Genomic DNA, 54,435 nt, shown 5'->3' on the forward strand with positions numbered 1-54,435 from the left:
CAGCACCAAGGTGATGACATCGCTGTTAGGAGCGGTGGCGGGCGTGAGCCTGCTGGTCGGCGGCATCGGCATCATGAACATCATGCTGGTGTCGGTGACGGAGCGGACCCGCGAAATCGGCATCCGCCTCGCCATCGGCGCGGTCGCCCGCGAAGTGCTGATGCAATTTCTGGTGGAGGCAATCGTCCTGTCCTGCCTTGGCGGCCTGATCGGCCTGTTTTTGGCCCTCATCGCATCCGTTGCCATCGCCCCATTGATGCAGGTGCCATTCCTGTTCGATCTGAAGGTGAACCTGATCGCCTTCCTCTTTTCCGCCGCGATCGGGGTCGTGTTCGGCTATTTCCCGGCACGCCGGGCCGCTGCGCTCAACCCTATCGATGCGCTGCGGCACGAATAAGGCCCCCTGCCCGTTCGCTTAGAGCACCGTCGAGAAGGGTTTGGCGCAGGCTGATACAATTTCCGACAAATGCGGATGTCGCACGGCACAGTCCTGCGACATCCGCCTTCTAATGCCCCTTTCATGACGCCATCCTGGCGCGCCCGAAAGGACATTGCCCATGAAAACCATCGCCCTCAGCATCGCCAGCAGCGCGCTGGTCCTTGGCGCCAGCCTGACCGCCATGGCAGCCACCCCAGCCTCCGCCTCCGTTATCGAAAGCAGGGACCAGCCCATCCTGCTCGGCCGGGTGGTGGTGGAGGCGACGCCGCTACCGAACTGAAACCCCTTGCACCAACACCCAAAAGCCTCGCAGCCCATGCTGCGAGGCTTTTCTTCGATGCTCAAGAAATACAAGCCTTGCTGAATATCCATTCAGGTTAAATTTCAATCTGTTACAATTTCCGACAAGATCGCGCCCTTTCCGACATATCTGCGCGACAACTGGCTCCTAATTCTGTTTTCGACGCCACGGAACGGCGCCCGAATTTGAAGGCAAAGGAGCAAGACATGTTCAAGAAGATCATCATGACCCTGGCCGCCACCACTCTGGTCGCCAGCCCCATCGTCACCGCACAGGCCCAGGCCGCGCCCCGTCACGAAACCAGCCGCACCGTCGTGACCCACAAGCCCAATGGCCGTACGGTCGTGAAGAAGCAGACCGTCGTGCGCAAGGATACGGGCCGTCGCTGGGCGAAGGGCCAGCGTTTCGACCGCCGCTATGCGACCAACTATCGCGTCGTGAATAATTATCGCGACTATCGCCTGTCGACACCGCCGCGCGGCTATCAGTGGGTCCGTTCGGGCAATGACGCGGTGCTGATCGCGATCACCAGCGGTATTATCGGCGCGGTCGTCGGCAGCGCCATTCGCTAAGCCGTCCCGCCCCTAGTCCCAGCGTCCCGGATGCCCGCGCATTCGGGGCGTTTTCCATATGCATCCGCGCTTGCCTTTCCCCCGCATTTCGGTCATAGGCGCGCCTTCGCAACGGCTCCGGGGTGACTGGAGTCGCCGCGAAGCATTTGAGACGACAGCCGGAGGGGCGTTCCACATGGGGTGGGCGTCAGCGATCGGCCAAAAGATGAGGCATGACATGGCTCTTTATGAGCACGTCTTCCTTGCGCGCCAGGATCTGGCACAGGCGCAGGTAGACGCACTGGCGGAAACCGCCACGAAGATCGTCGAAGACATGAACGGCAAGGTGACCAAGGTTGAAACCTGGGGCCTGCGTTCGCTCGCGTACAAGATCGCCAAGAACCGCAAGGCTCACTATGTGATGCTGAACATCGACGCGCCCGGCGACGTCGTTGCGGAACTGGAGCGCCAGACGCAGATCAACGAAGACATCATCCGTTACATGACCATCAAGGTCGATGAACTGGAAACCGGCCCGTCGGTGATGATGCGCAAGCAGGACCGCCCCGAACGCGGCGACCGTGGTTCGCGTGGCGACCGCGGCGATCGTGGCCCGCGCCGTGAGCGCGAAGAAGCCCCGGCTGCTGAATAAGGAGATCTGACACATGGCACGCCCATTTTTCCGCCGCCGCAAGAGCTGCCCCTTCGCCGCCAAGGATGCGCCGAAGATCGATTATAAGGACGTTCGTCTGCTTCAGGGCTTCGTGTCCGAACGCGGCAAGATCGTCCCCAGCCGCATCACGGCTGTGTCCGCCAAGAAGCAGCGCGAACTGGCCCAGGCCATCAAGCGCGCCCGTCACCTGGGCCTGCTGCCCTACATCGTGAAGTAAGGGAGAAAGACCCATGGAAATCATTCTCCTCGAACGCATCGAAAAGCTGGGCGCGATCGGCGACGTCGTCACCGTGAAGGACGGTTACGCTCGTAACTTCCTGCTGCCCAACAAGAAGGCCCTGCGTTCCAACGCCGCCAACAAGAAGGTCTTCGAAGCCAACCGCGCGAAGATCGAAGCCGACAACGCGGCTCGCCGTTCGGACGCCGAATCGGCTGCCGAAGGCGTAAACGGCAAGCAGATCGTCCTGATCCGCCAGTCGTCGAACGCCGGTCACCTGTACGGCTCGGTCGCTGTGCGTGACGTCGTCGAAGCGCTGCACGCCGATGGCGTGACCAACGTCACCAAGGCGATGGTCGTGCTGGAACGCCCGATCAAGACGCTCGGCGTGTTCGACGTCAAGGTCGCGCTGCACCCCGAAGTGTCGGTCGTCATCACCGTGAACGTCGCCCGTTCGCCGGAAGAAGCCGAACTCCAGTCGCAGGGCGTGGACGTGATGGCCGATCTGTTCGAAAAGGACGAGGCGGGCTTCACCGAAGATTATGATCCCAATGCCGAACCGGGCGAAATCGCTTCGGTCAGCAGCGACGAAGAAGAGACTGCTGAAGAAGCCTGATCTTCCTTCCGCAGGATCGAATGAGAAAGCCGCCCGGCAACGGGCGGCTTTTTTATGGGGGCAATCGATCACGCAATTCGCTGCCGCCATTCGCCAGTTCATCGCGCAGGTCATGATGCCGCAATAACCGGCATTATGCTGACCGCATGATCAGGTTCATCCCGCATGCTTTATTGACCGCTGCACTGATCGGTGCTGCATCCGCCAACGCCTTCCCTACTGTATCGGGGATGATGTGGCCGGTGGTCATGAACCCCTGTCCTGCGGGCAAATGCCCTGCTGTATCGAAGGGCGTGCCGCGACCAGCCAAAGCCACTCCTTCGACAGGGAGGATAGCCGCTCCGGTCGCAACGCTCACCTTTACGCCATCCATCGAACGGCGCCGCGCCAACCTCGCCGCCTTTGCAGCGAAATCGAATGGCGATCGTGCCGTGGCGCAAATCGCCGTCAATGCCGACCGGATTTTTCCGCAACTGGACGCCGCACTGGCCAGCCGAGGCATGAAAATGAACAATCTGGCCGACAGCTATGCTGCATGGTGGATTTCCGCGCATGATGTGGCCCATGGCCTGACCGAAACGCGACCGACGACTGACTATCTGGCGGTAGGGGATCAGGCTGCGCAATTGTTGGCAACGTCGCAGATCGCCAATGTCGCTGCATCACGCAAACAGGAACTGGCCGCCGCCCTGCTGGTGCAGATTATCCTGATCGACATCAGCATCGAGCATGCCAAGCGGAACCCGCGGCAATTAAGGGCGATCAGCGCCGTCGTGGCGCAAGGCGCACGGAAAATGGGCGTTGATCTGTCCACCATGCCACTGACGGATACGGGCTTTGCGACCGTCGGCAAATGAAAAGGGCCGGAGGATCGCTCCCCCGGCCCCTGTCACGACGATCGTTTGACGATCAGAATTTATAGTTGGCGCTGATCGTGAAGTTGCGCGGCGCGCCATAGCGGTACTGGCTGAAGAAGCCCATCTGGCTGTAATATTTCTTGTCGAACAGATTTTCGATGTTGCCCTGCAACTGCAGCTGTTCGGTCACCGCGTAGCGCGCCATCAGGCTGACCAGCGTGTAGCCGTCCTGCTGGAAGCGGAAGGGCGCCGCCGTCACCGGATTGCTACCTTCCGAATAGGCCTTGCTGCGATAATTGATGCCGCCACCCACGGTCAGGCCGGTCAGCACGCCCGGAAGGTCATAGGTGGTGAAGATTTTCAGCAGCTTCCGCGGCTGCACGGTGTTGACGTTGTTGCCGTCCGCATCTTCGATCTTGAACTGGCTGTAGCTGGCGTTGACGTTCCAGCCCGGCAGCGGCTGACCGGTGGCTTCGAGTTCAAAGCCCTTGCTGGTCACGCCTTCAACCGGACGATAAGGCTGGAAGGTCTGCCCGTTCAGGATGATTTCCGGCCCGTCAATTTCGCCGACATTATCCTGTTCGATACGGAACAGCGCAACCGAGGTTTGCAGCGCATCGCCGAAGAAGTTGCTCTTCAGGCCGATTTCGTAGCTGTTGCCGTCCAGCGGATCGAGCAGGCGCTGGTTGCGATCATACAGGTTCTGCGGCTGGAAGATCTTGGTATAGCTGGCATAGACGCGGTGGTTTGGCGTCAGGTCGTACAGCGCACCGACATAGGGGATAAACACATTGTCATCGCCATAGTCGCTTGGCCCGCTCCAAGCGAAGCCGGTCTGCTTCCAGCTGGCGATGCGGCCACCCATGATGATCTTGAACGGATCCGCGACGTTCAGGCGGAATGCGCCATAATAGCCGGTCTGCTTGATCCGCTCTTGTTCGTTGCGCACGGCGGTCGTGCCCCAGTTCGGTTCCGCGAACGGCACGCTCGACTGGCCGACCAGCGGGACGTTTGTGGCCCATTCGTTGTTCACACCCGGCTGCGCACCGAACAGGTTGGGGTTAAACTGGGTGTAGGGCGCGACATAATTGTCGGTGTGGCGTTTCAGCAGGCTATGCAGCACGCCCAGAACGACTTCATGATCGCGGCCGAACAGGCTGACTTCGCCCTTCAACTGCGCATCGACGCTGTTCTGGAGGCTGCTGCCCTTCGACTTGTAAGGGTTGCTGGACTGGATCGTCCCCGTCGCCTTGTCCACCGCGCCATAGAGATACAGCAGCTGCGTATCGCCAGTGGTGCGAATGCGGTTGTAATTGACGCTCAGGTTCCAGCGGTCGCCAAATTGCTGGCGCACGGTGGCGAAGATATTCTGGTTGGTGGTGTTCCAGTAGGTCCAGTCCGCCGCCGTCGTCTGCGACCGGGGCAGGTCAGTCGTCGTACCGTCGGTGTAGAAAGTGGGCAGCGCTCCCCAGGTCGCGCCACCGGGCTTGCTGTCCTGATGGCTCATGCCTACGCGAACCAGCGTCGTGTCGGTCAGGTCGGCGTCGACCACGCCGTACAGCACCCACTTCTTCTTGTCCTGATTGTCGATATAGCTTTCGCCTTCCTCATACCGGCCGACCAGACGCGCGCGAATGCGGCCATCGGCGGTTAGCGCGCCAGCGATGTCGCCCGATACGCGCCAAGTGTTCCAGCTACCGATGGAAGCGTTGACATAGCCGGTGAGGTCCGTCGCGTCGGCATGCTTGCGCACCAAGTTGACCGAAGCGGACGGGTCGCCCGCGCCCGACAGCAGGCCGGTCGCACCGCGCACGATCTCCACGCGCTCGTAAATCGACACGTCGATGCTGGTTTCGCCATTGCCGCCCGCCAGCGTCCATGCAGCGGGAACGCCGTCGACCTGCGTGTTGCGAATCTCGAAACCCCGTGCGTAGAAATTATTACGCACATCGTCGACTTCATTGGCCGACACGCCCACCGCATTGGTGATGACGTCCTTCACGCTGATCAGATTCTGGTCGAGGATGCGCTGCGCGGTCATAACGCTGACGGACTGCGGCGTTTCCTGGATGGTGAGGCCAAGGCCGGTCGCGGTGTCGATCTTGTTGGGCAGCGTGTAGGTGCCGGTGACGATGATCTCATCTTCTGCAGGCGCAGCGGCAGGCGTCTGCGCATCTACGGGCGTGGTCAGAAATGCTGCAGCCGAAGCGCTGAGCAGAAGAGAAAATTTCCGGATCATTTGAGCGAACCCCCGATATTGATCGATTGGGCACCGCCTTGACGGATCAAACTGCCAGTCATCCGCCGGCCAGCGCCGATACCGCGGAGGCCGATAGTGATATTAAGAATGTTTCGCAATATACGTTATTAAAAATCATATCCGGATAGGTGGCAATTTGCAAAAGCGTCGCATTTACGCAACAGAAATTCAGCGTCATGCCGATCGGCGCCGTGTTTCCCATCCCTTTTTCGCGGCAGCCGACCGGCGCGCTTTGACATGATGGTCAGATGATACGCCATCTTTCAGGCCAGCTTCCCGCGCGGAGGCATGTGTTTCCGGACGCCCTCTGCCGGATCCGGACCTGTTGCCACCGCCCGAATCCTTGTTGACCGTTGCCCATGCCCGCGTAACGGCTTCATCATGGGGAACGCCGCGTTCCTCGTAACTTTCGCGAATATGCTGCGCTTTGCGCTTTTGCTTGTCGGTATAGGCGCTTTTGTCACCTTGCGGCATCGTTCGTCTCCGTGGCTGCGTAACGGTTCAACCATCGCCGATAATCATCGTTCATATCGCTATGATGACGTCATGATGATCTGGAACGGCGGCCAGCGATGCGCGTTCGGCTTTCCATGGAACATCGTTCTTTAATCGAGCGCCTTGCGCGTCACCTGTCGGTCGGACAACCCGATCAATGGCCGTCTCGTATAGAGGATGCTGCAAGCATTCTGGCGCTGATGAAGGAACCGGACGGGGCGATGCGCGATGCGGGCGACAACGCCATCTGGTCCGCCATGATCGACGCGGCCCTGCGCGAACGCTGGTCGCTTCCACACCCCGCGACATCAACGGGGGAAGCGGGCGGAGCGGATGAAGAAGGCGAGATCAAGTTGACGTCGGATGCAGTCGGCCATGACCGCGCCGATTGGGTTCATCTGCATCATGGGCAGGAGATGGAACGATGAAGGGACTGCTTAAACTGGCCATAGTCGCCGGACTTGGTGCGGTTGCGTTGAAGGGCTGGCGCGAATGGATGGGCGACGGAAACGCGCCGGACGATCGCGGTCCGGTGGGATCGTCCGGCATCGTGCGCGACGCCGGGCCGCAACAGGGCGTCCGCGCCGCGGACTGGGATATGGTCGACGAACAATCGGATGAAAGCTTTCCCGCGAGCGATCCGCCCGGTAATTTCTGAACGCATCCTCCGCCGCATTGCCGCTGCCCCTTCCCACCCCTATGAAGCGGATCGGGTGCATTTCGCACTCGCAACAGGGGAATGACATTTATGCCTTCGGGTCTGATCGCACTGCTCGACGATGTGGCGGGCATTGCCAAGCTGACGGCGACCTCGCTGGACGATGTCGCGGCGGCGGCGGGTCGCGCGGGAACGAAGGCAGCGGGCGTGGTTATCGACGATGCCGCCGTCACCCCCAAATATGTCATGGGCCTGACGCCCGATCGCGAACTGCCGATCATATGGAAAATCGCGAAGGGGTCGCTGCGGAACAAGCTGCTTTTCCTGCTGCCCGCCGCGTTGCTGATCAGCGCCTTTGCGCCATGGCTGCTGCCGCCGCTGCTGATGCTGGGCGGCGCGTTCCTCTGTTTCGAGGCGGTCGAAAAGCTGCTGGAAGCGGTGCAAGGTGGCCATGACGTCGCAGAAGAAGCGGTGAAGGCGCATAGTTCGGCCGACCTCGAAAATCAGAAGGTGTCGAGCGCGATCCGCACCGACTTCATCCTGTCGGGTGAAATCATGGCGATTTCGCTGGGCACGGTGGCGACCGAACCGGTGTGGGAACAGGCATTGATCCTTGTCGTCGTGGCGATCCTCATCACGGCGGGCGTCTATGGTGTCGTCGGCCTGATCGTGAAGATGGATGATATTGGCCTGCACCTGACCAGGAAGGATGGTGCAGGCACGCAGGCGCTCGGCCGATCGCTGGTCAAGGCGATGCCGGTTCTGATGTCGATACTGGCGGTCGTCGGCACGGCGGCGATGCTATGGGTCGGCGGGGGCCTCATCGTGCATGGCCTGCATGAATTTCATCTGGACCTGATCCCCGGCACCATCCACCATCTGGCGGATAGCGCCGCCCATGCAGCCCCCGCCATTGGCGGCCTTCTCGACTGGCTGGTAAACGCCATCGGCGGCGCGATCGTTGGATTGGTCGTGGGCGCCATCGTCGTCGCCGCGCTGCATCTGTTCAAAAAACATTGAGGCGTTTAGGGGGAGCATAGTCGAAAGCTCCCCTTTCGACGACGATTGTTCCTGTCCGGACTTGCCCCAGTGACCCATTCTTCCCCATGGCGTATAGAGGCAGGCGCGCTGATCGCGCTGGCTCTGCCGATGATTGCAGGCAATATCGCCTGGTCGGCCATCGCCGCCACCGACCTGCTGCTGTTGGGTCGGATCGGCGCGGAAGCCGTCGCGGCCGGGGCACTCGCGATCAATCTGTTTCATGCGCTGCTGCTTTTCGGCATGGGTCTGGTCACGGCAGCATCCCCCCTGATCGCCAGCGAGCGCGGCCGTCGCCGCAACAGCGTGCGCGACGTTCGCCGCACCGTGCATCAGACATTACGCGCCGCGCTTTTCTTCGTTCTGCCAGCCTGGGCATTGCTTTGGGAATGCGAAAGCATCCTGCTTGCCATGGGGCAGGAAGCCGACCTCGCGCGCGAAGCAGGCCATCTGATGCACGGCCTGCAATGGGCGCTGCTGCCCTTTCTGGGTTTTACCACCCTGCGTAATTTCATTGCCGCGCTGGAACGCCCGATCTGGGGGCTGGTCATCATGCTCGCAGCCATTCCGTTCAATATTCTGGCAGGCTGGACCCTGATTTTCGGCCATCTGGGCTTTCCCGCGCTCGGCCTGTTCGGCGCGGGTCTGGCGAGCACGCTTTCATCCTGCTTCCTCTTTTCCGGCCTATTGACCGTCATTCTCGTCGATCGCCGGTTTCGCCGGTACAGGCTGATGGGCCGTTTCTGGACGCGCGACCGCGAACGTCACCGGCAGGTGTGGGCACTGGGCCTGCCCATCGCCATCACGCTGGGGTTCGAAACCACCGTATTCAACGCCTCCGCTTTCCTGATGGGGCTGATCGACCGGGATTCGCTCGCGGCCCATGCGGTGGCGATCCAGATCGCCGCGCTGGTCTTCATGGTGCCGATGGGCATCGGACAGGCCGCGACCATTCGCGTCGGCATCGCCTATGGACGGCAGGATCGCGCGGGGATTGGCCGCGCGGGATGGCTGGCGCTGATGATCGGCACCGGCTTTGCAATCTGCGCCGCTACATTGCTGATCTTCACGCCGCGCACGCTGGTATCGGCCTTCCTGGACCTCAGCAATCCGGACAATGCGCGCACGGCGACGCTGGCGGTCAGCTTTCTGGCCGTTGCCGCGCTGTTCCAGCTGGTCGATGCCGCGCAGGCGGTGGGCGCCGGCGTGCTGCGCGGGATTCAGGACACGACCGTTCCCATGATCTTTGCGCTGGTCGGCTATTGGGTAGTGGGCATCGGGGTTGGAACCCTGCTTGCGTTCCCGCTTGGCATGGCAGGACTTGGCTTCTGGTTCGGCCTTGCCAGCGGCCTTGGCGCGGTGGCGCTATTGCTGATCATCCGATGGAGCCTGCGCGAACGATTGCATCTGGTCCCGGCCTAACAATTCGTCGCGTTGATTGCACGGCAGGGATATAGTGCACCGCACAAAGCAATTGAAAGAATCGCGCAAATCGGTCAGGGAGGCGACATCATGCAAGCTCCAACCGAGATTTTTGAAGCCATCGCGCTCCAGAAGTGCCTGAAGGTGACCTACAACAAGATGGTCGTCACCCTCGCCCCGCACATCCTCTATACCCGTCATGACGAAATGTTCATCGACGCCGTGACCACCGACCGCGACGGTCGCCCGCCGCGGGAGCTGAAGCTGGGCACGTTCAAGCTGGTCGGCCTGTCCGATATTCAGGTGCTGGATGAAACATTCGAGGCGATGTACGGCCTGTATAATGACGGCGACGACAAATATAAGGGCGTGACCCTTTTCGCCGTAACGCCCGAAAGCCAGGCCGCCTGAACCCGGCGGGCCTGACGATCGAATGGATTATCAGGGCGGCCATGGGCCGCCCTTTTTCATTTCTTCAACCGATAGCCGGTCCGGAACATCCAGCCGATGATGCCAAGGCATAACGCAAGCATGCCAGCAACGAACAACAGGCTGTAACCGATGTCCACATCCCCCCGGCCAAAGAAGGTCCAGCGGAACCCGGAAATTAGGTAGACGATCGGGTTGAACAGGGTCAGCGTGCGCCACGGATCCGACAGCATGTGGACCGAATAAAAGGCCCCGCCCAGAAAGGTCAGCGGCGTTACGACCAGCAGCGGGATCACCTGCAACTGTTCGAAGCCATTGGCCCATATGCCCAGAATGAAACCGAACAGACAGAAACTGACCGCGATCAACACCATGAAACCGGCCATCGCAAATGGATGGGCGACATGAATGTCCACGAACAGATGGGCCGTCAGGAATATGATCGTCCCCACGATCAGCGACTTGGTCGCCGCTGCCCCGACATAGGCGATTACGGTTTCCGTCGCCGAAATGGGGGCTGACAATAGTTCATAGATGGTGCCGGTGAATTTGGGCATGTAAATGCCGAAACTGGCGTTGAAGATGCTTTCCGTCAGCATCGACATCATGATCAGGCCCGGCACGATGAACGCGGCATAGGGAATGCCGTCCACCTGCGTCATGCGCGACCCGATGGCGCCGCCAAACACCACGAAATACAGCGTCGTCGTGATGACTGGCACCAGCAACCCGGTCAGCCAGGTCCGGCGAAAACGGTGCAGTTCGAATTTGTAGATGGACGCAATGGCGTGAAAATTCTGGAGGCTCATGCGGCCTTCTCCTGATGGACGAGGCTCACGAAAATATCTTCCAGGCTGCTTTGCTGGGTGTTGAGATCCTTATAGCCGATGCCAAGGTCGCCCAGTTTACGCAGCAAGGATGACACTCCCGTCCGTTCCGCCTGTGTGTCGAATATATATTCGACTTCATGGCCGTCGGCCTTCAGCGTCACATTCCACTGGGCTAGTTCGGCAGGAACCGCCTCGATCGGATCGGCCAGCACCACGGTCAGGGTCTTCTTACCCAGCTTTTTCATCAGCGCGGTCTTTTCTTCGACCAGCATCAGTTCGCCCCGGTTGATCACGCCCACCCGGTCAGCCATTTCCTCGGCCTCCTCGATATAATGGGTGGTCAGAATGATGGTGACGCCGGTCTGACGCAGTTCACCGATCAGCTTCCACATGTCCCGGCGCAGTTCGACATCGACTCCCGCCGTTGGTTCATCGAGGAACAGCACACGCGGTTCGTGGCTCAATGCCTTGGCGATCATCACACGGCGCTTCATGCCGCCCGACAATTCCAATATCTTGTTATGCCGTTTGTCCCACAACGACAGGTCGCGCAGGATTTTTTCGACATAGGCGTCGTTGCGCGGCTTGCCGAACAGGCCACGGCTCAGCTTTACCGTGTCGATCACCCTTTCGAACTGGTCGGTGCTCAATTCCTGGGGGACAAGGCCTATCGCCGTGCGGGCGCCGCGATAATCGGCGACGATGTCATGCCCGGCAACGGAAACGCTGCCCCCGCTCGCCCGCGCAATGCCGCAGATGATGGAGATCATCGTCGTCTTGCCTGCGCCGTTCGGCCCCAGCAGCGCGAAAATCTCGCCTTCCTCTATGGTCAGATCGACGCCCTTCAGCGCCTCGAAACCTGACGCATAACGTTTCGTCAGACCATTGATTTCAATGATGGATGCCATGGATGGCTATGCCCCTGTTGCCTTCGTCGCGAAGATAGGCGGCAGATTGCAGGGTGCAACCTATTCCGCGCGTCGAAAGAAACGAAAGACCGTCGCGGGCGGAAAATTCCGGACCGTCTGCCCCGCCCTGACGACGTCCAGCCCCAGTGCATCCATCACATCGCGATTGATCGGCGGGCGCATGGAATAGGTGAACTGCACGAAGCTGCCGCCCGGCCGCAACATGCGGAATGATTCGGACAGGATGTCGAAATGCATGTAGCGATCCATCGCCAACAGCGGCAGGCCGCTGACCACGGTCTGATAATCGCCCGGCGCACCGGCCGTCGCGGTCGACACGATCTGAGCCGGCGTTTCCAGAATCGATACATGCGGGAAATGCCGTCGCAAGCCACGCGCGAAGGCCGGGTTGATTTCCACCACTTCCAGTTTTTCAGGCGGCAGGCCGGTTTCCAATATGGCACGGGTAAAGACGCCCGTACCGCCACCCAGTTCAAGCACACGGCCGTCCTGCGGATCGATCTGCGCGACCATCAGTCGGGCGAGATAGCGGCTGGACGGCACGACCGATGCCGTCTGGCGGGGCTTTTTCACCCATGCGGCCAGAAAATCCAGATATTCGGTAGCGCGGGCGCGAAATTCGCCACTCGGCAGGGCGATCGCGCGGCTGCGCTTGGGCTTATGCTGCATAAGCGGGATGCGACCACTTCATTTCCATCCCGACTCCCTTAGCGAGGTCAACGCACGACGTCGATTGCCTTTAAATATCCCGTTCCCGCTATGCGCCAGAATGCAGCCATCCCCCCGCAGAAGGATGGCCGTCGCAATTACTTCCGTTTCCCCGCTTCGTTCGCCGCCAGCACGCGCAGCACATTGCCGGACCAGATTTTCTGAATGTCCGCTTCGCTATAGCCAGCCTTCAGAAGCGCAACGGTGATTTTGGGCAGGTCGACCACATCCTCCATGCCGACCACACCGCCACCGCCATCCCAGTCCGCGCCGATGCCGACATGGTCAGGCCCCACCACCTTCAGCGCGTGGAGCATATGCGCCATGAAATCGCCGAAGGTCGGGCGATCCGTGTCGGGATAGAGCTTGTCGATTTGCTGCCGTTTGGCCAGCAGTTCGGCGCGCTTTTCCGCCGACAGCTTCGCGTCCTCACGCATCTGGCCGAACAGCGCCATCATCGCCTTTTGCCGCTCCGGATTGGGCTTTGACGCCTTGAGGTAGGCGCCATAGGCGTTCATCTGAATGACGCCGCCCTTTGCCGCCAGGGCTTTGAGATGATCATCATCGATGTTGCGCGGATGGTCATAGACCGCCTTGCACCCCGAATGGCTCAACAGGATGGGCGTGGTGGACAGCGCCAGCAGATCATCCAGCACCTGATCGCTGCTGTGCGACGCATCGGGCACGATGCCCAGCCGGTTCATTTCCTTCAGCAGTTCCTTGCCCAATGGGCTGAGACCACCGTAGCGCGGCTTTTTCGACGGATCGGTCGAGCTGTCGGCAAACTGGTTATGCGCAAAATGCGCGAAGCCCGCCAGACGCACGCCCATGTCGTAGAAGGTTTTGAGCAGAGTGATATCTTCGCCCAGCGGATAGGCGTTTTCGATCGACATATAGACGACCCGCTTGCCCGCCGCCGCGATGGGCGCCGCATCCTTCGCTTCCATCGCCAGGGCGAAATTGTCCGGGTCGGCCGCGACCATCGACCGGATCGACATGCCGCGCAGCAGGGCGAAGTCGCGCGCCTTGCGGAACCCTTCGACCGTCAGTGGCCCCTGCCCCGTATAGATGGCCCAGAATCCGCCATCCAGACCGCCCTTCTTCATGCGTGGCAGATCGACCTGCGTATAATCGCTATGGACGCCATGTTCCTCATCGATCGTCCAGCCCGGCAGATCGAGCGAGGCCGGCGTGTCGAGGTGACTGTCGAGCGTCAGCAGCCGCTGATGCAGTTGATAGTCTTTCTTCGACACCACCGGCGCTTCGGCCTGCGCGGCGATCGGGAGCAGCGCTGCAAGCGCCGCCCCCATCATCCATGCCACCCGCATCAGATTTCACCCGAAATGGTGAACTGGAAGGTACGCGGGGACAGCGGGCGGAAATTGCCGTCGCCGGTAACCGCAGGCGAGATATAGGACAGCGTATCCTTGTCGAAGATATTGTCGATGTTGAACCGCGCCTTCACGCCCTTGACCGGGCCAAGGCTGATGCCGTCGCCAATGTCGACATAGGCGCTGAACACGGTGAAGCCCTTCACGCTGGACCCGGCCGAATTGTCGAAGGTCGACCAGCGGCGCGACGTATACTTACCGCTGAAATTGCCGACCAGCCAGCTGGCCGGTTCGATGGTCACGCCGCCATTGACGATCCATTTGGCGCTGTCGGGGATATATTTGCCATCGGTGCGATAGGTGAGCGTCGCGGTGGCGATGTCGTCCTTGAACTTGGCGATATTATAGGTGGCGTTGAGGTTGAAATAGGCAAGGCCGTTCAGATAGCGCGGCTTGTACGTGCCGCTGAATTCCGCGCCATAGGCCGTCACCCGACCGACATTCTGATAGAATGTTTCAATGACGTTGGTGGTGCCGGGCAGGATCGATCCGATCGACTGGATGCGGTTTTTGAACTTGGTGTAATAGACCGCGTAGGACGCATAAAATTCGCCCTGATTGGTGCGGACCCCGGCTTCAAAATTCTGCGACCTTTCAGGAGCCGGTGCGGGCACGCCCGCCGCGCTGCTGTTCAGCGATACGGAAAAAACGTCGTCCAGCCCCTTGGGCAGCGCCATATTTTCGGCATAGGAGGCGAAAATCTGGCTTTGATTGTCCAGCTTGTAGAGCACACCGGCCATCGGCAGGAAGGCGTCGCTATAATTGGCACGCAGTTGCTGCGGCCCCCAGCCCGGCACCCATACAGGCGCAGCCGTCGTTCCGGCATTGCGGTAATAATCGTTGAAATCGCGATAGCCGCCATAGCGATAATCGATGTTCAGCGCCTTGATACCCAGATCGAAGATCAGGCTGTCATTCAGCAGGGCAATACGATCCTTGACGAAGGCCTGGGTCGTGTTCCGCTGGCTCTGATAATCGCGACGGACATAGACCAGTTCATTGAGGTTTGGCGGGCTGGCGGGCGATCCGTCGGTCGTGTTGAAGCGCGCCTGCGTGCGGTTATAGGTATCGACCTCGGCCCACAGCCCCGTTTCCAGCGTGTGCGCGCCGATTTCCCAATGCAGCTTCGTCGTCAGGCCATAACGGTCGCCGCCCACGGTCGACAGGCCATATTGCGTGCCCTTCGGCGCGAACAGCGCGATGCCCGCTGCGGTTTGCCGCTGATATTGCAGCAGGCTGTTGGCGTAGGTGTCGGGCGACACGCCATAGCCGCCCTTGTCTTCGTAATAGGCGGTGGCTTCGGCCCAGACTCCATCGGCGATGCCGGCATGGATCGTGCCGCCATAGAGCTTGTCATCGCGCACGTTGATCGCCAGCGTATTGGTATAGGCATAGTTGGCGTTGCTGTAGGCAGGACCGCCAGCGACCGGCGCAAAGCCGGGCGTCGTGTTGGGCACGACGGAGATATAGCCGCGATCACGACCGCTTGCGCCGCCAATGTCGGTGCCGGTCAGATATTGCGCGCGGCTGAGCGAGGGGGAGTCGAAATCGTTGAACTTGTTCGACACGAATTTGAACCGCGCCCAGCTGTCGCCGCCCAGATCCGCATGCAGCATCCCTTCCCAATGTTCGCGGTCCACCGTCCCGTCGCCACGCCACAGGTCGGTATCCAGCTTCGTGCGGCTGACATAGGCGCGGAACGGCCCGACCTGTCCGGTGCTGGCGCGGATGAAGGTGCGCTTCATGCCGAAATCGCCAAAGCTCTGCGACACGAACAGGCCCAGCTCCTTCTGCGGGTCGATGCTGTTATACTGCACCACCGGGCCAAGCGTGGAGTAGCTGGGCAGGCCGACATCGCCCGCGCCCACAGCCGCTTCGACCACGCCCAGATTTTCATTGTCGACATAGCGGAATACCGGGCTGCCGCCAAAAGCATCGCTGCGGCCGGTGGGAATGCCATCGACCACGAAGCCGATCTGGTCGAGGTTGAAGGCGCGCGTCTGGACGCTGTTGCCAAATTCGTAGAGGCCAAGCGCCCCGTCCGTCTGCACGTTGAAGCCGGGCAGCTGTTCCAGCATTTTGAGGCCCGAAATGCCCGACGGCGCGGACAGCAACGCTTCGCGGGTGACGGCGACGACATTGCTGACCTTGTCCTCACCGATCGCCTCGGCCGACTGGGAAATGCGGCGGCCGGTCACGGTGATCGTGCCTTCATCCCCCGCAACGGGTTCCTGCGCATGAGCGATGCCGATAGCACCGGCGGCGCATGCGATCAGCAGCGCGGCGCGGGACGACAGGCGGATGGAGGCGGTAACGGACATATTTAGGTGGCTCCCTGTTTCACAACGAGCCGATCAGGGGGCGTCTTGCGCCTCACCTCTCCCGACAGATTATCATCGTTTCTACGTTTTCTTGTGAAACGAGACTGTCGGGGAACTCCGCCATAGGCCAATGAGGATTTCTAGGCCTATGGCAGGATATTCAATATGTTACCGTTTATTTCAGACTATGTGCCTGAAATTGCGGTCAACGTCCTTTCCAGACGCCCGGCCGCTTTTCGACAAAGGCGGTCATGCCTTCCTTCTTGTCTTCGGTGGCGGTCAGTATCTGGAACAGGCGTCGTTCGGTCAGCAATCCCTGGGCAAGACCGGTTTCAAAGGCGATGTTGACCATTTCCTTGTTCACCATCGCGCCCATGGGCGGCATCGATGCGATGGTCGCAGCGGCCTTGAGCGCTTCGTCCAGCAATTGCGCGGCGGGCACGACCCGGCTGACGAGGCCTGATCGTTCCGCTTCGGCGGCATCGATCATCCGGCCGGTCAGGCACATGTCCATCGCCTTTGCCTTGCCCACGGCGCGGGTCAGCCGCTGAGATCCGCCCATGCCAGGCGCGACGCCCAGCTTGATTTCGGGCTGACCGAATTTTGCGGTGTCGCCCGCGATGATGAAGTCGGCCATCATCGCCAGTTCGCAGCCGCCGCCCAGCGCAAAGCCCTGCACCGCTGCAATCCACGGCTTGCGGGTCGCGACGACGCCGGTCTGCCAGCCGGAAAAGAAATCCTGAAGGAAGAAGTCGGCCGCGTCCTTTTCCACCATTTCCTTGATGTCGGCGCCCGCCGCGAACGCCTTTTCACCGCTGCCGGTGACGACTGCACAGCGCTGGGCCGGATCGGCATCATAGGCAGCAAGGGCAGCGCTCAGATCCTTCAGCACCTGACTGTTGAGAGCATTGAGCGCCTGAGGCCGGTTGAGCGTGATCAGCGTCACCGCGTCACGCTGTTCCACCAGGATCGTCTCATAGGTCATCGCCGTCTCCTTATCGATTTGCGGTTGGTCTATTGGGGTCGGGCGGACAATGCCACCCCCGACCGGGCCGCATTCCTGCCGATGCTATCGGCACAGATGCATGAAGTCGCGGTCGTAGCTTTTCATATGCGCGCCGCCATCGACATAGAGCGTCTGGCCGGTGACCGCCGTTGCTTCCACCAGATAGAGCACCGCCTGCGCAATCTGTTCGGCCTGCGGCAATTTACCCAGTGGCATCAGCTCGGCCAGCTTTTCCATCTGCGCTTCATCATAATCGGGCGTCGCGATGGTCAGGCCGGGCGCAACGGCGTTCACGCGTATGCGGGGCGCCAGACTGTGTGCGCTGGTGCGGGTCAGGCCCGCCAACGCCAGTTTCGACAGGGTATAGGCCATCTGGTCCGCATGGGGATGGTCGATGCGCTGATCGAGGATGTTGACGATGCAGCGATCCCCCACGCCGGCCGGGACGGTGGCAAAAGCCTTTGTCAGCAAGGTCGGCGCAGCGCAGTTGACCGCATAATGACGCATCAGATCGTCCGCGGTCACGTTTTCCAGCCGATCCTGCCCGAATATGGCGGCGCTGTTGATCAATATGTCGGGCGGGCGACCGAACCGTTCGGCGACCATCGCCACCAGTTCTTCCGCCCCTTCGGGATCGGCGAAGTCGACGACGAACCCCTCCCACTCGGTCGCTTCCTCTTCGAACGTCAGCGCCAGATGGGAATCGAGCCGCGTGTCGTGGCTGCCATGGATGGCGAGCGAATGGCCCGCCTTCGCCAGCGCCGCGGCGATGATGCCGCCCAGCCGCCGATGCCCGCCGGTGACCAGCGCCAGACGCTTGGGTGCCAGCGGCGCGCCGACGGGCGCGGCATCACCGCGCGCCTTGCCCAGCGGACGATAGGTCGGTTCGCTGTCGCCTTCGCTGATCATGAAGAAATGAGCTTCAGCACTTCCTCACGCGATTTCTCATCGTCGCGAAACACGCCCAGCATGCGGCTGGTCTTCATGATGACATTGGGGGTGCGGACGCCCCGGCCCGTCATGCAGCCATGGGTCGCCTCGATGATCACGGCGACACCCTGAGGCTTCAGATGTTCCCAAATGCAGTTGGCGACTTCGGACGTCAGCCGTTCCTGCACCTGCAGGCGGTTGGCATAGGCGTGCAGGACACGGGCCAGCTTCGATATGCCGACCACATAATCGCCGGGCAGATAGGCGATTTGCGCCGTCCCCACGATCGGCGCCATATGATGTTCGCAATGCGACTGAAACGGAATATCCTTCAGCAGCACGACATCGTCATACCCCCCCACTTCGTGGAAGATGCGCGACAGGTGATAGGCCGGATCGTCGGCATAGCCGCGACAATATTCGCGCCATGCCCGCGCGACGCGTTCGGGCGTTTCCATCAATCCTTCGCGTTCGGGGACATCGCCCGCCCAACGGATCAGCGTGCGGATGGCGTCGCTGACTTCGGCCGGAACCGGTTCCTTGCCTTCGATGGTTTCCGCTTCGAGTTCACAGGCCATGAACCGGGCTACTCCTTAATGCTGTTGGGTCGCATATGGCGGCTGGGCCTCAGGATAGCCAGACCCTTTTAGGACGGCTGGACACAAGGTCATAGTGGTGGCAAATCCGCGATCATACAGGGTCGTCGATAAAATATGCCTTTCATCACTTCATTCCATGCGTACTGAACGGATCGCCGCCGTGCTGCTGGCGGCCGGAACATCTTCCCGCTTTGGCGATGCCGACAAGCTGATGGCCGATTTGCGGGGAAAGCCCATGGCTGCCCATGTGCTGGAAACCATCGCGTCCATGGCCTTTGCCGAACTGATCGCCGTGGTCCGGCCGATCGAGTTCGCGCCGGTCATCCATCGCAAACTCGACCGGCGCGGCTATACGATCATCGTCAATGATCAACCCGAAGAGGGCATTTCGGGCAGTATCGTCCGCGCGGTCGAACATGTCATGCCGAACCGCAAGATACGCGGCATCCTGATCTGTCTGGCCGACATGCCCGACGTGCCGCAGACCCATTATAACCGCGTCTGTCTGGCAGCGGAGGACATAAGGTCGGTGGTCGCGTCCACCGATGGTTTTTCGTCATCCCCGCCCGCCTTCATCGGCCGCAAGCATTTCCCAGAACTGCTCGCGCTCAAGGGCGATCAGGGTGCGCGAGCGCTGCTGAGCCACGGCATCCAGATCGAAACGATGGAAAACGTCCTGCATGACATCGACACGCAAGAAGATCTGGCCGGGCGGCGGCCGGCGACACCGCAATAAGGCCGTTCAGCTTGACCGGGTCGGATCGGTCATCGGATCGCCGATTTCGCGGGCATCGGGCGCGCGGCTGATCGGCAGCGACCCGGTCTGTCGTTCCAGCATGCGATGAACGACCGGCGGCTTTGGCCCGGTATGCAGTTCCATGATCGCCTTGCTGATGTCGACATCCGCCACGGTCCGCCGCTGATTGTGCCGGACATAATCGAGCCAGGTGGAGACATGATAGCGTTCCAGCCATAATTCCGGATCGCCCAGATCGCGCATCAGCGACCAGCCATGCGCCCCATCGCGCAGGCGGATGCGCCGCCGTTCGCTCATGATGGCGAGGAAGGGCACGACCGATCCGGCCGGAATGCAATATTCGATGGTCACGACCACCGGGCCGCTGCGCGGTTCGACCGGCACGGCAGTATCGGGTTCGCGCCAGCTGTTCTGAAGATCGAGATTATCGTCCCCCACCTGCGGCAGCGGGCGCAGCAGGCCCAGCATGGCGACGGCGAACTGGGCAGCGGCGGAGATGTAGAGCGCATCGACCACCCCATGCTGTTCGGCGATCCAGCCGAACAGCCATGCGCCGATCGCCATGCCGCCAAAGGCCGTCATCTGATAGAGCGACACCGCCCGCGCCACGACCCATCGGGGCGCCGACACCTGAACCGACACGTTGAAGGTCGACAGCGCGGTCACCCAGCCCATCCCTGCGAACAGATAGCCGACCAGCGCCAGCGCCAGCCATGGACTGACCCCGGTGATCGCCGTGCCCAAAGCCAGGATCAATGCTGCGAAGCGAACGATGGTTTCGATCGAGAAGCGCGCGCGCAGGTGCCGGGTGGCAAGCGCCCCCATGACCGCGCCGATGCCAAATGCCCCGCTGGTCATGCCAAAGGTCAGCGCGCCGCCGCCCAGCAGGTCGCGCGCGACCAGCGGCATCAGCGCCGACACAGCGCTGGCCCCCACGCCAAATGTCGCGCCGCGCAGCAGCACCAGCTGAATTTTCGGCGACATGGCGACATAGCGCACCCCCGCCCCCATCGCGACGCCCAGCCGTTCGCGCGGCAACAGCTTGGGCGGCAGATTGGGTTTCCAGCGGAACAGGACGAACAGCAGGGCGATATAGCTGACCGCGTTGGTCAGGAAAGCCGCAGCCGCGCCCGCCGCCGCGACGATGACGCCGCCCAGTGCGGGACCGACGCTGCGTGCCAGATTGAAGCCCATGCTGTTCATCGCAACCGCGCTGGGCAGGACGGCGCGCGGCACCATGTCGCCGACCGACGCCTGCCACGCCGGACCATTCACCGCGGTCGCGCAGCCGAGCAGGAAGGTGAAGCCCAGCAGCAGCCATGGCGTGACCCATCCGGCCCATGCGGTGACCGCCAGCGCCGCCGATACCAGCAGCATCGTCCCCTGACAGGCGATCATCACCTTTCGCCGGTCCAGATTGTCGGCAACGGCCCCGGCCCAGAGCGACAGCAGCATGATGGGCAGCGTCGTTGCAGCGGGCACCAGCGCGATCAGCAACGGGGAAGCCGATAGCGACGTCATCATCCATGCCGCGCCGACAGACTGGATCAGGCCGCCGAAATTGGACAGGAGGCTGGCGGTCCAGACGGCGCGGAATGTGGGGATGGACAGGGGTGAAGGGAGCGGTTGGGTCGAAGCTGTCGTCGCACTGTCCATGGAACCGGATATAGCCCTCTATGGCCGGGGCGCAACTTTTCAGACGCGGCCCGTGCGCAGGGCGGCGGCCCAGTCGGCCCGGCCCCGGCTTTCGGCGGCACGGGCAGCTGTTTCATGATCATAGGGCAAAGCGATCAGGGTCGCCTGCCAGCCACGGTCCGTCCGCGTCGCAATGGCGTAGCGGGCATCGGGCGTGCCCGTTTCCACCCTGTGCGGGACGGGATGGACATCGTCATAGGCGGGCAGGCCGACGCTCCCCGGATTGACGATCAGCCCGCCGCCGGGGCGATGATGGATGCGCGGGATATGGGTGTGCCCGCACAGGATCAGCGGCGCGGTGACGCCCCCTGCCCGCCCCTCCACTTCCTGCGCCGTCGCGGGGCGCAGGCCGGGCGGGTCGATGCTTTCCAGCCAGTAGCACAGGTCGTCACCCGGCGCGCCGTGAACCATCAGCACATCGTCGGCCAGCCACAGCTGTTCGGGCAGGTCCGCCATCCATTCACGATGGCGGGGTTCCAGCATATCATGCGCATGGCGATCCGACGCGCCCATCCGGTCGGGATGCTGCGTCAGCAATTGCCGTTCATGATTGCCCCTGATCGTGGGCAGGCCAAGCGGCATCAGCCGGTCGGCGACGGCGCAGGGAAAGAGCGGACCGGACATGATGTCGCCCAGATTGACGATCCGATCGACATCGCGCCGCACTATGTCGGACAGCACGGCGTCCAGCGCCGCGATATTGCCATGGATGTCGGACAGGATTGCGATACGCATCGCCATGAAATGCCATGAAGATTCGCGTGTTGAAAGACAGGATGTGCGACAGCGAAGTGGACAATCGCACGATTGCCGCAAAATTGCCCTTACGGCATGCACGGCATGGCGCGAACAACAGAATAGACACTTGCACTTTACGTAAACGTAAATACATTTGTCGGCGAAATCCGAAGCGCCATAATGGCCCCACGGAGAGGGAATGAACATGGAAGCCTATATCTACGACGCCGTCAGGACGCCCCGTGGCCGGGGCAAGGCCGACGGATCGCTGCACGAGATCACCCCGATCCAGCTGGCGACGCAGATGTTGGAAGCGGTGCGCGACCGCAGCCAGATCGACACCGCCGACGTCGATGACGTGATATTGGGCTGCGTCAGTCCCGTGGGCGAACAGGGCGCGGACATCGCGCGCGTCGCCGTGCTGAACACCGATTATGCGCAGACTGTGCCGGGCGTACAGATCAACCGATTTTGCGCGTCGGGCCTTGAAGCGGTGAACATGGCCGCGGCCAAGGTGTTTTCGGGCGAAGCGATGTTCGCCATAGGCGGCGGCGTCGAATCGATGAGCCGCGTGCCCATGGCATCGGATGGCGGCGCATGGGCGATGGACCCGGCGGTCGCGTATAAGACCTATTTCGCGCCGCAGGGCATCGGCGCCGACGTCATCGCAACGAAGTTTGGCATCAGCCGCGACGATGCCGACGCCTATGCCGTGGAAAGCCAGAGGCGCGCCAAGGCGGCGTGGGACGAAGGACGCTTCGCAAAGTCCATCGTGCCGGTAAAGGATGTGATCGGTCAGGTCGTGCTAGACCATGACGAACATATGCGCCCCGACGCGACCATGCAGTCGCTGGGATCGCTGAAACCCAGCTTCGCAGCATTGGGTGAAGATATGCCGGGTTTCGACACCATCGCCCTGCTGCGCTATCCCGAACTGGAGAAGGTCAACCATATCCATCATGCGGGAAACAGCAGCGGCATCGTGGACGGCGCGGCCGCCGTGCTGGTCGGCAACAAGGATATGGGCGAGAAATATGGCCTGAAACCGCGAGCGAAGATCCGCGCGATGGCATCCATCGGGTCCGAACCGCTGATCATGCTGACCGGGCCTGAATTCGTCGCGGGCAAGCTGCTGTCGCGGGCCGGCATGACGCAGGGCGACATCGACCTGTGGGAACTGAACGAAGCCTTTGCGTCGGTCGTGCTGCGCTACATGCAGGCGATGGACCTCGACCATGGCAAGATCAACGTCAATGGCGGCGCGATCGCCATGGGCCATCCGCTGGGCGCGACGGGCGCCATGGTGCTGGGCACCGCGCTGGATGAACTGGAACGGTCGGGCAAGGGCACCGCGCTCATCAACCTGTGCGTCGGCGCGGGCATGGGCACCGGCATCATCATCGAGCGCGTTTGAAACGAATATAAAGCACCGTTCGGGCTGAGCCTGTCGAAGCCCTGTTATTCTTCAAAAAGAAAAGTGCGGCCCTTCGACAAGCTCAGGGCGAACGGGATTGAGAGGTAGCTTCATCATGCAGACCATCAACTTCGACATCGACGCCGACGGCATCGCCACGCTGACCATCGACGTACCGGACCAGTCGATGAACGTCATCGGCCCGGATTTTCTGGCCGATCTGGATAGCGCGATCACTCGCATCGCGTCGGAAGAATCCATCAAGGGCGCGGTCATCGCATCGGGCAAGGACAGCGGCTTCATGGCCGGCATGGACCTGAAATTTTTCGGGTCGATGCTGGCGACCGGCGACGGGGAACGCCCTGCCCCGGCCGCGATCTTCGACAAGGTGTTCGTGCTGAACCAGCTGTTCCGCCGCCTTGAAACCAGTGGCAAGCCGATTGCCTGCGCGATCGAGGGTACCTGCGTGGGCGGCGGTTTCGAACTGGCGCTGGCCTGCCACCGCCGTTTCGTGGGCGACAGCAGCAGGACGCAGCTGGGCCTGCCCGAAATCCTGATCGGCCTGTTCCCCGGCGGTGGCGGGTCGCAGCGCCTGCCCCGCATCATGGGCGTGCAGGCGTCGCTGATGTACATGTTGCAGGGCAAGCTGTTCCGCCCCGCCGAAGCCGCCATGCTGAAGGTGGTGGACGGCGTGGTGCCGCAGGGTACGGCGCTCGACGCCGCGCGCGAATGGGTGAAGGCCAACCCCAACGCCCATACGCAGCCATGGGATGTGAAGGGTTTCAAGGTGCCGGGCGGCGCAGGCGGTTTCAATCCCGCCTTCGTCCAGACCATGGCAGGCGCTTTGCCGATGACGCTGAAGCAGACGCAGCGCAACATGAACGCGCCCATCGCTTTGCTGTCGGCGGTATATGAAGGCATCACCCTGCCGATGGACCGGGCGATCCGGGTCGAGAGCAAATATTTCGCCAAGGTCGCAGCCGATCCGCAGGCGTCGAACATGATCCGCACCCTGTTCGTCAACAAGCAGGCCGCAGAGCGCGGCGCGCGCCGTCCCAAGGACGAAGCCAAGGCGCCGACGACGAAGCTCGCCATGCTGGGCGCAGGCATGATGGGCGCGGGCATCGCCACCGTCGCGGCGCAGGCGGGGATGGAGGTCGTGCTGTTCGACCGCGATCAGGCCTATGCGCAAAAGGGCAAGGCGCATGTCGAAGCCGTGCTGTCCAAGCGGCTGGGCAAGGGCATGACGCCCGAAAAAATGGCGGCGACGCTGACGCGGATCACGCCGACCACCGACTATGCGGCGCTGGCGGGCGCGGACTTCGTGATCGAGGCGGTGTTCGAGGATGTCGGCATCAAGGCCGAAGTCACGAAGCAGGTCGAGGCCGTGCTGGGCGCGGACACCATCTTCGGGTCCAACACCTCCACCCTGCCGATCACGAAGCTGGCGCAGGCATGGAGCAAGCCGGAGAATTTCATCGGCGTGCACTTCTTTTCGCCAGTCGAGAAGATGCCACTGGTCGAAATCATCCTGGGTGAAAAGACCGGTCCGGCCGCCATCGCCAAGGCGCTGGATTTCGTCGCACAGATCAAGAAGACACCGATCGTCGTGCATGACAGCCGCGGTTTCTATACCTCGCGCAGCTTTGGCACCTATGTGCAGGAAGGCGCGGAGCTGGTGGGCGAAGGCGTCAATCCCGCGCTTATCGAAAATGCGGGCAAGCAGCTGGGCATGCCGACCGGCCCGCTGGCCGTCAGCGACGAAGTGTCGATCGAGCTGGGCGTCAAGATCATGACGGCCGCGAAGAAGGAACTGGGCGACGCCTACACGCCGCAGGGTTCGGACGACATCATGGTGAAGATGGTCGATGCCGGACGTCTGGGCCGCAAAAATGGCAAGGGCTGGTATGACTATCCCGAAGGCGCGAAGAAACATCTGTCGCCGGTGCTGGGCGATCTGTTCCCGATCGCCGACAAACAGCCCGATGTGGAAGCGGTCAAGGAACGGCTGCTTTATCGCCAGCTGATCGAATGCGCCCGCTGTTTCGAGGAAGGCGTGCTGGAAACGCCGGAGGATGGCGACATCGGCGCGATTTTCGGCTGGGGTTTTGCGCCCTATACCGGCGGGCCGTTCAGCCATATGGACACGGTCGGCATCGCCCATGTCGTGGCGGTGCTGGACCGGCTGGCGACGACGCACGGGCCGCGCTTTGCGCCGACGCAGCAACTGCGCGACATGGCGGCCAGCGGCGCGACATTCTATCGCCCGCTTCCATCCCGCGCCGCAGCATGATTTCGCTATAAATCGTAACGACTGTCGGTTAGGTCTCCTCATCAGCAGATGGGGAGACCTTTTTCTTATGAACAAGCCGACGGTACTGGTCACGGGGGGCGCAGGCTATATCGGCAGCCATGCGGTGCTGGCGCTGAAAGATGCGGGCTATGGCGTGGTGGTGATCGACAATCTGGTCACCGGGTTCGATTGGGCCGTGCCGTCCGACGTGCCGCTGGTACGGGGCGACATTGCCGATCAGCCGCTGGTCGAAGCGACGCTGCGTGACCATGATGTAAAGGCGATCATGCATTTCGCCGGGTCGGTCGTGGTGCCGGAATCGGTCGAAAATCCGCTGAAATATTATCATAACAACAGCGCGAAGACCCGCGACCTGATCGAAAGCGCGGTGAAGGTGGGCGTACCGCACTTCATCTTTTCATCGACCGCCGCGACCTATGGCACGCCGGAGGAAAGCCCGGTTCGGGAGACGACGCCGCAGCGGCCGATCAATCCCTATGGCATGTCGAAGCTGATGACCGAATATATGCTGCGCGATGTGGCGGCGGCGCATCCGATGAACTTTTGTGCGCTGCGTTACTTCAACGTCGCGGGCGCGGACCCGCAGGGACGGTCCGGCCAGTCGACGGCAGGCGCGACCCACCTGATCAAGGTGGCGGTCGAAGCGGCGCTGGGCAAACGCAGTCATGTCGGCGTGTTCGGCACCGATTTCGATACGCCCGACGGCACGGGGGTACGCGATTATATCCATGTCACCGATCTGGCCGCCGCCCATGTGCTGGCGCTGGAAGCGCTGATGGCCAAGCCCGACGAAAATTACCTGCTCAACTGCGGCTATGGCCGAGGCTTTTCGGTTCTCGAAGTGCTGGACGCGGTGGACCGCGTGACCAACATGACGATCGAGCGCAGGCTGGAAGGCCGCCGCGCGGGCGATCCGCCGTCGCTGATTTCCGACAACAGCGCGATCATGGCGCAATTCCCCTGGGAACCGCGCCATGCCGACCTGACGCAGATCGTGACCCATGCGCTGGCCTGGGAGCGCAAGCTGAGCGAGCGCACATGAGCGAGGCGAGCGTCCGCGCCTTTTTTGCCGAAAAGGCGCCGGACATCGCCATCATCGATCAGGGGGTCAGCACCGCGACCGTGGTCGAAGCCGCCGCCGCGCTGGGCGTCGAACCCGCGCGGATCGCCAAGACGCTGTCGCTGCGCGTGGGCGATGCGGTGGTGCTGCTGTGTACGCGGGGTGACGCGCGGCTGAATAACGGCAAGGCGAAGGCCGCGCTGGGCGGCAAGCCGCGCATGCTGGGCGCGGAGGAGGTGGAGGCGATCACCGGGCATCCGGTGGGCGGCGTGTGCCCCTTTGGCCTGCTCTCCGCCCTGCCCGTCTATTGCGATGTGTCGCTGAAGGATTTTGCCACCGTCTTTCCGGCGGCGGGATCGCGCACCAGTTCGGTGGAACTGACGCCCGATCGACTGGGCGACTTGACCGACGCGACATGGATCGACATCTGCACCCTTCCTGAAACTGCGGAGTAGCCCCATGCCGACCGAACATCTTTTCGCCACCGGGGCGCAGGCCGCCAGCGACATCGCCACGCGCATCGCCACGATCCTGTCGGACGCGATCGCCGCGCGCGGGGTCGCCAGCATCGCGGTGTCGGGCGGGCGGTCGCCGCGGCCGGTTCTGGAGGCGCTGAGCAAGGTGCCGCTGGACTGGACAAAGCTGATCGTCACGCTGGTCGATGAACGCTGGGTCGATCCGGTGAGCGCCGACAGCAATGAACGGCTGGTGCGCGAAACCCTGTTGCAGGGACCGGCAGCGGCGGCGCGCTTCGTACCGATGAAGAATGACGCGGCCGACGCCTACGCCGGGCAGGCAGCGGTGGAGGCGGATTTTGCCGCCCTGCCCTGGCCGCTGGACATCATATTGCTGGGCATGGGGGATGATGGGCATACCGCGTCGCTGTTCCCGCAAGGCGCTGAACTGGCGCAAGGGCTTTCGAGCAGCGCGCTGACCATTGCGGCGACCCCGCCGGTCGCGCCGCATCAGCGCATGTCGTTGACCGCGCATGGGATTTTGCAGAGCCGCCACATATTCCTTCAAATCGGCGGCGCGGAAAAGAAGGCGGTCTACGATCGCGCGCTGGCGGGCGGCGCGGTGGAGGAACTGCCGATCCGGCTGGCGCTGTTGCAGGACGCCGTGCCGGTCGAAGTCTGGATCTCGCAAGGCTGATCGCGCTTTCGTTCGCTGTCAGCTTTTAGGGCGCGGGTTGCGCCGCAAGGCCGCATTTTCCGACCCTGGCCTGTCCTGAGCGCGTGCCGCAGGCAGGCCGTCGAAAGGCTTCAAACGAACGGGAATTTCAGTCGCGCGGTTTGTGGCGGGAGATCAGATAGCGCCACACGCCCATCGCATTGATGACCAGCATCGCGACATTCTGCCAGCCGATCCCGGCGCTGTCGCGATCCAGAAAGCCCCAGACGATGAGCGCCATCGAGCTGGTCATGAACAGGACAAATGCCCATCCGGTTATGCGACGACCAAGGTTGAGGGACACCGCCAGCGCCGCCAGCGTGGACGCAGCCGCACCATAATATTGCAAGGCGGTGAGCAGGCTTTGGGTCATGTCTATCCAACGCCGCATCAGGTCCGCGGTTGCAGGCGCCCCATGCTGTGTTTACGGGCATTTCCATGGTTGCCGAAATTTCTCCGTTCCACGCCATCGCAATCAGCCGCGAGGCCCATGCCCTGGAAGCGCAGGGCCGATCCATCCTGCATATGGAGTTCGGCCAGCCGTCGACCGGGGCGCCCGCAGACGCCATCGCCGTCGCGCATCAGGTGCTGGACAATGAAGCCATGGGTTATTGGGAAAGCCCGGCGCTGAAAGAACGGATCGCGCGCCATTATGCCGAAAAGCATGGCGTTGCGGTCGATCCGGAACAGATATTGCTGACATGCGGCGCGTCGCCGGGGCTGGTGCTGGCGCTGACCAGCCTGTTTGCGCCGGGCGCGCGCGTGGCGACGGCGCGGCCGGGCTATGTCGCCTATCGCAACAATCTGAAGGCGCTGTATCTGGAGCCGGTCGAGGTCGCATGCGGCCCGGCCGAACGATACCAGATCAGCGCGGATGCGCTGGCCGCGATCGATCCTGCGCCGCACGGCCTGATCATCGCCAGTCCCGCCAACCCGACCGGTACGATCATTCCGGCGGACGAACTGGCGCGGATCGCACAAATGTGCGCCGAACGCGGTATTCGCATCATTTCCGACGAAATCTACCATGGGCTGAGTTATGACGAACCGGCCCGGTCGATGCTGGAATTTGCGCCGGACGCGGTGATCGTGAACAGTTTTTCCAAATATTACAGCATGGCCGGGTGGCGGCTGGGCTGGATCGTGGTGCCGCCCGCCCTGATCGATGCGGCGCGGGCACGGATGGGCAATCTGTTCCTGACCCCGCCGGTGCTGGCGCAGCGCGCAGGCCTGACCGCCTTTGACTGCACCGACGAACTGGAAAGGCATGTCGACAATTACCGGCACAACCGGCAAATGCTGCTGGATGCATTGCCCGCATTGGGGCTGGCCAGCATCGCGCCGCCCGACGGCGCTTTTTACATCTATGCCGACATCAGCCATTTGACCAATGACAGCCTCAGCTTCTGTCAGAAGCTGCTGCGCGAAACCGGGGTGGCGACTGCGCCGGGCGTGGATTTCGATCCGGAGGACGGACACCGCTTCATCCGGTTCAGCTTTGCCGTATCGACCGACCGGGTAGAAGATGCCATCGCGCGCATGGTGCCATGGTTTCAGGCGCAGGGCGGACGGTGATTGGCTGATTTGGGTGGGTTGCGGAATGTCTGCTCGTGGGCAGCGTGTAGCGACTATCTGACATTCCCATGCAATGTGGCTGGCGAATCGTTGATCGCAAAAGCGACCGTCCCAAACTCGATCGCAGAAGTATTTTCCCCGCCGACAGAATGCCCTTCCAAAAGGCTCATTCGCCCTCGCTCGAAAAACAGGAGCATCCCAAGGCCGTGTTCCATGCCATCTATGTTTGCATACACGTTCAGTCCCAATGGGCTGGATACGGTTGCGGCTTGTGCTAACGAGGATACCGAGATTGTCGTGAAGAAGCCACCACCGGTATTCTCTCGCTTCTCAACCGTCACAGATTGAAGCTGCTCGCTCAACGGACCGAAATGCTCCGGCTTTTCGGCCAAGATCGCCTCTATTGCTGCTCGCTCTAACTCTGTCAGTTGCGTCATAGATGATGGTTATCCCATTCAACGAAGTGTCCGCAACTAGGCACCGCAATTCGACGCATGGAAGGCAACAACTGGTAGAAACCCGTCCATCAAAAAAAGGGGGCCGCAGCCCCCTTTTCTTCTTACCATTCATAGGCTTTGGGCAATGCGCCTTCGCCCGGTGTCGCGTAACGATCGCGCAATTTGGTCTGGCGATTTTCCAGCGGCTGCTGCACGCCGTCGATCCACATGGCGACCGGGGCGGAGGTCATTTCCAGCGGGTCGCCGTCCCACATCACCACGTCGCCCGCCGCACCGGCCTTGAGCGCGCCGAAACGGTCGCCCATGCCCATCGCTTCGGCAGGGGCGGAGGTGATGGTGCGCAGCGCCTGACCCCAGCTGAGACCGGTTGCGCCGGGCACCTTCGTCAGGGCCACCATATTGCCCGCCTGCTGCGTCGCGGCACGCAGTTGCAGCGCATCGTCGCCCGTCAGCATGCCCATGGACACCACGACGCCGGCCTTCACCATGCGGCCCACATTGCTCTGGGTCGCGGCCAGCTTTTCGAAGCTGGACGGCAGGTCTTCAAGACCCGCGGTGATAACCGGCACCTTCGCCGCCGCCAGCTGCGATGCGACCATCCAGCCTTCGGTCGCGCCCGCGATGATCAGCTTGAGCGCGGGAAATTCCTGACGCAGCGACAGAACGGCCAATATGTCCCGCCCGCTTTCGGCATGCACCATCAGCGGCATCGCGCCGGTGACGACCGGACCAAGCGCCTTTGCATCCACGCTGTTGAGCAGTGCATCCTTCGAATTGCCGTCATAGCTGGCGGGCGCTTTCGCATAATCCTGCGCCTGCGCCAGCATGGTGCGAAAGGTCAGAATCATCGCGGCGCGGCTGCCACCGGCGTCATCCGCCCCCTCTTCGCCCATTTCGACATATTGGAAAGCACGCGCCTTCGTCACGGGATTGAGGTCTGCGCCCAGATCGACGAATGCGCCCTGCCCCGCGAAGATGCCGGTGCCAGCAGCGGGCACGACCACGGCGCGGGTGATGCCCGCCGTGCGGCTGATCGCAACCGGGTTGGCGAGCGGGTTGATCGCAGGCGCGACATCGATCGCGGCGGAGAAGATCGTCTTCGTCGCGCGGGTGTCGTTGGTCTGGCGAACCGCAGGCACTTCCGCAAGGCCAAGGCGGGAAAAGCCCGAAACGATGCCGGGCGTCACCCATTTGCCGCCTGCATCCACCGTCTTTGCCCCGGCAGGCACGGCGATCCCCGCGCCAGCCGCAACGACCTTGCCACCGGTAATGACCACCGTGCCATTGTCGATCGGTTCCGATCCGTCGCCGATGGCGAGCTTCGCGCCGGTGATGGCGACGGACTGGGCCAGAGCGGGGGTGGCGGCGGCGATGGCCAAAGCGCAGGCCAGGGTTCTCGACAGGCTCGAACCGAACGGAATTTTATGGGCGATCCTGCTCATTTCACGTCTCCCGCGCCGATCTGGCCCAGTTCGAAATCACCCACCGGGCGCATTTTCGGATTGCTGCTGTCATAAAGGAGCGCGCCGTCGATCCACACCTTTTCGGGGCGGGTATAGGTGCTGAACGGATTGCCGTTCCACAGGACGACATCGGCCATCTTGCCGACCTTCAGGCTGCCGGTCTGTTCCGCAATGCCCATGGCGCGCGCAGGATTGATGGCGAGCCATGTCCAGGCCACTTCATCGGGAATATCGATGCCCATGCGGCGGCCCGCGCCCAATGCCTTGGCCGCTTCCTGATTGAGACGCTGGATACCGTCCTGATCATCCGAATGGACGATGGCGCAGGCCCCGGCCCTGTGCACCAGCGGGACATTTTCCCTGATGCCGTCATAGGCCTCCATCTTGAAGCCGTACCAGTCACCCCACATGGCCGAACAAATGTCGTTTTCACGCAGCAGGTCGGCGATCTTGTAGCTTTCGACCGCATGGTGGAAAGCGGTGATCTTGTATCCGAATTCCTTCGACATATCGATTACATTGGCCATTTCATCGGCGCGATAGCAATGGTTGTGGACGAGGATCTTGCCCTCCAGCACGTCCGCCAACGTTTCCATGCCCAGGTCGCGGGTCTGGTCCTTACCGGCAGCGCGCTTCTTCTGATATTCGCGCGCCTTGATCCAGGTCTGGCGATCGACCGCCATATTGCCCATGCGGGTGGATGGTTCACGCCCCTTGCTGCCGTAAACGCGCTTGGGGTTTTCGCCGCACGCCATTTTCAGGCCATAGGGCGCGCCAGGGAATTTCATCCCCTGCTGGGTACGGGCGGGGACATTCTTCACCGTCACGCTGCGGCCGCCGAACAGATTGCCTGAACCCGGCAATATCTGAAGCGTCGTCACGCCGCCATTGGCGAGCGCGCGGCCGAAACCGGGGTCTTGCGGCCAGATGCTATGTTCCGCCCACACATGGGGCGTGACCGGAGAGGTCATTTCATTGCCATCCGACAACGCATCGACGCCCGGCGAGGCATAGACGCCCAGATGGCTGTGAATGTCGATCACGCCGGGGGTGACATATTTGCCTGTGCCGTCGAACACCGCGATGTCGGCGGGGATCGGCGTGTCCGGCCCGCCCACGGACACGATCCTGCCTTCGTTCAGGAAGACCACGCCATTGTCGATGCGTCCCCCTTCACCGTCGAAGATGGTCGCGCCGCGGATCGCGGTCGGCCGCCCCGGATAGGCTTTATAGGTGGAGGGATAGGGATTTTCCGGCTCCGCCGACGATCCCTGCGACGCGTCCGCCGCCTTTTCCTTCTTTGCTGCCAGCGGTGTAGCGGTGCCCGCCAGCAACGCCGCCATCAGCAGCCATCTGCCGCCTTTGTTCATGCCTGTTCCTCCCTGTTCGAGGCTGTGGTGTCGAGGTGCATCATGCGTTTCACATAGGGTGAGACCAGCAGCACCAGCCCCCCGACGATGATCGAGAACCAGCCTATTTGCGTATAGACGTCAAGCACTTGCGCAACATTTCCGGCTTCGCCGCTGCCCGTGGCGCGAGCGATGAGACCCGCGATGAAAGTGCCCGCCGCCATGGCAAGGAACCATGTGCCCATGACGAGGCCCACCATGCTGGGCACCGCCAGCCGCGTCATGGCGGACAGGCCCACCGGCGAAAAACAGAGTTCAGCCATGGTGTGCAGCAGGTAAATCAGAAAAACGAAGATGACCGGGGTCAGATTTTCCCCCGCCAGCGCCGCACCGCCCACCAGCACCAGAAAACCCGCGCCGCAAAGGATCAGACCGATGCCGAACTTCGCGGGCGATGACGGTTCCAGCCGCCTTTTGTCGAGGAAGGTCCACAGGACCGCGAACAGCGGCGCGAGCAGGATGATGAAGACCGAATTGACCGACTGGAACAGGGATGCCGGGACGTCCCATCCCAATATGCTGCGGTCGACGTTGCGATCGGTAAAGATGTTGAGCGACGATCCGGTCTGTTCGAACAGGCCCCAGAAAAGCGGATTGAGCGCAATCAGGAACAGGGCCGCGAACATGCGGTCGCGGTCGACCTTCCCCAAAGTGCCGAATGTGCGCCAGATGATGTAGATGACCGTCAGCGCGGAAAAGCCGAGCAGTGCATAACCCAGAAGTTCGGCATAGCGGATCACCGCCCAGATGGCGAAGACGCCCAGCGCCGCCGCGACATAGATGGTCCATTCCTGACTGAGGCCGGTGACCGTGGGCGCGCGCAGCTGTTGCGGGGCGGGCGGCTCCCCCTTGCCCAGCAGCCATGGTTTCAGCCACACGAACATGATGAGGCCAAGCAGCATGCCGACACCGGCCGCGCCGAAACCCCAGCTCCAGCCCCACAGTTCGCCCAGCAGGCCACACACCACGGGACCAAGCATCCCGCCCATGTTGATGCCCATGTAGAAGATGGAGAAGGCCGGATCGCGGCGATGATCGTCGCGGTCGTACAGTTCGCCCACCAGCACCGAGATGTTGGCTTTCAGAAAGCCGGTGCCCACGATGATGGAGGCCAGCGCCAGATAGAAGCCATTGAGGAACAGCGGATCCGGCCCCCCCGGTCCTTCGGTCACGGCAATCAGGAAATGGCCGATGGCGATGAAGACGCCGCCCACCAGCACCGCCTTTCGCGGGCCAAGAAAACGGTCGGACAGATAACCGCCGATAACCGGCGTAATATAGACCAGCGACGTATAGGCGCCGTACAGCAGATAGGCCTTGTCCTCACCGAAGAGGAAATGTTTGGTGAGGTAGAAGATCAGGATGGCGCGCATCCCGTAATAGGAGAAACGCTCCCACATTTCCGCGAAGAAGAGCAGATACAGCCCACGCGGATGGCCGAGCCAGGTCTTCCCTGCCTCGGCAGACATATTGTCCGAAATCGCCATTCGGCACCCTTTGCTTATTCTTGTGTCCGGCCCGCCATGATCGGGGCCGCCTGTGGCCGCGAACCTAGAGCGGATATGTCCGCCCTGTCAAAAGGGAGGCTAGTTAAAAAGGCCGCCCTCCCTTGCGCCCGCAACGCGCGCGCGCCATCTGTCATGGCGATGTTCAACGACCTCTCCTCCCCGCTCGCCCTGCTCCAGACTCGTCGTTCGGGCAAACCCCGCGACCTGATCGCCCCCGGTCCCGACGACGCGCAGATCCGGCAGATACTGGAAGTGGCGCTGCGCACGCCCGATCATGGCAAGCTGGCGCCGTGGCGGTTCGTCATCGTGCCGCAGGATCGCCGCGATGCGCTGGCCGCGCTGCTGGAGACGGCCTATCGCACCGAAAAGCCCGATGCCGGTCGGCTGGAGATCGAAGCGATGCACCAGTTTGCGCGACAGGCGCCGACGTTGATCGTGGCGCTTTCCACCCCGGTGGCGGGCAGCAAGATTCCGCTGTGGGAACAGGAATTGTCCGCAGGCGCGGCGATCATGAACCTGCTGCATGCAACCCACGCGCTGGGCTTTGCGGGCGGGTGGCTGACAGGATGGCCAACCTTCAACGACGATGTGCGGGATGCCTTTGGCAAGGATGGCGAGAAAATCGCGGGCTTCATATTCATCGGGACGCCCGGCCGACCGCTGGAAGAACGACCACGGCCAGATTATGACGCTGTCGTATCGACATGGGACAGATAATTGCGAAGGCAACGCTTTGCCGAACAGCGCATGCCGATTGACGCGCATGGCTGTATTATGGCACTGATGCACTATGGCTGACGAATCCAAACCCGTCTATCTCCGCCTGAGAGAGATTATCGCCGCCTCCATTCTGGATGGAGACTATGCCGATGGTGACCTGTTGCCATCGGTGCGCGCCTTTGCCGCGACGCAGGGCGCCAATCCGCTGACGGTGGCGAAGGCCTATCAGAGTTTTCAGGACGATGGGCTGGTCGTCGTCAAACGCGGCGTCGGCATGTTCGTCGCCGATGGCGCAACCCGTCGCCTGCGGGAAGCGGAACGCGAACGCTTTCTGGATAGCGTATGGCCACCAGTCGCCGCGCAGATTCGCCGGCTGGGCCTGCGGATCGACGATCTGGATCTGCTGAAAGCCTGATCATTCGCGCGCGTCAGGCCGTGCCGTGATCAGCGGGCCGTCTGCCGCCTTGCCATCCCGATCCGCCGGGTCATTTCATAATTTCGCAAGGGCATCCGCCGCGTCCTGATGACCGGAGAAGTTCGGGGCCTGCGCTGCGCGATGAAGGGCCAGCTTCGCCTCCTCCCTGCGTCCGGCCACCGCATAGGCCTGCCCCAGATGCAGCTGGAACAGCGGAGCGTCGGGGGCCTGCGCAACCGCTTTTTCCAGCAGGTCGACCGTCGTCGGCCCCTTGTCCCCGGTCCGCAGCAATATCCAGCCAAACATATCGGCCATCACCGGATTGGCGGGCATCAGGCGATAGGCATGGGCCGCATAGGCGCGCGCCGTCGTCCGATCTCCATTTTCCAGCGCCACGCGGGCGAGATCGGCCATCAGCACGGCGTCATTATCGCCAATGCGGGCACGCACGGCCGCCAGCATCTGCATCGCACCGCGCCAGTCCTGCGCCTGCATCGCCAATGTAGCGGCCACGCGCTGCGCCTCCACATCATCGGGATTCTGGCTGAGGAACAGCTGCACCACCTGCCGCGCCTGCCCCATATTGCCGACAGCCACCCAGCCTGCCGCCATTCTGAGCGCGGCGCCACGATCGAAACGGATGTTGGCCGCCGCTTCATAGGCGCGCATCGCCCGTTGCGGTTGCCCCGCGGCCACCAGCGTATCGCCCCATATCAGCCATGCGTCAGGCGCGCCGGGATTGGCACGCGCGAGCAAGGCCGCGCGAGCAGCGGCATCCGCATTGCGGCCGCTACTCAGCAAGGCGCGGATATAGGGGATATTGTCGCGGGCGGTGGCGCTGTTCGCCGGTGCCGGTCCGGCCGCAATGCCGCCATCCTGCGCGCTGGCAAAGGCGTCGGCGGACGCCCGCACCGGCCATGCAGCGCGCGTCAGCATGTCGTCCGCCATCTCCCTGTCACCCAATGCCTCCTGCACGCGCGCGGCGAAGGTCAGCGCATAGGGATCGGCATCGCGCTGGGCCACGATGGGCGCCAGCACCGTCGCGGCGGACGCGAAGTCGCCAACCATATGATAAGCCCGCGCCAGCAACGTGCGGGCGGTACGATTGTCGGGCTGCATATCGACCAGCGGCGCCAGCGCCTGCATTGCCAGCACGGCATTGCCATCCTGCAATTGCAGGACACCGCGCAACAGCTGGGTCGCAGGTTCGCCATCCATTCGCCCCTGCGTCCTGTCCAGCAGCTTGCGCGCCAGATCGCCCTGCCCCGCTCGCGCCGCCATTACCGCCTGCATCATCCATGCGCGGGGATTGCCGGGGTCGAGCGCCAGCAGGCGGCGGGTCAGGCTGAGCATCCCGCTCGCCTGCCCGGCATCGGCCAGCGTGGCGGCATATTGTTCCAGAACCGGCACCGAATCCGGATTGGCCGCCAGCGCCCGTTCAAACCATGGCAGCGATGCCGTCAGCCCATATTGCGCGCGCGTCAGTTCCCCGCGCAGCGTCAGCGCCCTTGCGCCATTGGGGTTGATCGCAACGGCCCGGTCCGCCGCCATGATCGCCCCTGCCTGATCCCCCATCGCCATGCGCAGACGGCCAAGCTCCACCCAATTGTCCGGATCGCCTGGCGCAACCGACAACGCCCGGTCGAGCGCCGATCGTGCGCCGCCCATGTCGCCCCGCGCCATCGATGCGCGCCCGATGACCCGCGCCGCCGTAACGGCCGCGTCTTCAGGCATGTCGGGGGCCTGCGCTTCCCGCAGGGCGGCATCGACATCCCCCTGCAACAGCAGCGCCTGCGCCATGACGGCGCGGGTATCGGCGGGCGGCGCGCCCAATTGCCGCGCGCGTTCCACCGCCGCCTGCGCGCCCGTACCGTCGCCCAGCTCCACCAGCGCGCGCGCCTGCGCCGCATGGGCGATGGCCGATCGCGGATCACCCTTGATCGCGTTCATCAGTTCGACCCGCGCAGTGCGCGCGTCGCCCGCGTCCAGCGTCGCTAGCCCGCGCGTCAGGGCGGCGCTGCCGTCCCGTTCATGCGCACGCCACTGGATCAGCGCAGCCGCCCCCAGCGCCAACAAAGCGATGACCGCGATCAGGATCAGGCTGGATCGACGCATCGCAGCTTATCCCTGCATCCGATATTGTTTCAACAGATCGTAGAGCGTCGGACGGCTGATCCCCAGCATCTTGGCCGCGCCCGAAATATTGCCGTCGGTCCGCGCGATGGCGCGGCGAATGGCGCGACGATCGGCCATTTCGCGCGCGGCCTTCAGGTTGACCAGATCGCCGCCATCGGCCTGTTCATCGTCCAGGTCGAGGTCCGCCGCCGTGATCATCTTGCCATCGGCCATGATGACGGCGCGCTTCACGCGATTTTCCAGTTCCCGCACATTGCCAGGCCAGTTCCACGCATCCAGCGCCGTCAGCGCATCGGGCGCCAGCCCCTTGACCTGCGGGTTCATGTCGCGGGCGAAGCGGGTGAGGAAATGGCGCGCCAGCAGCGCCGGATCGCCGGGACGGTCCTTGAGCGCAGGAATGCGCACGACGATTTCGGCGAGACGATAATAGAGGTCTTCACGAAAGCTGCCTGCTGCGATCATCTGTTCCAGATTCTGGTGGGTGGCGCACACGATCCGCGTATCGACCGCAATGGGCTGTCGCCCGCCGATCCGTTCGATCACCCGTTCCTGAAGGAAGCGCAGCAATTTGACCTGCAGGGCGAGCGGGATGTCGCCCACTTCGTCCAGGAACAATGTGCCGCCCTGCGCCTGTTCGATCTTGCCCGGCGTCGTCTTGATCGCGCCGGTAAAGGCGCCCTTTTCATGGCCGAACAATTCCGATTCCAGAAGGGTTTCGGGAATCGCCGCGCAATTGATCGCGACGAATGCGCCGTCGCGGCGCGGGCTGGCGTCATGCAGCCCCTGCGCCAGCAATTCCTTGCCGGTGCCGCTGGCGCCCAGCAGCAGGACGGACACCTGCGCGCTGGCGACCCGTTCGATGGTGCGGGCAACCTTCATCATTTCGGGCGCGCCGGAAATGATCCGGCCCAGCACGCGAGCATCGTCCGGCGCGACTGCGGCCAGCCGCGCATTTTCCCGCTCCAGCGCATGGACGTGAAAGGCGCGGCGCACGATCAGGCCCAGTTCGTCAATATCGACCGGTTTCTGGTAAAAGTCGTAAGCGCCGCCCGAAATCGCATCCAGCGCGCTTTCCCGCGCGCCATGGCCCGACGCGACGATGATTTTTGTATCGGGCTTGATCTGCAACATTTCGGCGAGCGTGGCGAAACCCTCGCTCGTCCCATCGGGATCGGGCGGCAGGCCAAGGTCCAGCGTCACCACATCGGGCGTTTCTGCGCGCAGCATCTCGATCGCTTCCTGACGATCGCCCGCGATGAACAGTTGATAATCCTCATAGGCCCAGCGCAACTGGCGCTGAAGGCCCGGATCATCCTCCACGATCAGCAATTTGGGGCGAGTGTCGCTCATCAGGCGGCCTTTTCCTTGTCGTCAGTGCGGGGCGCCAGCGGCAGGCGCAATGTGAAACGGCTGCCGACGCCGGGCTTGCTTTCCACCTCGATGCGTCCGCCCATGGCCTGCGCCAGCGTACGGGCTTCAAAGGCACCCAGGCCAAAGCCCGCCGCCTTGCTGGAGGAAAAGGGTTTGAACAGGTCACGGCGGATATATTCCGCGCTCATGCCGGTGCCCCTGTCCACCACCTCCACAATGGCGTGGGTCGCATCGGCCGACAGGCGCAGGTCGACCGGACTGTCGGGCACACTGGCGTCGATCGCATTTTGCAGCAGATGGGTGACGATCTGTTCGAAACGGACCGGGTCGGCCAAGGCGGGCGGCGCATCGCCGCTGACATGGACGGGGTGCAGCCGCGCGCGGGTGCGGGCGACCTGTTTCAGCATGGCGATAAGCGCCATGGGACGCGGCTCTTCGGCGCGCGCCTTATTATGTTGCGACAGGCGGGCGAGCATGTCGTTCATCTTTCCGACCGATTCCCTGAGCGTCAGGACCATGTCGGCGCGAAAGTCGGGATTGTCCGCATGCCGTTCCGCATTGCGGGACAGGAGCGACAACTGGCTGACCAGATTTTTGACGTCATGAATGATGAAGGCGAAGCGGCGGTTGAACTCGTCGAAACGCTGGGCATCGTCCAGCGCCCGTTGCCCCTGCGCTTCGCTGATATGGGTCGCGGCCTGGCGCCCCGCGGCGCGCAACATGTCGAAATCTTCCCAATCCAGCCGCCGGTCGATGGGCGGTCGCGCCAGCAGCAATGCACCGATCATGCGACCATAATGGATCAGCGGCACCAGCGCCCAGATGCGCCCGTCCTCCAGCAGCCATGACGGCAGGATAAGGGTGCCATCCCCGCCCTTGGGCTTGGCGAGGTCTACGATCCAGCCGGTCTTTTCCAGCTGGGTGACGGTGACCGGCCCGATCATGTCGGTATCGGGCATGTCACCCGCCCAGTTCCAGTGCGTTTCGAAACTCAGACCACCATGATCGTCGCGCAGGAACAATATCGCGGCGGGCGAATCAGTGATGTCCGCCACCGCCTTTGCCACACGCTGTCCCAGCGGCGCGGCATCCTCCCCCGGACGGCCGATGGTGTCGCCAAAGCGCATCCATTCGGTACGATAGTCATAGCGATGCTGGAAGAAATGCTTGGCGACCTGCACTTTCCACAACGCGCGCAGACGCGGCGATGGCAACAGCACCAGCGCGGTGACGGCGGTGAAGAAGACCGCGCCGATTTCCACCACCCGCGCATAGGGTCCGGCGATCAGTTCGATCAGCACGGCCGCAGCCGCCAGCACGCCGACATACAGGCCGACCGCGACGATGGACAGCGACTGAAAGGTGATCGTCCGCGACAGGCGAAGGCGCCCCGCCATATCCTTGCGCATGCCGATCGCGATAACGGGCGCGACCAGCGCCATCAGCAGGCCGCGCAACGCATAGAGTTCGTTTACGCGATGGGGCGCGAACCAACTGACGGCATAGAGGCTGAGGTCATAGGTCCACATCGCCGCCAGCGACCCCAGCAGCAACGCCACCCCGCCCCGCTCGCGCGATGGCCAGGCCGTGTAGAGATGATGCACGAGCAATATGCTGCCGATGGCGGTCATCATGCGCAAAATCGCCGAACAGGTGACCAGCGCATGATACAGGTCGCTGAACGGCGACAATTGCTGCCCGATCAGATCGATGACGGTCTGGATCAGGAGCAGCCCGGCAATCACCAGATAGACGGGCGTCACCGCGCCGGTCGGCCCGGCCCGGCCCACCGGACCACGGCGCAGCATGACGTAGATGGCGAGCAGCCATGCCGCGTTGCGGATGCACTCGCCAATGCCCGACAGGGGTTTCGACACGCCGCCGAAGGACACGTACAGCGCCCAGCAGGACGTCAGCAGCAGCGCCGCCGCCAGCAGGCGCGGTTCGGGCGCTTCACCGCGTCGACGCAGCAGGAAAATGCCGAGCGCGGCGAACAGCACGGCGGCCAGTGCATGGCCCCAGTCGCCGACAAATTGAAGGAGCGCGCCCATCCCGGTCCGCCCGTCAGCGTGCGCCGTCAGGCCAGAGCACGACGCGCAGGGTCTGGATCAGGATCAGAAGGTCCAGAAACGGCGTATAGTTTTTCGCGTAATAAAGATCATATTCCAGCTTGTTGCGCGCATCTTCTATCGACGCGCCATAAGGATAGTTGATCTGCGCCCAGCCGGTAATGCCGGGCTTTACCATATGCCGTTCGGCATAATAGCGCAGATGCTGCTCCAGGTCCTCGACAAACTGGCGCCGTTCCGGGCGCGGGCCGACGAAGCTCATTTCGCCCTTCAGCACCGTCCATGTCTGGGGCAGTTCATCGATGCGCAATTTGCGCAGCCAATAGCCAAGGCGGGTGATGCGCGGATCGTCCTTTTCGGCCCAGACCGCCTTGCCATCGACTTCGGCGTCCAGCCGCATCGTGCGCAATTTGATGATCCAGAATTCCTGCCCGTATAGGCCGACGCGCTGCTGCCGGTAGAAAGCCGGCCCCTTGCTGTCGAGCTTCACCAAAATGGCGGCCAGCAGGATGACCGGACCGGTCAGCGCCAGCAGGATGGAACTGGCGATGATGTCGAACAGCCGCTTGGCCATGCTGGACAGGCGGCGACCGGCGGAAAAGCCATCCGAAAAGATCAGCCAGCTGGGATTGACGCTGGCCAGATCGACGCGCCCCGTTTCACGTTCGAGGAAGGTCGAAATCTCGTTCACATGGACACCGGTCGTCTTGATGCGCAGCAGATCCTGCAAAGGCAGCGCGTTGCGCCGTTCCTCCAGCGCCAGCACCACTTCGCTGGCGTTCAGCCGCACGACGAAATCCGACAGATTATAGACGGCATCGCGATTGATCGCTTCGGGGATCACCTGAGGCCCGTCATTCATCGCGATGAAGCCGACCACCAGAAAACCCGCGCCGCGCCGCCGTTCCAGTTCCTTGATGCGGTTGGCACGATTGCCCGCGCCCAGAACCACAAGCCGCCGCTTGAACGCTTCACCGCCCAGCATGGAACCGAGCAGCAGGCGCACCGTCACCAGCAGGCCCATGGCAAGGCCCATGGCGTAGAGCGAATTGGAGCGCCACAAGGTCATGCCCGGCAGCAGGAAATAGAGCACCGACAGGAATATGACGCCCAGCGACACCGCCACCAGCAGGCGCGCAAAGGCGAAACGGATCGATTGCAGCGATTCGACGCCATAGACGCCCACGGCGATCATCGCGGTCTGAATCGATATGGCGAAGCTGAGCAGCGGTCCCATGCGGGTCATGACATGATCGACATCCATGCCGATCTGACGCGCGCGCAATATCCACCCGCCTTCAGCTGCGCTCAGCAACAGCGCGAAATCGAGCAGTCCCAGCAGCAGCACCGCGTGCGGCACATAATGTTTGAACAGCCTTATCATTGTCGCGCATGTCCTGCTGGCCGCCGGTCGGCGTACCCTGTTCCAGAGAGCCGGACTTTCTTACAAGAACCGTAAGATATTCCGACAGTGCGCACACCATGGCGTAAATTGGCAAAGAAATGCTAAATCGCATCACAACTGTTTATCGCTGCGATGCGTCATGCCGGGATGACGGGACAGGATGGAGGTTCAGTCCGGCCCCGCCTTGGGACGGATCAGTCCTGATTGCGCAGGGCGTCGGCCGCATTTTGAGCCGCGTCGCCCACGACACGGGCCGCGTCATCAACCGCTCCCGCCGCCTGCGTCACCTTGTCCGCGCGCATATCGTCGCGCCGATCATTGGTCAGATAAAAAAAGCCGATGGCCAAGACAAGCGCCAGAGCGACAAGCCCAAAAACGACGCCGCCGCCATGGGATTGCGGCGCCGCCGAAACATGGTGCGGCGGCGCGGGGTCATGCGGAGGGGTAAGATCGGCCATGGAACGGCTCCTTTATCCGTTAAACGGATGGCGGAGCGCGATCGTTCCAGTCATTCCTCTTCTTCACCGCCAGCGTCATTGCCAATGCTGCGACCACGGCTCAGGCGATCGACGTCATCCATGATTTCGTCCAGCACCGCCGAATCCGTCGTTTCCTGACTGCGCCGCGATGGCAGGTCGCCATTTTCCATAATCTGTTCCAGCGCCGCCCGACCGCGCGCAACGCGGCTCTTGATAGTGCCCACGGCGACACCGCAGATTTCAGCGGCCTCTTCATAGGCGAAACCGCCGGCACCGACCAGGATCAACGCTTCACGCTGAGGCTGCGGCAATTGCAGCAGGGCACGCTGCATGTCGGATAGTTCGACATGCTTGTCCTGCCCCGCCGGAGCCGCCAATATGCGTTCCGCCGTCAGATCGTCCCAATCGCCACGGAAGCGCGAACGGCGCATTTGCGACAGATAATGGTTGCGCAGGATGATGAATGTCCAGGCACGCATGTTGGTGCCCGCCTGAAACCGGTTACGCGCAGCCCATGCCTTCAGCAGGGTTTCCTGCACCAGATCATCGGCAACATCGCGGTTACCCGACAGCGATCGGCCGAATGCGCGCAGATGCGGAATGACGGCTGCCAGTTCCCGCTTGAAATCCGAGTCGGACAAGGCGGCCCGTTCTTCGATACCGCCGATTTCGCCAACGTCTTCATCCATGGGAGCCACTCCCGTGCCGCCACTCGCCCTCGCCGCATGAACCGACGTCGTCAAAGCCATAAGCGCATCCGTACCCTAAACCGATCACTGTAAAAGACCATCTTCCCGTCTACCGCCACAGCACGAAAAGCATGGCAATGACGGCCAGAGCCAACGAGATGCCGAGGACATAGCGAACGACATGAGGGGTTTCGCCTGCGCGAGCATCCTCTGCATCGATATGCTTTTCCGGTTCGGTCATAACGTGTCTCCCGATCGTTACGCATGATTAACGCAGCGCCACGACCGGGGTTCCGTAAATTCTGCCTGCTTTATGTTCAGGCGCGAAGTTCAGGCCGGGGCGGTCGCCTCATCAAAGAACAACGCCTGCGAAATCGACGCCTTTACCGTCGAACGCTGGAACGGCTTGGTGATAAGGAAGGTGGGTTCCGGACGCTCGCCCGTCAGCAGACGTTCGGGAAAGGCCGTGATGAAGATGACGGGCACGGAAAATTCGGCCAGAATATCCTTCACCGCGTCGATGCCGCTGCTGTCGTCGGCCAGCTGAATGTCGGCCAGCACCAGGCCCGGACGATCCGCCAGCGCTTCGCGCACGGCATCTTCGCGGGTCACGGCAATGGCGGTAACGTCATGGCCCAGATCACGGACGATGGTTTCGATGTCCATCGCGATGATCGGTTCATCCTCGATGATCAGCACTTTCGCGCGCGTCTGCAACTCGATCTCGCCCAGCGCTTCTTCGACCAGCGCCTCGACATCATTGCTGTTGAGGCCGATCAGATAGGCGACGTCATCGACGGTGAAGCCTTCCAGCGCGGTCAGTAACAGCGCCTGACGCGGCAGCGGGGTCAGCCGGGCAAGGCGCGCCTGCGCCACGGCTTCGCGACCGGCGCCAGCGGACGAGGGCAGATCCTCCAGATGCGAGGAAGACCAAATCGCCTGAAACGTCTTGTAAAGGCCGAGGCGCGGGTCGACGTCGCTGGGAAATTCCTCCGGTGCTGCGACGATGGCTTCCAGCGCCGCGCGGACATAGGCATCGCCATGGGTCTGGCTGCCGGTCAGCGCCCGCGCATAGCGCCGCAGAAACGGAAGGTGAGGGTGCAGTTGCTGTCCAAGCGACATTTTCTAGTCTTCTCCCTGCCCGTCGGGGCATGATTGTCCCGAAGCATGGGAACCACTGGAAGGATGGAATGTCGATGCCGTCATGACAACCCCCCGATGCCCCAAAAGCCGCGCTGATGCGCCCGGCGTAAAAAATGCTTCGATGGTGGGGAACCAACGACGGACGGATTTGTTTCGCATCCATATGGTTTTTTCGACGCTATCGTGAATTTCCCATGGATTGCACGGTTGTACGAATTGACGTCATGACGCAAACCCGCGAAACGGGCGAACCGGGATGGCGGTAATGACTGCAAAGGGGCTGGTTTTGGTTTCTTCAACGACGGAGCGGGACGTGGCAGGTAATGACGAGACTGCCGCAACCGCACCCCGCAAGGCGCAGGCGAAAAGCGCCGCGGGGCGACAAAAGGCTCAGCCTGCTCCGGGAAAAGAGGATAATCACGTGTCGCAGGCGCTGCGCACCGTTTATCAGCGCGCCGTGGACGAGGATATTCCGTCCGAAATGCTGGATCTGCTGAGCAAGCTGGACTGATACGGCCATGATGGGGGGAAGCCTTCCTCCGACTGCCCGATTGATGGTCGGGCCGTTGCTGCATTTTTTCCGGTCCACCGGCGTCAAGATGTTCCTCATCCTGACTCTGGCCTTGTTGCCGCTGGGGCTGATCGCGCTGATCGCATCGCTTCAGGCGATCCGCACCGCCGATCTTGAAAAGGAAGCCCTGCTGCGCGTGGCCGTGACGCAAAGCGCGCGCAAGCTGACCGCCGATCTGCAATCGGATCGCACAGCGCTGGAAATTACCGTCAACGCCATGGCCAATAATGCGGCGGACAAGGGCATGTGTCGGCGGCTGTCCTTTTTCCTGACGTCGCATGATACGGAAGGCGGGCAATTTTACATCTATGATCGGGAAGGCCGCCGGATTTGCAGTTCGTCGCAGCGCGAACCGGCAGGGATAGCCCCTGCCGACCGTTTCGCCCGGCCGATCGCGACATTGCTGCCCAACCACCTCGTCAGCCGGGTCCGCAGCGGCAACGGCCGGTTCGTCGCGCTGTCCTATTATTCGCGCGCGCATCTGGAAAGCGTCGCCGATCCGGCCACCGCGCTGCAAAATCGGCAGCTCAGCCTGCATCAGGGCCAGCAGCAGCTGCTGGTCAGCCGGTCACATGGCGATGTTGCGGGCCATGGTACCAGCCTGTCGGCACGGCTCGATCCGCCCGACATATTGCTGACCATGACGGTGCGCGAACCGCCCGCCACGCTGGCGCGGCTGTTGTCGCTGTTCCTGCCGCTGGTCATGTGGTTCGCCGCCGCCGCGATCGGATGGTTCGTGGTCAACCGGCTGCTGATCCGTCCGCTGGTGCTGTTGCGCCGCGTCGTCGCATCCTATCAGCCCGGTCAGGTTCTGGAGCCGTTGCAGCGGTTGCGGACCCCTGCGCAGGAGATCATGGCGCTGGGCGAGACATTCCATGAAATCAGCAAGGATGTCGCCACGCATGAGGCGGAGATGGCCGACAGCCTGGACACCCAGCGCAAATTGACGCGCGAAGTGCATCACCGGGTCAAGAACAACCTTCAGATCATCGCCAGCCTGATCAACCTGCATGCCCGATCCGCGCATGAGGCGGAGGCGATAGAAGCCTATGCGTCGATCCAGCGCCGAGTCGATGCGCTGTCGGTCGTCCACCGCAATCATTTTGCCGAGCTGGAGGAAAATCGCGGCGTGGGCGTCCGCCCGCTGATCAGCGAATTGTCGGCCAGCCTGCGCGGCACCGCCCCCGCCGCCGCCCGCCGCTTCGCGATCCAGATCGACAGTGACAATCTGCACATCAGTCAGGATGTCGCCGTACCCATCGCATTTCTGCTGACCGAACTGGTCGAACTGGCGATGATGCAGGCGCCTACGGCGTCGATGCGCATATCGGTGCAGCTGGAGCCGGGCCGTGACGACCGGGCGCAGTTGATGGTGCGATCGTCCGGTCTCAAGACGTCGGAGGCGATGGCCAGCCATCTGGACGAACGCTATGGCCGGGTGCTGACCGGCCTGTCGCGCCAGCTGCGCGCGCCGCTGGACTATGATGGCGAAAAGGGCTGTTACGCCATCGCCATCACTGTCATTCCCTGATCCGAACCGTCAGACCCGCTGGTAATCCCGGCGGAAATCGGCCGTGAAACGGGTCAGGGTGCCCGCGGCGATATTGTCGCGCAGCCCCTGCATCAGCTCCTGATAGAAATGGATATTATGCTGCGTCATCAACATGGCGCCCAGCATTTCCCCCGCCTTCACAAGATGATGCAGATAGGCGCGGCTCCATGTCGCGCAGACCGGGCAACCGCAGCGCGGGTCGAGCGGACCCTGATCCTCGTTGAATTTGGCATTGCGGATGTTGAGCGGCCCGGCCCAGGTAAAGGCCTGCCCGTTACGGCCCGACCGGGTCGGCAGCACGCAATCGAACATGTCGATGCCGCGTTCCACCGCGCCGACGATGTCGTCGGGCTTGCCTACGCCCATCAGATAGCGGGGTTTGTCCTGCGGCAGCATGTCGGGCGCGAAGTCCAGTGTGGCGAACATCGCTTCCTGCCCCTCCCCCACGGCCAACCCGCCAACGGCATAGCCGTCGAAGCCGATGTCGATCAGCTTGTCCGCCGATATGCGGCGCAGCCCTTCGTCCAGCGATCCCTGCTGGATGCCGAAAAGAGCGGCGCGATCCGCATGGTCGCCGCCCGCATCAAATCCCTCGCGCGACCGCTTCGCCCAGCGCATGGAGCGTTCCATGGATTTCGCCGCCTCATCATGGGTCGCGCCATTTTTCGTGCATTCGTCGAATGCCATGACGATGTCGCTGTCCAGCAGCCGCTGGATTTCCATCGACCGTTCGGGCGTCAGCATATGTTTCGACCCGTCTATATGGCTGGAAAAGGCGACGCCCTCCTCGCTCATCTTGGTCAGCGCAGACAGGCTCATCACCTGATAGCCGCCGCTGTCGGTCAGGATCGGCCGGTCCCAGCCCATGAAGCCATGCAGGCCACCCAGCCGCGCCATACGTTCGGCGCCCGGCCGCAGCATCAGATGATAGGTGTTGCCAAGGATGATGTCGGCGCCCGTCGCGCGCACTTCCGCCGGGCGCAGCGCCTTGACGGTGGCAGCAGTACCCACGGGCATGAAGGCAGGCGTGCGGATTTCGCCGCGCTGCATCTGGATCGCGCCGGTCCGCGCCTTGCCATCGGTCGCGCTGATCGAGAAGGAGAAACGAGTTTTGGTCATCGCCGCGCTCTAAAGGCGAAGCGGCCCGGTTTCAAGAATGGCGGGATCACCCCGCCCGGCGTACGCCTTCAAACAGGGCCATCGCATCGATATTGAACCCGTCGACCCGGCGATAGGGACCGATGAAACGCAGGCAGTCCGCCGAAAGCCGCAGGGGCCATGGCGTGCCATCCTCATCGTGGAGGGCTAGGGTAACGCGGTGGGTCGTCGGACGGCGTTCTTTCATGGGCCTGCGTATAATTAACAAAGGTTAACAAAGACCTGCGCCGAAATAGCCCATACCCAACCGGGTAATTTGTGTCCTTCGCGCCACAGCGACTCCGCTTTGCGACCTTTTAGGGCGGCGAAGATGCAACAGTCATACCCTAAAATGGTTAACGCACTGTCAACCATGATCTGTTGCGTTGCATCATGCGCGTCAGCCTGTTCTGTTCACGCGGAATAGAAAAGCGGGGTCGCATATGATTGATTCAGGGCGGTTTAATGCGTCAGGACGCGAGCTGGATACGGCATCTGACAGCCGTTTCCCGTCGCAGGAAAGGCATTTTGACGCTACGGAAAGCAGCAAACTGAGTCAGAATGAAACATTGGCGAATCTGTCGACGATGTTCGATCTGGGCCAGATCGACGTGCAATGGGATGCGCCGCTGGAAACATTATGGGCGTTCATGACTCCCCATGAGCGGCCGAATTTTTCCATGGCGATGCTGCGCGACGTGAGAACATGGTATGTCGAAAGCAAGCGGCTGTTCGACGCCGGGCAATTGCCGATCAAATATCTGGTCGCCGGATCGCGCTTTCCCGGCGTGTTCAACCTTGGCGGCGATCTGGAACTGTTTGCCGGTTGCATCGAACGCGGCGACCTGCCCGGCCTGATCGATTATGGCCATGCCTGTATCGACGTGGTGAACCGGACATGGCGCAATGGCGACATGCCGGTGATTTCCATCGCATTGGCGCAGGGGGACGCACTGGGCGGCGGATTCGAAGCGCTACTGTGTTTCGACATGGTGATCGCCGAACGCAGCGCCCGTTTCGGCCTGCCCGAAATGCTGTTTGGCCTGTTCCCCGGCATGGGTGCCTATTCCATTCTGGCTCGTAAGCTCGGCCGATTGATGGCGGAACGCATGATCCTGTCGGGTAAGGTCTACAGCGCCGAAGAAATGTATGACATGGGCATCGTTCACAAGCTGGTGGAAGATGGCGAAGGCGAAGCGGCGGTGCGCGATCATATCCAGTCCACCCGCGCCCATCATTCGGGCCATGTCGGCGTGTTTCAGGCCGGGCGTCGGGTCGATCCCCTCGATTATGACGAATTGAAGGACATCGTCGAAAACTGGGCCGCTTCGGCGGTCAAGATCGACCTGAAGGACATGCGGATGATGCGCCGCCTTGCCTCTGCCCAGACGCGGCTGACGCGCTGACGATGGGCCATTTCGTCGCCGGACCTGCCGTCCGGCGGCGACCTCAGGCTGATTTGCGGTCGTGGATCAGGCCGACCATATCCTGCCCCTGCAACTGCATGCGGGCCATCAGGTCCAGTAGGTCTTCGACCGGCATGGGCTTGGCCAGTACGAACCCCTGAACATTGGTGAAACCGACTTCGCGCGCATAACGCAGCTGTTCTTCGGTTTCGATCCCTTCGGCCACCGTTTCCACATCCAGCGAATGAGCCAGATAAGCCACCGATTGCGCAATCGCGCGATCGCGCGGATTTTCGCCGACCCCGCGCATGAAGCTCTGATCCACCTTGATGGTGTCGAAGGCATGGGATCGCAGCGACCCAAGCGAGGAATAGCCGGTCCCGAAATCGTCCAGCGCCAGCCGCAGCCCGATCCTGCGCAATTCGGCCAGGATCAGGTGCGTGCGCCCGTCATCTTCCAGGAAGGTCGATTCGGTGACCTCCAGCTCCAGCCGCCGCGCGCGCATCCCGGCCTTTAGCAACGCGCCGACCACGGAACGCGAAAGGCCCTCGCTCTTGATGAGCGCGGGCGAGATGTTGACGGCGACGCGAATATCCTCGTCCCAGGCCATGGCGTCCATGCAGGCGCGCTCCAGCGCCCACATGGTGATCGGCTCGATCAGCGAGCTACTCTCCGCGATGGGAATGAACTCGCCGGGGGAAATCGGCCCCAACCGTGGGTGGGTCCATCGCATCAGCGCTTCGCAGATGACGATGCGCCCCGTTTCGGTATTGAATATCGGCTGATAATGGAGCCGCAAATCGCCGTTGGCCAGCGCGGTACGCAGCCCCGCCTCCAGTTCATAGACGCGGTTCTGCCGTTCCTTCATGCTCCAGTTGAAGCGGCTGTGCCGGTTACGGCCACCATGTTTGGACTGATAGAGGGCAAGGTCCGCATGTTGCAGCAGTTCATCGCCATCGCGGCCATCGGCCGGTGCCACCGCAATGCCCATGGACGCGGTGACGATCAGATTATGCCCACCCGCTTCGAACGGATCGCCAAATTCGCGCATGACGTCGCTCGCCACCGATTCGGCGACGACGCGATCGGCATGGGGGCAGATGACGATGAATTCATCGCCGCCAAAACGCGCCACATGGCCGCGCCCGCTGACGGCATTGTTCAGCCGCTGCGCCACCTGACACAGCAGCTGATCGCCCACGATATGGCCCAGCGTGTCGTTGATTTCCTTGAACCGGTCGAGGTCCATCCACAAAACGGCCATGGCTTCATGGTCGTTGCGCCGCTGATCGAACAGGTCGCGCAGGCGCATCTGCATCGCCATGCGGTTTTCGACGCCGGTCAGGCTGTCAAACCGCGCCAGCTTTTCGAATTTCCAGGCGAGATTGGCCTTTTCATTCTTGGCCAGCAGCGCGTCGAGCACGATGCGGTGCGTCGTCTTCGTGATTTCCGCCATGGCGAAGATCATCAGGAAACACAGGACGCCCAGAACCTTATAGCCAAAACCGCCAGCCATGATGAGGCCGATGGAGGTCGGCAGCAGCGAAAAGCAGGTCTGCCCCACGGCCACATGCACGCGCCCGGCATTACGGCCCGAAATACCGCCGGCATAGGATGCGACCATCCCCACGCTGAGCACATGCAGGCTGGCCGCATCGGTCAGGGTCAGCGTGGCGAAAGCGTGCAACCCCAGCAGCGCAGCATAGACCCACGCGCCCGTTTCATAGGCCATGCCCCAGATCGGGCTGGCAGGCGCTTCCTTGTCCGCCAGCTGCCGCTGAAAATAGACGGCCGAAATGGAGCGGCTGATCCCCACGATCAGGATCAGCGCGGAAATGATGGTGATGGGCAACAGCTGCGCATACCAGGCGACGACCAGCCCCAGCGATCCGCCCGATATGGCGCCACTCAGCAGCGAGGCTGGCGAAGCGTATAAAGCCTTGACGAGACTGTCCTTCACCTCAGCGCTCTGTTGAGACTGGGGCGTCAGACGATCGCGCAGCTTGGCGCTAAGGGGAGCAAACAGGCGGTCCACGTTGCTGCCTTATCGCCGGTCACGATTGCCATTTGGTAAACGAAGGGTTGGCGATGCGGAGCAGAACGGTAGGAAAGCTAAGGAGAATCGGCACTTTCCGTCCGCGGTTGCAAATATTGTCGCCAGCGAAACGAAATGATAGGCCCGCCCCATCATCGCCATGCATCCGGAAAGGGCAGCATCATCCATCCGCTCGACCATCCCGTCTGGAACAGCCTGCGCCATGGCTGGTCAGCGCTGGCGCAGGGCGATGCGCTGGCGCTGCGGCTCGATCCCGACCATGGTCCCTTTGCGGCCGCCGCGACACGGGACGATGCCGGACGCGCGGCTCTGGCGGCTCTGACGCCAGATGACGGCGAATTATGGATGATCGGTCCCGACGCATTGTCGCCGCCACCCGGAGTCCATGTCATGCGCACCGCCATGCTGACCCAGATGGTCGCCGACAGGGTGACAGACGATGGCCCCGCCCTGCCCGACTGGCATATTCTGGGCGAAGAGGATGGACCCGCCATGCTGGAACTGGCGCTGTTGACCAAGCCCGGCCCTTTCAGGAGGCATACGCACCGGCTGGGGCGCTTCATCGGCGTGCGCGACGAAGATGGACGCCTGGCCGCGATGGCGGGGGAGCGGATGCGCCTGCCCGGCTTTACGGAGGTCAGTGGCGTATGCACCCACCCCAACTGGCGCGGCCGGGGGCTGGCGGGCGCATTGATGCGCATGGTGATGCGCGCGATGCTGGACCGCGGCGAAACGCCATTCCTGCATGCCTATGCCAGCCATGACCGGACCATCGCGCTCTATCGCGGCCTGGGGTTCGCGGTGCGGGCGGAATTGCCGATGATGGTGGTCGGCTGGACGGATCAGTAGATATCTTCACCCGCAAGGCCCGCCAACGTGATCAGCGCCATACCGGTGTCCCGCACGACTCCATCGCGCGGCGACCATCGTTCGGCGAAATGCAGGCCGTCCGCATCGCTCAGTTCGATCAGCCAGTGCGCGCCGTCCAGACCGGGCGGACCGCGGCGGCATGAGTGATGGTGCCTGCGCGCTGGATAGCACGGTCGCATAAGAGCGCAGCCATGCTTCGTTGACCAGCGGGATGGCGTGGACGCGATCGCCATGAAGGCGGTCATGTGTCGCCGTCTGCGGCGGGAAATAGTGCCGGATCGGGAGGTTCCTGGCGCCGCAGTCGGAGCAGTCGCCAGCAACAGCGCGATCATCAGGGATGACATATATCCTCCGTCGGGATGCGAAGGATGGCAGGCAAGCGGTCCGTACGAAAGGAGAAAGGCCGGTGGATCGCTCCACCGGCCTTTCTTTTATCAGGCTTTCACCTGGAGGCATGAGATCCCGGCCTGCGCCGGGATGACACTTCCTGTCAGAAGTCCATGCCGCCCATGCCGCCCATGCCACCCGGCATTGCGGGAGCAGCCGACTTGTCTTCCGGCAGTTCCGAAACGGCGGCTTCGGTGGTGATCAGCAGACCAGCAACCGAGGCAGCGTTCTGGAGCGCGGTGCGCACGACCTTGGTCGGGTCGATGACGCCGGCGGCGACGAGGTTTTCATAGGTGTCGGTCGAAGCGTTGAAGCCGAACGAGGTGTCGTCCTGATCCAGCAGCTTGCCCGAAACGACGGCGCCGTCATGACCGGCGTTGCTGGCGATCTGGCGAACCAGAGCGGTCAGCGACTTGCGGACGATGTCGATGCCGCGGGTCTGGTCGTCGTTCGCGCCGGTGACGCCTTCGAGAGCCTTGGTCGCGTACAGCAGGGCGGTGCCGCCACCGGGGACGATGCCTTCTTCGACGGCTGCGCGCGTGGCGTGCAGGGCGTCATCGACGCGATCCTTGCGTTCCTTGACTTCGACTTCCGTCGCGCCGCCGACCTTGATGACGGCCACGCCGCCAGCGAGCTTGGCCAGACGTTCCTGCAGCTTTTCACGGTCATAGTCCGAAGTGGTGACTTCGATCTGCGCACGGATCTGTTCGGTGCGGCCCTTGATCGATTCGGCTTCACCGGCGCCATCGACGATGGTGGTGTTGTCCTTGTCGATGGTGACGCGCTTGGCAGTGCCGAGCATGCCGAGCGTGACGTTTTCGAGCTTGATGCCGAGGTCTTCGGAAATCACTTCGCCCTTGGTCAGGACGGCGATGTCTTCCAGCATGGCCTTGCGGCGGTCGCCGAAGCCCGGTGCCTTGACCGCCGCGACCTTCAGGCCACCGCGCAGCTTGTTGACGACCAGGGTCGCCAGCGCTTCGCCTTCAATGTCTTCCGCGATGATCAGCAGCGGACGGCCCGACTGAACGACGGCTTCCAGAATGGGAAGGATCGACTGAAGGTTCGACAGCTTCTTTTCGTGGATCAGGATGTACGGGTCGGCAAGTTCGACCGCCATCTTTTCCGGGTTGGTGATGAAGTAGGGCGACAGGTAACCGCGGTCGAACTGCATGCCTTCCACGACGTCCAATTCGAAGTCGAGACCCTTGGCCTCTTCCACGGTGATCACGCCTTCCTTGCCAACCTTTTCCATGGCTTCGGCGATCTTTTCGCCGACTTCGCGGTCGCCATTGGCGGAAATGATGCCGACCTGGGCAACTTCCGACGAACCGGCAACCGGCTTCGAACGCGACTTGATGTCTTCGACGACGTTGGCGACGGCGAGGTCGATGCCGCGCTTCAGGTCCATCGGGTTCATGCCGGCGGCAACCGACTTCATGCCTTCGCGCACGATGGCCTGGGCCAGGACGGTCGCGGTGGTGGTGCCGTCACCGGCGATGTCGTTGGTCTTCGACGCCACTTCGCGCACCATCTGGGCGCCCATATTTTCGAACTTGTCCTTCAGTTCGATTTCCTTGGCGACCGAAACACCGTCCTTGGTGATGCGGGGCGCGCCGAAGCTCTTGTCGATGACGACGTTGCGGCCCTTCGGCCCCAGGGTCACCTTGACCGCGTCGGCCAGGATGTCGACGCCGCGCAGGATGCGCTCACGAGCGTCACGCGAAAACTTTACGTCCTTCGCTGCCATGATCATTTACCTTTCAAGAAAATAGTTGGGATGGAAATGCGCGAAGCTCAG

At 62.4% G+C, this 54,435-nt stretch carries 57 protein-coding genes (1 of these 57 only partly in view); 26 read left to right on the forward strand and 31 right to left on the reverse strand.

What is annotated here, in order from left to right; genetic code table 11:
* The 7 genes from ACOJSJ_RS03985 to ACOJSJ_RS04015 all read left to right on the forward strand — a co-directional run.
* Positions 1-397: ABC transporter permease (locus tag ACOJSJ_RS03985; RefSeq protein ID WP_420143696.1), on the forward strand; the 397-nt coding region annotated here is incomplete at its 5' end.
* Positions 398-557: 160 nt separating this feature from the next.
* Positions 558-719 carry a hypothetical protein gene (locus ACOJSJ_RS03990; RefSeq protein WP_420143697.1) on the forward strand — a complete coding sequence of 54 codons (162 nt, stop codon included), beginning with the start codon at positions 558-560 and terminating at the stop codon, positions 717-719.
* 227 nt (positions 720-946) lie between these two features.
* On the forward strand, positions 947-1,312 hold the full coding sequence (locus ACOJSJ_RS03995; protein WP_420143698.1) for an RcnB family protein: 366 nt from the start codon (positions 947-949) through the stop codon (positions 1,310-1,312).
* 217 nt (positions 1,313-1,529) lie between these two features.
* A complete protein-coding gene (gene rpsF / locus ACOJSJ_RS04000) occupies positions 1,530-1,943 on the forward strand; it encodes a 30S ribosomal protein S6 (RefSeq protein WP_420143699.1) in 414 nt (137 codons plus the stop codon).
* Positions 1,944-1,956: 13 nt separating this feature from the next.
* Positions 1,957-2,181, forward strand: a complete 225-nt coding sequence (rpsR, locus tag ACOJSJ_RS04005) for a 30S ribosomal protein S18 (protein ID WP_004212076.1) — start codon at positions 1,957-1,959, stop codon at positions 2,179-2,181.
* Between the two features lie 13 nt (positions 2,182-2,194).
* A complete protein-coding gene (gene rplI, locus ACOJSJ_RS04010; RefSeq protein WP_420143700.1) occupies positions 2,195-2,797 on the forward strand; it encodes a 50S ribosomal protein L9 in 603 nt (200 codons plus the stop codon).
* 146 nt (positions 2,798-2,943) lie between these two features.
* Entirely contained in the window at positions 2,944-3,654 is a 711-nt protein-coding gene (locus tag ACOJSJ_RS04015; protein ID WP_420143701.1) for a hypothetical protein, read from the forward strand.
* A 52-nt stretch (positions 3,655-3,706) separates the two neighbouring features.
* Here the strand turns inward: ACOJSJ_RS04015 and ACOJSJ_RS04020 are convergent, their stop codons facing one another.
* On the reverse strand, positions 3,707-5,893 hold the full coding sequence (locus ACOJSJ_RS04020; RefSeq protein WP_420143702.1) for a TonB-dependent siderophore receptor: 2,187 nt from the start codon (positions 5,891-5,893) through the stop codon (positions 3,707-3,709).
* Between the two features lie 195 nt (positions 5,894-6,088).
* Positions 6,089-6,388: a plasmid stabilization protein gene (locus ACOJSJ_RS04025; protein ID WP_420143703.1), complete on the reverse strand. Its 300-nt coding sequence runs from the start codon at positions 6,386-6,388 to the stop codon at positions 6,089-6,091.
* Between ACOJSJ_RS04025 and ACOJSJ_RS04030 the strand changes: the two genes are divergently transcribed.
* The 6 genes from ACOJSJ_RS04030 to ACOJSJ_RS04055 all read left to right on the forward strand — a co-directional run bounded on the left by ACOJSJ_RS04030 (position 6,296) and on the right by ACOJSJ_RS04055 (position 9,938).
* Positions 6,296-6,523 (forward strand): hypothetical protein, encoded by a 228-nt coding sequence (locus ACOJSJ_RS04030; RefSeq protein ID WP_420143771.1) that lies wholly within the window; start codon positions 6,296-6,298, stop codon positions 6,521-6,523. The two genes, ACOJSJ_RS04025 and ACOJSJ_RS04030, sit on opposite strands and share 93 nt — an antisense overlap.
* Complete coding sequence (locus ACOJSJ_RS04035; RefSeq protein ID WP_420143704.1) at positions 6,505-6,837, forward strand: hypothetical protein; 333 nt, start codon at positions 6,505-6,507, stop codon at positions 6,835-6,837. The genes ACOJSJ_RS04030 and ACOJSJ_RS04035 overlap by 19 nt, the downstream gene beginning before the upstream one ends.
* Positions 6,834-7,067, forward strand: coding sequence for a hypothetical protein (locus ACOJSJ_RS04040; protein WP_420143705.1), 234 nt, complete (start codon positions 6,834-6,836; stop codon positions 7,065-7,067). The genes ACOJSJ_RS04035 and ACOJSJ_RS04040 overlap by 4 nt, the downstream gene beginning before the upstream one ends.
* A gap of 90 nt (positions 7,068-7,157) precedes the next feature.
* Positions 7,158-8,087 (forward strand): DUF808 domain-containing protein, encoded by a 930-nt coding sequence (locus tag ACOJSJ_RS04045; RefSeq protein ID WP_420143706.1) that lies wholly within the window; start codon positions 7,158-7,160, stop codon positions 8,085-8,087.
* 129 nt (positions 8,088-8,216) lie between these two features.
* Positions 8,217-9,527 carry an MATE family efflux transporter gene (locus ACOJSJ_RS04050; protein WP_420143767.1) on the forward strand — a complete coding sequence of 437 codons (1,311 nt, stop codon included), beginning with the start codon at positions 8,217-8,219 and terminating at the stop codon, positions 9,525-9,527.
* Between the two features lie 90 nt (positions 9,528-9,617).
* Complete coding sequence (locus tag ACOJSJ_RS04055) at positions 9,618-9,938, forward strand: hypothetical protein (protein WP_420143707.1); 321 nt, start codon at positions 9,618-9,620, stop codon at positions 9,936-9,938.
* Positions 9,939-9,994: 56 nt separating this feature from the next.
* Here the strand turns inward: ACOJSJ_RS04055 and ACOJSJ_RS04060 are convergent, their stop codons facing one another.
* From ACOJSJ_RS04060 to folE, 8 genes are all read right to left on the reverse strand, one after another.
* Positions 9,995-10,765, reverse strand: a complete 771-nt coding sequence (locus tag ACOJSJ_RS04060) for an ABC transporter permease (RefSeq protein ID WP_420143708.1) — start codon at positions 10,763-10,765, stop codon at positions 9,995-9,997.
* Positions 10,762-11,694 carry an ABC transporter ATP-binding protein gene (locus ACOJSJ_RS04065; RefSeq protein WP_420143709.1) on the reverse strand — a complete coding sequence of 311 codons (933 nt, stop codon included), beginning with the start codon at positions 11,692-11,694 and terminating at the stop codon, positions 10,762-10,764. The genes ACOJSJ_RS04060 and ACOJSJ_RS04065 overlap by 4 nt, the downstream gene beginning before the upstream one ends.
* A 60-nt stretch (positions 11,695-11,754) precedes the next feature.
* Complete coding sequence (locus tag ACOJSJ_RS04070) at positions 11,755-12,384, reverse strand: class I SAM-dependent methyltransferase (protein WP_420143710.1); 630 nt, start codon at positions 12,382-12,384, stop codon at positions 11,755-11,757.
* A gap of 137 nt (positions 12,385-12,521) precedes the next feature.
* On the reverse strand, positions 12,522-13,751 hold the full coding sequence (locus tag ACOJSJ_RS04075) for a dipeptidase (RefSeq protein WP_420143711.1): 1,230 nt from the start codon (positions 13,749-13,751) through the stop codon (positions 12,522-12,524).
* Positions 13,751-16,135, reverse strand: coding sequence for a TonB-dependent receptor (locus tag ACOJSJ_RS04080; protein WP_420143712.1), 2,385 nt, complete (start codon positions 16,133-16,135; stop codon positions 13,751-13,753). The genes ACOJSJ_RS04075 and ACOJSJ_RS04080 overlap by 1 nt, the downstream gene beginning before the upstream one ends.
* Positions 16,136-16,340: 205 nt before the next feature.
* Positions 16,341-17,120: an enoyl-CoA hydratase-related protein gene (locus tag ACOJSJ_RS04085; protein ID WP_420143713.1), complete on the reverse strand. Its 780-nt coding sequence runs from the start codon at positions 17,118-17,120 to the stop codon at positions 16,341-16,343.
* An 84-nt stretch (positions 17,121-17,204) separates the two neighbouring features.
* On the reverse strand, positions 17,205-18,050 hold the full coding sequence (locus tag ACOJSJ_RS04090; protein WP_420143714.1) for an SDR family oxidoreductase: 846 nt from the start codon (positions 18,048-18,050) through the stop codon (positions 17,205-17,207).
* Positions 18,047-18,649, reverse strand: coding sequence for a GTP cyclohydrolase I FolE (gene folE, locus ACOJSJ_RS04095; RefSeq protein WP_420143715.1), 603 nt, complete (start codon positions 18,647-18,649; stop codon positions 18,047-18,049). Before folE ends, ACOJSJ_RS04090 begins: the two co-directional genes overlap by 4 nt.
* Positions 18,650-18,806: 157 nt before the next feature.
* On the opposite strand from folE, the gene ACOJSJ_RS04100 reads away from it, so the two are divergent.
* Positions 18,807-19,406 (forward strand): nucleotidyltransferase family protein, encoded by a 600-nt coding sequence (locus tag ACOJSJ_RS04100; protein WP_420143716.1) that lies wholly within the window; start codon positions 18,807-18,809, stop codon positions 19,404-19,406.
* A gap of 6 nt (positions 19,407-19,412) precedes the next feature.
* On the opposite strand, the gene ACOJSJ_RS04105 is transcribed toward ACOJSJ_RS04100, so the two are convergent.
* Positions 19,413-21,083, reverse strand: coding sequence for an MFS transporter (locus tag ACOJSJ_RS04105; protein ID WP_420143717.1), 1,671 nt, complete (start codon positions 21,081-21,083; stop codon positions 19,413-19,415).
* Between the two features lie 39 nt (positions 21,084-21,122).
* Positions 21,123-21,857 carry a metallophosphoesterase family protein gene (locus ACOJSJ_RS04110; RefSeq protein ID WP_420143718.1) on the reverse strand — a complete coding sequence of 245 codons (735 nt, stop codon included), beginning with the start codon at positions 21,855-21,857 and terminating at the stop codon, positions 21,123-21,125.
* A gap of 208 nt (positions 21,858-22,065) precedes the next feature.
* Between ACOJSJ_RS04110 and ACOJSJ_RS04115 the strand changes: the two genes are divergently transcribed.
* The 5 genes from ACOJSJ_RS04115 to pgl all read left to right on the forward strand — a co-directional run bounded on the left by ACOJSJ_RS04115 (position 22,066) and on the right by pgl (position 27,800).
* On the forward strand, positions 22,066-23,274 hold the full coding sequence (locus ACOJSJ_RS04115) for an acetyl-CoA C-acetyltransferase (RefSeq protein WP_420143719.1): 1,209 nt from the start codon (positions 22,066-22,068) through the stop codon (positions 23,272-23,274).
* A gap of 115 nt (positions 23,275-23,389) precedes the next feature.
* Positions 23,390-25,567 (forward strand): 3-hydroxyacyl-CoA dehydrogenase NAD-binding domain-containing protein, encoded by a 2,178-nt coding sequence (locus ACOJSJ_RS04120; RefSeq protein WP_420143720.1) that lies wholly within the window; start codon positions 23,390-23,392, stop codon positions 25,565-25,567.
* Between the two features lie 67 nt (positions 25,568-25,634).
* On the forward strand, positions 25,635-26,630 hold the full coding sequence (gene galE / locus ACOJSJ_RS04125; protein ID WP_420143721.1) for a UDP-glucose 4-epimerase GalE: 996 nt from the start codon (positions 25,635-25,637) through the stop codon (positions 26,628-26,630).
* Positions 26,627-27,103: a YbaK/EbsC family protein gene (locus tag ACOJSJ_RS04130; RefSeq protein WP_420143722.1), complete on the forward strand. Its 477-nt coding sequence runs from the start codon at positions 26,627-26,629 to the stop codon at positions 27,101-27,103. The genes galE and ACOJSJ_RS04130 overlap by 4 nt, the downstream gene beginning before the upstream one ends.
* Positions 27,104-27,107: 4 nt before the next feature.
* On the forward strand, positions 27,108-27,800 hold the full coding sequence (gene pgl / locus ACOJSJ_RS04135; protein ID WP_420143723.1) for a 6-phosphogluconolactonase: 693 nt from the start codon (positions 27,108-27,110) through the stop codon (positions 27,798-27,800).
* Positions 27,801-27,927: 127 nt separating this feature from the next.
* Here pgl and ACOJSJ_RS04140 read toward each other — a convergent pair whose 3' ends face one another.
* The gene (locus ACOJSJ_RS04140; RefSeq protein ID WP_420143724.1) at positions 27,928-28,191 is read right to left on the reverse strand and encodes a hypothetical protein; all 264 of its coding nucleotides are present in this window, start codon (positions 28,189-28,191) and stop codon (positions 27,928-27,930) included.
* A 65-nt stretch (positions 28,192-28,256) separates the two neighbouring features.
* On the opposite strand from ACOJSJ_RS04140, the gene ACOJSJ_RS04145 reads away from it, so the two are divergent.
* Positions 28,257-29,393 carry an aminotransferase class I/II-fold pyridoxal phosphate-dependent enzyme gene (locus tag ACOJSJ_RS04145; protein WP_420143725.1) on the forward strand — a complete coding sequence of 379 codons (1,137 nt, stop codon included), beginning with the start codon at positions 28,257-28,259 and terminating at the stop codon, positions 29,391-29,393.
* Between the two features lie 53 nt (positions 29,394-29,446).
* Here ACOJSJ_RS04145 and ACOJSJ_RS04150 read toward each other — a convergent pair whose 3' ends face one another.
* From ACOJSJ_RS04150 to ACOJSJ_RS04165, 4 genes are all read right to left on the reverse strand, one after another.
* Positions 29,447-29,830 (reverse strand): hypothetical protein, encoded by a 384-nt coding sequence (locus tag ACOJSJ_RS04150; RefSeq protein WP_420143726.1) that lies wholly within the window; start codon positions 29,828-29,830, stop codon positions 29,447-29,449.
* A 122-nt stretch (positions 29,831-29,952) separates the two neighbouring features.
* Entirely contained in the window at positions 29,953-31,293 is a 1,341-nt protein-coding gene (locus ACOJSJ_RS04155; protein ID WP_420143727.1) for an amidohydrolase family protein, read from the reverse strand.
* A complete protein-coding gene (locus tag ACOJSJ_RS04160; RefSeq protein ID WP_420143728.1) occupies positions 31,290-32,684 on the reverse strand; it encodes an amidohydrolase in 1,395 nt (464 codons plus the stop codon). The genes ACOJSJ_RS04155 and ACOJSJ_RS04160 overlap by 4 nt, the downstream gene beginning before the upstream one ends.
* Complete coding sequence (locus tag ACOJSJ_RS04165) at positions 32,681-34,192, reverse strand: peptide MFS transporter (RefSeq protein ID WP_420143729.1); 1,512 nt, start codon at positions 34,190-34,192, stop codon at positions 32,681-32,683. Before ACOJSJ_RS04165 ends, ACOJSJ_RS04160 begins: the two co-directional genes overlap by 4 nt.
* Before the next feature lie 177 nt (positions 34,193-34,369).
* Here ACOJSJ_RS04165 and ACOJSJ_RS04170 point away from each other — a divergent pair, with 177 nt between their 5' ends.
* Together ACOJSJ_RS04170 and ACOJSJ_RS04175 are read left to right on the forward strand one after the other, a co-directional pair.
* The gene (locus tag ACOJSJ_RS04170; protein WP_420143768.1) at positions 34,370-34,948 is read left to right on the forward strand and encodes a nitroreductase family protein; all 579 of its coding nucleotides are present in this window, start codon (positions 34,370-34,372) and stop codon (positions 34,946-34,948) included.
* A gap of 73 nt (positions 34,949-35,021) precedes the next feature.
* Positions 35,022-35,366 (forward strand): GntR family transcriptional regulator, encoded by a 345-nt coding sequence (locus ACOJSJ_RS04175; RefSeq protein WP_420143730.1) that lies wholly within the window; start codon positions 35,022-35,024, stop codon positions 35,364-35,366.
* A gap of 75 nt (positions 35,367-35,441) precedes the next feature.
* Here ACOJSJ_RS04175 and ACOJSJ_RS04180 read toward each other — a convergent pair whose 3' ends face one another.
* From ACOJSJ_RS04180 to ACOJSJ_RS04215, 8 genes are all read right to left on the reverse strand, one after another.
* The gene (locus ACOJSJ_RS04180; RefSeq protein WP_420143731.1) at positions 35,442-37,481 is read right to left on the reverse strand and encodes a tetratricopeptide repeat protein; all 2,040 of its coding nucleotides are present in this window, start codon (positions 37,479-37,481) and stop codon (positions 35,442-35,444) included.
* Positions 37,482-37,487: 6 nt separating this feature from the next.
* Complete coding sequence (gene prsR / locus ACOJSJ_RS04185) at positions 37,488-38,852, reverse strand: PEP-CTERM-box response regulator transcription factor (RefSeq protein WP_420143732.1); 1,365 nt, start codon at positions 38,850-38,852, stop codon at positions 37,488-37,490.
* On the reverse strand, positions 38,852-40,924 hold the full coding sequence (prsK, locus tag ACOJSJ_RS04190; RefSeq protein WP_420143733.1) for an XrtA/PEP-CTERM system histidine kinase PrsK: 2,073 nt from the start codon (positions 40,922-40,924) through the stop codon (positions 38,852-38,854). The genes prsR and prsK overlap by 1 nt, the downstream gene beginning before the upstream one ends.
* A gap of 13 nt (positions 40,925-40,937) precedes the next feature.
* A complete protein-coding gene (locus ACOJSJ_RS04195; protein WP_420143734.1) occupies positions 40,938-42,326 on the reverse strand; it encodes a TIGR03013 family XrtA/PEP-CTERM system glycosyltransferase in 1,389 nt (462 codons plus the stop codon).
* A 215-nt stretch (positions 42,327-42,541) separates the two neighbouring features.
* Positions 42,542-42,805, reverse strand: coding sequence for a hypothetical protein (locus tag ACOJSJ_RS04200; protein ID WP_420143735.1), 264 nt, complete (start codon positions 42,803-42,805; stop codon positions 42,542-42,544).
* 50 nt (positions 42,806-42,855) lie between these two features.
* Positions 42,856-43,515, reverse strand: coding sequence for a sigma-70 family RNA polymerase sigma factor (locus ACOJSJ_RS04205; protein WP_420143736.1), 660 nt, complete (start codon positions 43,513-43,515; stop codon positions 42,856-42,858).
* Between the two features lie 109 nt (positions 43,516-43,624).
* Positions 43,625-43,756, reverse strand: a complete 132-nt coding sequence (locus ACOJSJ_RS04210; protein ID WP_420143737.1) for a hypothetical protein — start codon at positions 43,754-43,756, stop codon at positions 43,625-43,627.
* Positions 43,757-43,845: 89 nt separating this feature from the next.
* Positions 43,846-44,637 carry a response regulator gene (locus ACOJSJ_RS04215; RefSeq protein WP_420143738.1) on the reverse strand — a complete coding sequence of 264 codons (792 nt, stop codon included), beginning with the start codon at positions 44,635-44,637 and terminating at the stop codon, positions 43,846-43,848.
* A 286-nt stretch (positions 44,638-44,923) separates the two neighbouring features.
* Between ACOJSJ_RS04215 and ACOJSJ_RS04220 the strand changes: the two genes are divergently transcribed.
* Both ACOJSJ_RS04220 and ACOJSJ_RS04225 read left to right on the forward strand, forming a co-directional pair.
* Positions 44,924-45,169: a NepR family anti-sigma factor gene (locus ACOJSJ_RS04220; RefSeq protein WP_420143739.1), complete on the forward strand. Its 246-nt coding sequence runs from the start codon at positions 44,924-44,926 to the stop codon at positions 45,167-45,169.
* Positions 45,170-45,257: 88 nt separating this feature from the next.
* Positions 45,258-46,760, forward strand: coding sequence for a sensor histidine kinase (locus ACOJSJ_RS04225; protein ID WP_420143769.1), 1,503 nt, complete (start codon positions 45,258-45,260; stop codon positions 46,758-46,760).
* A 9-nt stretch (positions 46,761-46,769) separates the two neighbouring features.
* Here the strand turns inward: ACOJSJ_RS04225 and tgt are convergent, their stop codons facing one another.
* Complete coding sequence (tgt, locus tag ACOJSJ_RS04230; protein WP_420143740.1) at positions 46,770-47,900, reverse strand: tRNA guanosine(34) transglycosylase Tgt; 1,131 nt, start codon at positions 47,898-47,900, stop codon at positions 46,770-46,772.
* 46 nt (positions 47,901-47,946) lie between these two features.
* Complete coding sequence (locus tag ACOJSJ_RS04235) at positions 47,947-48,126, reverse strand: hypothetical protein (protein WP_420143741.1); 180 nt, start codon at positions 48,124-48,126, stop codon at positions 47,947-47,949.
* Positions 48,127-48,487: 361 nt separating this feature from the next.
* Here ACOJSJ_RS04235 and ACOJSJ_RS04240 point away from each other — a divergent pair, with 361 nt between their 5' ends.
* Entirely contained in the window at positions 48,488-49,324 is an 837-nt protein-coding gene (locus tag ACOJSJ_RS04240; RefSeq protein WP_420143742.1) for a crotonase/enoyl-CoA hydratase family protein, read from the forward strand.
* 43 nt (positions 49,325-49,367) lie between these two features.
* On the opposite strand, the gene ACOJSJ_RS04245 is transcribed toward ACOJSJ_RS04240, so the two are convergent.
* Positions 49,368-51,359, reverse strand: coding sequence for a putative bifunctional diguanylate cyclase/phosphodiesterase (locus ACOJSJ_RS04245; RefSeq protein ID WP_420143743.1), 1,992 nt, complete (start codon positions 51,357-51,359; stop codon positions 49,368-49,370).
* 135 nt (positions 51,360-51,494) lie between these two features.
* Here ACOJSJ_RS04245 and ACOJSJ_RS04250 point away from each other — a divergent pair, with 135 nt between their 5' ends.
* Positions 51,495-52,229, forward strand: coding sequence for a GNAT family N-acetyltransferase (locus ACOJSJ_RS04250; RefSeq protein ID WP_420143744.1), 735 nt, complete (start codon positions 51,495-51,497; stop codon positions 52,227-52,229).
* Here the strand turns inward: ACOJSJ_RS04250 and ACOJSJ_RS04255 are convergent.
* The 3 genes from ACOJSJ_RS04255 to groES form a co-directional block, all read right to left on the reverse strand.
* Positions 52,223-52,429 carry a hypothetical protein gene (locus ACOJSJ_RS04255; protein ID WP_420143745.1) on the reverse strand — a complete coding sequence of 69 codons (207 nt, stop codon included), beginning with the start codon at positions 52,427-52,429 and terminating at the stop codon, positions 52,223-52,225. The genes ACOJSJ_RS04250 and ACOJSJ_RS04255 overlap by 7 nt on opposite strands.
* A gap of 311 nt (positions 52,430-52,740) precedes the next feature.
* The gene (gene groL / locus ACOJSJ_RS04260; protein ID WP_420143746.1) at positions 52,741-54,384 is read right to left on the reverse strand and encodes a chaperonin GroEL; all 1,644 of its coding nucleotides are present in this window, start codon (positions 54,382-54,384) and stop codon (positions 52,741-52,743) included.
* 47 nt (positions 54,385-54,431) lie between these two features.
* A protein-coding gene (gene groES / locus ACOJSJ_RS04265) for a co-chaperone GroES (RefSeq protein ID WP_184266277.1) crosses the window boundary here: on the reverse strand, positions 54,432-54,435 show its final stretch. Its footprint extends 284 nt past the window's final position; 4 of the gene's 288 nt are visible here — the last part of the coding sequence; its start codon lies off the right edge, out of view; its stop codon occupies positions 54,432-54,434.

It is taken from the genome of Sphingobium sp., assembly GCF_048594625.1.
In the GTDB taxonomy this organism is placed as follows: Bacteria; Pseudomonadota; Alphaproteobacteria; order Sphingomonadales; family Sphingomonadaceae; genus Sphingobium.

What these genes read in the sequence shown, in the direction of transcription:
- ACOJSJ_RS03990 (WP_420143697.1), top strand. Translation starts at nt 558, where the DNA reads ATGAAAACCATCGCCCTCAGCATCGCCAGCAGCGCGCTGGTCCTTGGC.
- ACOJSJ_RS03995 (WP_420143698.1), top strand. Translation starts at nt 947, where the DNA reads ATGTTCAAGAAGATCATCATGACCCTGGCCGCCACCACTCTGGTCGCC.
- rpsF (WP_420143699.1), top strand. Translation starts at nt 1,530, where the DNA reads ATGGCTCTTTATGAGCACGTCTTCCTTGCGCGCCAGGATCTGGCACAG.
- rpsR (WP_004212076.1), top strand. Translation starts at nt 1,957, where the DNA reads ATGGCACGCCCATTTTTCCGCCGCCGCAAGAGCTGCCCCTTCGCCGCC.
- rplI (WP_420143700.1), top strand. Translation starts at nt 2,195, where the DNA reads ATGGAAATCATTCTCCTCGAACGCATCGAAAAGCTGGGCGCGATCGGC.
- ACOJSJ_RS04015 (WP_420143701.1), top strand. Translation starts at nt 2,944, where the DNA reads ATGATCAGGTTCATCCCGCATGCTTTATTGACCGCTGCACTGATCGGT.
- ACOJSJ_RS04020 (WP_420143702.1), bottom strand. Translation starts at nt 5,893, where the DNA reads ATGATCCGGAAATTTTCTCTTCTGCTCAGCGCTTCGGCTGCAGCATTT.
- ACOJSJ_RS04030 (WP_420143771.1), top strand. Translation starts at nt 6,296, where the DNA reads ATGGGGAACGCCGCGTTCCTCGTAACTTTCGCGAATATGCTGCGCTTT.
- ACOJSJ_RS04025 (WP_420143703.1), bottom strand. Translation starts at nt 6,388, where the DNA reads ATGCCGCAAGGTGACAAAAGCGCCTATACCGACAAGCAAAAGCGCAAA.
- ACOJSJ_RS04035 (WP_420143704.1), top strand. Translation starts at nt 6,505, where the DNA reads ATGGAACATCGTTCTTTAATCGAGCGCCTTGCGCGTCACCTGTCGGTC.
- ACOJSJ_RS04040 (WP_420143705.1), top strand. Translation starts at nt 6,834, where the DNA reads ATGAAGGGACTGCTTAAACTGGCCATAGTCGCCGGACTTGGTGCGGTT.
- ACOJSJ_RS04045 (WP_420143706.1), top strand. Translation starts at nt 7,158, where the DNA reads ATGCCTTCGGGTCTGATCGCACTGCTCGACGATGTGGCGGGCATTGCC.
- ACOJSJ_RS04050 (WP_420143767.1), top strand. Translation starts at nt 8,217, where the DNA reads ATGATTGCAGGCAATATCGCCTGGTCGGCCATCGCCGCCACCGACCTG.
- ACOJSJ_RS04055 (WP_420143707.1), top strand. Translation starts at nt 9,618, where the DNA reads ATGCAAGCTCCAACCGAGATTTTTGAAGCCATCGCGCTCCAGAAGTGC.
- ACOJSJ_RS04060 (WP_420143708.1), bottom strand. Translation starts at nt 10,765, where the DNA reads ATGAGCCTCCAGAATTTTCACGCCATTGCGTCCATCTACAAATTCGAA.
- ACOJSJ_RS04065 (WP_420143709.1), bottom strand. Translation starts at nt 11,694, where the DNA reads ATGGCATCCATCATTGAAATCAATGGTCTGACGAAACGTTATGCGTCA.
- ACOJSJ_RS04070 (WP_420143710.1), bottom strand. Translation starts at nt 12,384, where the DNA reads ATGCAGCATAAGCCCAAGCGCAGCCGCGCGATCGCCCTGCCGAGTGGC.
- ACOJSJ_RS04075 (WP_420143711.1), bottom strand. Translation starts at nt 13,751, where the DNA reads ATGCGGGTGGCATGGATGATGGGGGCGGCGCTTGCAGCGCTGCTCCCG.
- ACOJSJ_RS04080 (WP_420143712.1), bottom strand. Translation starts at nt 16,135, where the DNA reads ATGTCCGTTACCGCCTCCATCCGCCTGTCGTCCCGCGCCGCGCTGCTG.
- ACOJSJ_RS04085 (WP_420143713.1), bottom strand. Translation starts at nt 17,120, where the DNA reads ATGACCTATGAGACGATCCTGGTGGAACAGCGTGACGCGGTGACGCTG.
- ACOJSJ_RS04090 (WP_420143714.1), bottom strand. Translation starts at nt 18,050, where the DNA reads ATGATCAGCGAAGGCGACAGCGAACCGACCTATCGTCCGCTGGGCAAG.
- folE (WP_420143715.1), bottom strand. Translation starts at nt 18,649, where the DNA reads ATGGCCTGTGAACTCGAAGCGGAAACCATCGAAGGCAAGGAACCGGTT.
- ACOJSJ_RS04100 (WP_420143716.1), top strand. Translation starts at nt 18,807, where the DNA reads ATGCGTACTGAACGGATCGCCGCCGTGCTGCTGGCGGCCGGAACATCT.
- ACOJSJ_RS04105 (WP_420143717.1), bottom strand. Translation starts at nt 21,083, where the DNA reads ATGGACAGTGCGACGACAGCTTCGACCCAACCGCTCCCTTCACCCCTG.
- ACOJSJ_RS04110 (WP_420143718.1), bottom strand. Translation starts at nt 21,857, where the DNA reads ATGCGTATCGCAATCCTGTCCGACATCCATGGCAATATCGCGGCGCTG.
- ACOJSJ_RS04115 (WP_420143719.1), top strand. Translation starts at nt 22,066, where the DNA reads ATGGAAGCCTATATCTACGACGCCGTCAGGACGCCCCGTGGCCGGGGC.
- ACOJSJ_RS04120 (WP_420143720.1), top strand. Translation starts at nt 23,390, where the DNA reads ATGCAGACCATCAACTTCGACATCGACGCCGACGGCATCGCCACGCTG.
- galE (WP_420143721.1), top strand. Translation starts at nt 25,635, where the DNA reads ATGAACAAGCCGACGGTACTGGTCACGGGGGGCGCAGGCTATATCGGC.
- ACOJSJ_RS04130 (WP_420143722.1), top strand. Translation starts at nt 26,627, where the DNA reads ATGAGCGAGGCGAGCGTCCGCGCCTTTTTTGCCGAAAAGGCGCCGGAC.
- pgl (WP_420143723.1), top strand. Translation starts at nt 27,108, where the DNA reads ATGCCGACCGAACATCTTTTCGCCACCGGGGCGCAGGCCGCCAGCGAC.
- ACOJSJ_RS04140 (WP_420143724.1), bottom strand. Translation starts at nt 28,191, where the DNA reads ATGACCCAAAGCCTGCTCACCGCCTTGCAATATTATGGTGCGGCTGCG.
- ACOJSJ_RS04145 (WP_420143725.1), top strand. Translation starts at nt 28,257, where the DNA reads ATGGTTGCCGAAATTTCTCCGTTCCACGCCATCGCAATCAGCCGCGAG.
- ACOJSJ_RS04150 (WP_420143726.1), bottom strand. Translation starts at nt 29,830, where the DNA reads ATGACGCAACTGACAGAGTTAGAGCGAGCAGCAATAGAGGCGATCTTG.
- ACOJSJ_RS04155 (WP_420143727.1), bottom strand. Translation starts at nt 31,293, where the DNA reads ATGAGCAGGATCGCCCATAAAATTCCGTTCGGTTCGAGCCTGTCGAGA.
- ACOJSJ_RS04160 (WP_420143728.1), bottom strand. Translation starts at nt 32,684, where the DNA reads ATGAACAAAGGCGGCAGATGGCTGCTGATGGCGGCGTTGCTGGCGGGC.
- ACOJSJ_RS04165 (WP_420143729.1), bottom strand. Translation starts at nt 34,192, where the DNA reads ATGTCTGCCGAGGCAGGGAAGACCTGGCTCGGCCATCCGCGTGGGCTG.
- ACOJSJ_RS04170 (WP_420143768.1), top strand. Translation starts at nt 34,370, where the DNA reads ATGTTCAACGACCTCTCCTCCCCGCTCGCCCTGCTCCAGACTCGTCGT.
- ACOJSJ_RS04175 (WP_420143730.1), top strand. Translation starts at nt 35,022, where the DNA reads ATGGCTGACGAATCCAAACCCGTCTATCTCCGCCTGAGAGAGATTATC.
- ACOJSJ_RS04180 (WP_420143731.1), bottom strand. Translation starts at nt 37,481, where the DNA reads ATGCGTCGATCCAGCCTGATCCTGATCGCGGTCATCGCTTTGTTGGCG.
- prsR (WP_420143732.1), bottom strand. Translation starts at nt 38,852, where the DNA reads ATGAGCGACACTCGCCCCAAATTGCTGATCGTGGAGGATGATCCGGGC.
- prsK (WP_420143733.1), bottom strand. Translation starts at nt 40,924, where the DNA reads ATGGGCGCGCTCCTTCAATTTGTCGGCGACTGGGGCCATGCACTGGCC.
- ACOJSJ_RS04195 (WP_420143734.1), bottom strand. Translation starts at nt 42,326, where the DNA reads ATGATAAGGCTGTTCAAACATTATGTGCCGCACGCGGTGCTGCTGCTG.
- ACOJSJ_RS04200 (WP_420143735.1), bottom strand. Translation starts at nt 42,805, where the DNA reads ATGGCCGATCTTACCCCTCCGCATGACCCCGCGCCGCCGCACCATGTT.
- ACOJSJ_RS04205 (WP_420143736.1), bottom strand. Translation starts at nt 43,515, where the DNA reads ATGGATGAAGACGTTGGCGAAATCGGCGGTATCGAAGAACGGGCCGCC.
- ACOJSJ_RS04210 (WP_420143737.1), bottom strand. Translation starts at nt 43,756, where the DNA reads ATGACCGAACCGGAAAAGCATATCGATGCAGAGGATGCTCGCGCAGGC.
- ACOJSJ_RS04215 (WP_420143738.1), bottom strand. Translation starts at nt 44,637, where the DNA reads ATGTCGCTTGGACAGCAACTGCACCCTCACCTTCCGTTTCTGCGGCGC.
- ACOJSJ_RS04220 (WP_420143739.1), top strand. Translation starts at nt 44,924, where the DNA reads ATGACTGCAAAGGGGCTGGTTTTGGTTTCTTCAACGACGGAGCGGGAC.
- ACOJSJ_RS04225 (WP_420143769.1), top strand. Translation starts at nt 45,258, where the DNA reads ATGTTCCTCATCCTGACTCTGGCCTTGTTGCCGCTGGGGCTGATCGCG.
- tgt (WP_420143740.1), bottom strand. Translation starts at nt 47,900, where the DNA reads ATGACCAAAACTCGTTTCTCCTTCTCGATCAGCGCGACCGATGGCAAG.
- ACOJSJ_RS04235 (WP_420143741.1), bottom strand. Translation starts at nt 48,126, where the DNA reads ATGAAAGAACGCCGTCCGACGACCCACCGCGTTACCCTAGCCCTCCAC.
- ACOJSJ_RS04250 (WP_420143744.1), top strand. Translation starts at nt 51,495, where the DNA reads ATGATAGGCCCGCCCCATCATCGCCATGCATCCGGAAAGGGCAGCATC.
- ACOJSJ_RS04255 (WP_420143745.1), bottom strand. Translation starts at nt 52,429, where the DNA reads ATGCGACCGTGCTATCCAGCGCGCAGGCACCATCACTCATGCCGCCGC.
- groL (WP_420143746.1), bottom strand. Translation starts at nt 54,384, where the DNA reads ATGGCAGCGAAGGACGTAAAGTTTTCGCGTGACGCTCGTGAGCGCATC.